The following is a 55,625-nucleotide window of genomic DNA, read 5'->3' as shown; positions in this document are numbered from 1 at the left end:
AGACGCCGGGGACGACGACGTCATCGACGCCGAGTTCACGGCACACTGACCGCGGCCATGTCCGAGCCGCAGACTCCCCAGCTCGACGATGGAGCCGAGGCCGGCCCCGACCCGCTCGAGGTGGCCACGCAGAGGGTGGCCGAGCTCGAGGACCGCTGGCGTCGTAGCGCCGCCGAGCTCGACAACCACCGCAAGCGGACCGCGAACGACGTCGAGCGGGCCCGAAGTCAGGAGCGAGCCCGGGTCGCGTCGGCGTGGCTGCCGGTCCTCGACAACCTCGAACGGGCCCTCGAGCACGCGCCCGCGGAGTCGGACCAGGTCATCGAGGGGGTCCGAGCCGTTCTCCAACAGGCGATCGCGACCATCGGCGACCTCGGCTTCCCGCGTCGCGACGACCTCGGGAAGCCCTTCGACCCGGCCGTCCACGAGGCCGTCGGCACTGTTGCCGATGACCAGCTGGTGCCGGGGACGGTGGCCGAGGTCGTCCGGCCCGGCTACGGGACCGACGACGCGGTCCTGCGGCCGTCCGCCGTGGTGGTCGTCACCCGGGGTGCCCCATGACACGGGACTTCTACGAGACCCTCGGCGTCCCCCGTGCCGCCGACCAGGCCGAGATCCAGCGGGCCTTCCGCCGGCTGGCTCGCCAGCACCACCCCGACGTCAACAAGGACCCGGGCGCCGAGGAACGGTTCAAGGAGGTCTCCGAGGCGTACGACGTGCTGTCCGACCCCGAGCAGCGCCAGCGGTACGACGCCTTCGGGGAGGACTTCCGCAGGGTGTCGCCCGATGCCGACCCCGACGCCCCGCGCCGCTCCCGTGCCTATGCCGGCGCGGGTGCGCGCCCCGGGGCCGGTGGCGGAGTGCGCTTCACCGACTTCGGCGACGATGTCGACCTCGAAGAGCTCCTGGGCGGGGTCTTCGGCGGACGAGGCCGCGGCCGGCCGGGGTGGGGGCGGATCCCCGGCTCCGACCACGAGACCGAGGTGGAGGTCACCGTCGACGAGGCCTTCCACGGCACCAGGCGCAGCCTGACGATCACCGGTCCCGAGGGTCCGCGCACCATCGACGTCGACATCCCGGCCGGGGTCGTGGACGGCCAGCGGATCCGGCTGCGTGGCCAGGGTGGCCAGGGCTCGGGCGGCGCCGACGCGGGTGACCTCTACCTGGTCGCCCGGATCGCGCCGGACCGCCGCTACCGGCTCGAGGGCCGCAACCTCCACGTCACGCTCCCGCTGGCGCCCTGGGAGGCAGCTCTCGGCACCGAGGTCGACCTCGAGAGCCCGGCGGGCAAGCTCAAGGTCACCGTGCCGGCGGGTACGTCGAGCGGCCGTCGGCTGCGCCTGGCCGGCCAGGGGCTGCCCCACCGCGGAGGCAAGCACGGCGACCTCTTCGCCGAGGCCCAGATCATGGTGCCCGAGAAGCTGACCCCCGACGAGCGCCGGCACTTCGAGCAGCTGGCGAAGGCCTCCGCCTTTGACCCCCGGAGCAGTCGATGAGCACGCCCACGCACTACGCGCTCACCCGGCCCTACCTGCTGAGCCTGGACACCTACGCCCGACTCACCGGAATGCATCCCGATCTGGTCGTCCGGCTGGTTGCCATCGGTCTGCTCGAGGTCACCCGCGACGGCCGGGGCCGCCTGTGGTTCGACCCGTCACAGGTGCGGGTGATGGCCCGGATCCAGCGGCTGCACCTCGGGCTGAACCTCAGCTACGCGTCCCTCGGACTGATCATCGACCTGCTCGACCGGATCTCCGAGCTCGAGAGGTCATCGCGGCGCCCACTTCCAGGAGGAGAAGCTCGATGGACATGAACCGACTGACCCAGAAGTCGCAGGAAGCCCTGCACGACGCCCAGACCAAGGCCCTCCGCTTCGGTCACAGCGAGGTCGACGGCGAGCACCTGCTGCTGGCCCTGCTCGACCAGGCCGAGGGTCTGGCCGGATCGCTGTTGAGCAGGGCCGGCGCCGACCCCGACCGGCTGCGCACGGCGCTCGAGGCCGAGCTGGAGCGACGTCCACGCGTCACCGGCCCGGGCGCATCGCCGGGTCAGGTGTACGTCACCCAACGGCTCTCCCGGCTGCTCGACGACGCCGACAAGGAGGCGCGCCGGCTCAAGGACGAGTACGTCTCGGTGGAGCACCTCGTCGTGGCGCTCCTCGGCGAGGGCTCCGGGACGGCGGCGGGCCGCCTGCTGCGGCAGGAAGGCGTGACCCGCGACGGCTTCCTCTCCGCACTCACCGAGATCCGTGGACACCAGCGGGTCACGTCGGCCACACCGGAGGGCACCTACGAGGCCCTCGGCAAGTACGGCCGCGACCTGGTGGCGGATGCCGCCGCCGGGCGGCTGGAGCCGGTCATCGGGCGCGACGGGGAGATCCGGCGCACGGTCCAGATCCTGTCGCGCAAGACCAAGAACAACCCGGTCCTGATCGGGGAGCCTGGCGTCGGGAAGACCGCGATCGTCGAGGGCCTGGCCCAGCGCATCAACAACGGTGACGTGCCCGAAGGGCTGCGTGACAAGACGATCTTCGCCTTGGACATGGGGGCGCTGGTCGCGGGCGCGAAGTACCGCGGCGAGTTCGAGGAGCGCCTCAAGGCCGTCCTCAACGAGGTGGTGAGTGCAGACGGCGGGATCCTGCTGTTCGTCGACGAGCTGCACACCGTGGTCGGTGCCGGCGCCGCCGAGGGCGCGATGGATGCCGGCAACATGCTCAAGCCGATGCTCGCCCGCGGAGAGCTGCACATGATCGGCGCCACCACCCTCGACGAGTACCGGACCCACATCGAGAAGGACGCCGCGCTCGAGCGTCGCTTCCAGCCGGTGATCGTGGACGAGCCGAGCGAGGAGGACGCCCTGTCGATCCTGCGGGGGCTCCGCGAGCGGCTCGAGGTGTTCCACGGCGTCAAGATCCACGACGGGGCACTGGTTGCTGCGGTGACCCTGAGCCACCGGTACATCTCCGACCGCTTCCTCCCCGACAAGGCCATCGACCTGGTCGACGAGGCGTGCGCGATGCTGCGCACCGAGATCGACTCGATGCCGGCCGAGCTCGACGAGCTCACCCGCAGGGTGACCCGGATGGAGATCGAGGAGGCGGCCCTGTCCAACGAGGACGACTCGGCCAGCATGACCCGGCTCGAGGAGCTGCGCCGTGAGCTCGCAGACGTGCGCGCCGAGGCTGACGCGATGCGGGCCCAGTGGGAGGCCGAGCGGACGGCGCTGCGCGAGGTGCAGAGCCTGCGCCAGGAGCTGGAGCAGGTGCGCCAGGAGAGCGAGCAGGCGGAGCGCGAGTACGACCTGAACCGGGCCGCGTCGCTGCGACACGGCCGGCTCCCGGAGCTCATGCGACGCCTCGAGGCGGCCGAGGCGAGGCTCGCCGCCAAGCAGGGTGGCCGGCGACTCCTGCGAGAGGTCGTCACCGCGGACGAGATCGCCGCGGTCGTGGCTCGGTGGACCGGGATCCCGGTCAGCCGGCTCCAGGAGGGCGAGCGGGAGAAGCTGCTGCGCCTCGACGAGGTCCTTCACGAGCGCGTGGTCGGCCAGGACGAGGCGGTCCAGCTGGTGGCCGACGCGATCGTCCGGGCGCGGTCCGGCATCAAGGACCCGCGCCGTCCGATCGGCTCCTTCATCTTCCTCGGCCCGACCGGTGTCGGGAAGACCGAGCTCGCCAAGACGCTGGCGGCCGCGCTGTTCGACACCGAGAACAACATGATCCGCATCGACATGAGTGAGTACCAGGAACGGCACACCGTGAGTCGGCTCGTCGGTGCACCACCCGGCTACGTCGGGTACGAGGAGGGTGGTCAGCTCACGGAGGCGGTCCGGCGCAAGCCCTACTCCGTGGTCCTCCTCGACGAGATCGAGAAGGCGCATGTCGACGTGTTCAACACGCTGCTGCAGGTCCTCGACGACGGTCGGCTGACCGACGCGCAGGGTCGCACCGTCGACTTCAGGAACACCGTGGTGATCATGACCTCGAACATCGGGTCGGAGCACCTGCTGGAGGGTGTCACGGCGGACGGGGAGATCAAGGACGAGGCCCGCAGCCTCGTCATGGCCTCGCTGCGCAGCCACTTCCGGCCGGAGTTCCTCAACCGGGTCGACGACATCGTGCTGTTCAAGCCGCTGACCCTCGCCGAGATCGAGCGGATCGCGGACCTGCTCCTCGACGACCTGCGCGCCCGCCTCGCGGACCGGCGGATCACCCTGCAGGTCACCGAGCCGGCTCTGCGGTTCATCGCGGACCAGGGCTTCGACCCGGCGTACGGCGCGCGCCCGCTGCGGCGGTTCATCGCCCGTGAGCTGGAGACCCGGCTCGGCCGGGCACTCCTGCGCGGCGACGTGCTCGAGGACGGGTCGGTCACCGTCGACCTGGTCGACGGCGAGCTCACGGTGACGTCGACCAGAGCACCGGACGACGGGAGGGCGGTCGCATGAGCGCCGCCACCGCCCCCGCGCCCGCCCGGGTCGTCGTCTGCCCGAGCTGCGAGACCAAGAACCGGGTCCCGTCGGTCGCCAGCGGGGTGCCCCGGTGCGGCCGGTGCCAGTCGCCGCTCCCGTGGATCGTCGATGCGACCGATGTCGACTTCGCGGCCGTCGTCGACCAGGCGACCGTCCCGGTGCTCGTCGATCTCTGGGCGCCCTGGTGTGGGCCCTGCCGGATGGTGAGCCCCGCGCTGGAGCAGCTCGCCGGCGAGCTGGCGGGTCGGTTGAAGCTGGTCAAGGTGAACGCGGACGTGGCACCTGAGGTGAGCCGGCGCTTCGAGGTGCAGGCGATCCCGACCCTGGTCCTGATCGATCGCGGCGAGGTCGTCGACCGGCAGACCGGAGCCGCACCGGTGGCCGCGCTGCGGGCATGGCTGACCGACAAGCTCGCCCGGGAGCCCGCATGAGTACGGCACCGGGCCCGGCCGTCCCCGACCCCCACCTCGCCCTGGTGCGTCCGGTGCTGCCCCGCAGCGACGGGTGCGAGGACTGCCTCGAGCTGGGCACTCCGTGGGTGCACCTGCGGCTGTGCCTCACCTGCGGCAAGGTCGGGTGCTGCGACTCGTCCCCGATGCGGCACGCGCGAGCCCACGCCGGAAGGTCTGGGCACGTGATCGTGCGGTCGCTCGAACTCGGGGAGAGCTGGAGGTGGTGCTATGCGCACGAGCAGTTCGTCTGAGTCGGCGGCGCCGCAACGACCTGAGACGCCGGACCTGTCCGGCGCCTACCCCAGGCTCAACGACGAGCAGGTGATGATGCTGTCCCGGTTCGGCACCCGGCGACGGGTGCCGGCGGGGGCCGCTCTCTTCCACGAAGGAGACCACGACTGCGACTTCTTCGTGATCCTGGACGGCCTGGTGGCGGTGGGGCAGCAGGCCGATCACGAGTCCCGGCTCGTGGCGGTGCACGGTCCCAGGCGGTTCCTCGGCGACCTGTCGCTGCTCACCGGGCAACCTCTCTACGTCACGGCCATCGCCGAGGTCGACGCCGAGGTGCTCGCGGTCCCGGTCGAGCGACTCCAGGAGGCGGTCGTCGAGGATCCCGGGCTCGGCGACCTGATCTTGCGGGCCTTCATCGTGCGGCGCAGCCTGCACGCGGGGATCGGTGCGGGCTTCCGGATCGTCGGGTCCCGGTTCTCCGCCGACAGCCGCCGGATCCGGGACTTCTCGAGCCGCAACCGGATCCCGCACCGCTGGGTCGACCTGGAGGAGGACCCGGAGGCCGAGAACGTCCTCCGGCAGATCGGCATCTCCCCGGAGCAGACTCCGGTGGTGATCTGGAAGGGCGAGCACGTGTTGCGAAACCCGAGCAACGCCGAGCTCGCGACCCTGATCGGTCTGCGCGCGGCCCCCGCCCGTGAGGCCTACGACCTCGTCATCGTCGGCGCCGGCCCGGCCGGCCTCGCGGCAGCGGTGTACGGCGCGTCCGAGGGGCTCTCCTCCCTGGTCCTCGACGCGGTGGCGACCGGGGGCCAGGCCGCGACGTCGTCCCAGATCGAGAACTACCTCGGCTTCCCCGCGGGCATCTCCGGCGCCGAGCTCGCGGACCGAGCCGTGGTCCAGGCACGGAAGTTCGGGGCGACCTTCACCATCCCCGGTGAGGCACTGTCCCTGCGCGACGCCGACGGCTACCACCTCGTGGGGTTGACCGACGGGGAGCACGTGACGGCGCACGCCGTGATCCTGGCGACCGGTGTCCAGGTCCGGCGGCTGGACGTCCCCGGGCTCGATCGACTCGAGGGCAGCAGCGTCTACTACGCCGCGACCGAGGCCGAGGCTCAGTGGTGCGGCGGCAACCCCGTCACGGTGGTCGGCGGCGGAAACTCTGCGGGCCAAGCTGCCCTCTTCCTCTCTCGACGGTCCTCCGCGGTCCACCTCGTCATCCGTCACCACGACCTCCATCGCGACATGTCCCGCTACCTGGCGGACCGGATCGAGAGAACCCCGCGGATCCGGGTGTGGTCGGACAGCGAGCTGTGCCGGCTCGACGGTGACGTGGCCCTGGAGTCCGTCGTCCTCCGAGAGCGCGAGAGCGGGCGGGAGCACGTCGTCGACAGCGCGGCCGTGTTCGTGCTGGTGGGGTCGACACCGCGTACCGCCTGGCTCGACGGCCGCATCGAGCTGGACGAGCACGGATACGTGCGGACCGGCGTGACCAGCCGGCGTGGCAGTGTGCTCGAAACGGACACGCCCGGGGTGTTCGCCGTGGGTGACGTGCGAAGCGGCTCGGTGAAGCGCGTAGCCTCCGCGGTCGGGGAGGGTTCCATGGCCGTTCGGCTCGTCCACGAGTTCCTCGAGAGAGCAGGTCGACGATGAACGAGTCCGCAGTCGCGCCCGGTCGGCGGTCGCCGATGACCACGGTGCGGACCGAGGACCGGGACCGAGCCGAGAGCGTTCTCGGCGAGCTGTTCCTGCCGAATCGCCTCGACCTCCGGCGCGGTCGCGAGCCGCTCGACATGCGCGTCACCGGCATTCGCCTGGGCGGGCTGACGCTGGGGCGACTGTCCTACGGCCGGCCGGTCGTGCTGACGACCGCCGAGGCCGGCAACTTCCACGTCAACACGCCGCTGTCGGGCCAGGCCCGCTCCTCGGGCGGCTGGCCGGGTGCGGCGGTCGTCACGACGCCGGGGACCGCCGCGGTGTTCGGTCCCGGCCGCCAGGCCGAGATCGCCTGGTCGGCGAACTGCACCCAGCTCTGCATGATGATCTCCCGTTCCGACGTGGAGGCCGAGCTCGAGGCACTGCTGGGCCGGTCCCTGCGGGCCCGCCTGGACTTCGACCCCGTCATGGACCTCACGTCACCGGCCAGCCGCGCGTGGCGCGACGTGCTCGACATGCTGGCCCGCGAGCTGGAGGACAGCCCGGGCCTGATCAACCACCCGGCAGTGGGACGTCACGTCCGGAGGCTGGTGATCGACGGCCTGCTGCTCGGGCAGCATCACACCTACACCGATTCGCTCAGCGCCGGCGCGTCCGCAGCCCAACGGTCGGTCGTGGCCCGAGCGATCGATCTCGTGCACGACAGACCGGGCGAGCCGTGGTCGACCGTCCGGCTGGCGACCGAGGTGCACCTCAGCGTGCGAGCGCTGCAGGACGGGTTCCGCCGTGAGGTCGGCATGCCGCCGATGTCCTACGTGCGTGACGTCCGACTCCACCGCGCCCGTGACCTGCTCCGCGTGGCGGACCCGGACCGCACCACGGTCGCCCAGATCGCGGCGCGGTGCGGCATCGCGCACGCGGGCCGCTTCGCGGCTGCGTACCGCGATGCCTTCGGCGAGCTCCCCTCGGAGACGCTCAACGCTCCTCGATGACTGGCCGATCCGCGCAGATCGCGAGCCGGGATGCGCAGTTCGTGAGCGAACCCGCCCTTCGCCGTCCGGCGCGGGTGACGATCGATGGATGGACGACGACCTGCAGGCCGACTCGAGTGGTTGGGACCTGCTCCACACGGTGCTGGGCGAGCTCGCCCTGCCGATGGCCGTGATGGATGACTCCTGCCGGCTCGTCCATGTCAGCCCCGCCCTCGCGTGCCTCGCGGACACCCGGTTCGAGCCCATCCCCAGCGACCAGGTCCCGGCCTACTTCAATCTCCACAACGCGTCCGGGACCCGCCTCCTCGAGCCGTCCGAGCTCACCCTGGTGCGCGCCTGTGCAGGGGAGAGCGTCCAGGACTCCTACGTCACGGTGAAGCCGAAGGGCGGACCCGTCCGGCTGCTGCGCTGCACCGCGGCTCCGCTTCGCACCGCAGCCGGGGGGATCCGGGGAGCCCTGCTCGTGGCCACGGACGCGACCGACGAGCAGCCCATCGTGTCCCTGCCTCCGGAGCTGCGTCGACAACGGCTCGACGCGCTGCAGCACGAGCTGCGCACCCCACTCACGGCCCTCCTCGGCCATGCCGAGCTCCTCCAGGACCACGGCGACGCGTTGCCGAGAGAGCTGCGGGAGTCGCTCGCCTGCATGACGCGGGCCAGCGATCGCCTTCGACGGGCGCTCGACTCGGTGTCCGCCATGCTCGACGGGCGCGATCAGCGTGACTGACCTCGTCGAGAGGCCGTCGGTCTCAGCCGGGCGGCGTCCGGTGCTGCATGGCGAGCACGGTCAGCTCGACGCGGGAGTGGATGTCGAGCTTCGTGAAGATGTGCTTCAGGTGGGCATCGACGGTGTGCGGCGACACGCACAGCTTCTGGGCGATGTCCTTGTTGGTCAGACCCTTGGCAACGAACCCGGCGATCCGCAACTCGCTCGGCGTCAGCGAGGGCCACGGGTCCGGCTCGCGCGCGGCCGCGGCGCCCAGCGGAGGCGTGTCCGTGGGTGCCACCTCAGCGTCGTACCTGGCTCTGCCCGGGAAGTGGGGGTTGTCGAGAACCATCTGGTCGAGGAGCACGACGGGGTGCGTCTTCAGCACGGCGACGAGCAGGTCGAGCCCGAAGCGCTGCAGGTCGTACATGCACATGAAGATCGCCGGCCTCCGGTCCACGACGTCGTTGAGGGCGGCCTCGTACACGAAGAAGTCATCGGCCCCATGAGGCTGCGACAGCACCCCCGGCCACGGCATCTCACCCGTGGCCCGCAGCAGCCCGCGGCCCTGGGCGACCACCTCGTCGAGGCTGTCGGAGAGCACCGACGTCATGTGCTCGACCGAGAACTTTCCGGACTGCAGGTAGACCTCCGACGCCGGGCGGACGTCGAACCGATCTGCCGGGGGCTCCGCCACGCCGGCCTCACCGACCGCCCGGGCCCGCACCGCGCCGGGCTCGAGACCGTCGATGTAGCACAGGCAGGTGTCCCCGTGCTGGAGACCCTGGCGCAGGAACGGGAACAAGATGTCATCCCGCTCCGCCGAGCCGGAGTAGAGAGCGCAGAGGTGTGTGCCTGGCGGGATCTGGTCCACGCCGGGGATCCCGATGTCGACGACATTCATATTGGTTCCTTGTTCTCGGCGATCCTACGCGCGTTGGTCGGTGAAGGCACGGCGTGGTCAGGAGGGCGGGTCGTCGTCGCGACGACCACGGTGGGCACCACGGATCTGCGGACACGGATCGCATCGCAGAGGTCTAGCGCTGTGGAGGAGATGAACCGTCGGTCCGGAGCCGGAGATCGGTCGGAGCAGGTGGTGCCGAGCGCGGGTCGCTCACGTCGGGCGCTTGCGGCGTGCGAGGCGGTCACGCCGGTCCTCCTCGCGCTTGGAGTATGCGGCAGCGCGAATCGCTTCGTCCGATTCCAGTCCCGAACCCAGACCACCTCCGACGGTTGCTGCTGACGCGACGAACCAGGCCAGGACGAACAGATCGCCGTAGCCCAGCGAGGCATGGAGGTAACTGCCCATCAGGGCGGGGTCGAGGACGAAGAACGCCCACGCCAGATTCACTACGTACAGCGCAACGTAGCAGATGAACACGCCGGTCATCAGCGTCATCAGGGTCGACGCGTTGTAGAGACGGGACCTTTCCCGCCCCGCGAGGAGTCGTCGTCGGGGCGGTCCCACAGCTCGCCGTCGATCACCAGCCAGGCCGCGACCAGAGCGACCGAGGCGATCGTCGCCACCGCCAGGCGCCACCACGACAGCGAGCCCGCGAGCAGCCAGACCGTCGAGTTGATCGTCGCCACGGCGCCGGTCGCCAGCGCCGCCACGAGCGCAGACTTCAGTCCCGGCACCAACAGCCAGGGGCGGTTGGCGAGCACCATGCCCTGGAGCAGGCGCCAGCGGCCCCGCCGGCGGGGGAGGACCACGCGATGCGCACCGTCGTCCGACCCCGGCTCCGTCATCGTGTCGAGGAGCGAGCGCACGGCACGGCGGGACCGAGCGTGCATACGTAGTCCGCCCAGGGCGGGCAGTGACAACACCGCGGTCCGTCGCCCCGGGTCGGTCTCGACCAGGAGAGGGCGGCCCTCGTCGTCGTGGAGGGGGAGCTCGGTCAGGCCGACGACCAGGTCCCAGTCCTGTTGACGGGCCCGGTCCTGCAGCCGACCCGTCGCGGTCTCGACGTCCTCGAAGCCGACGGTGAAGGGTTCGCTCACCACGATGATGTCCCACTCGTCGCTGCCGTCGAGGGGGCGCAGGTCGCTCATGCGCCGTGCGATCCGGGTCGGCGCGGCTGGATCTGCCACGAGCCCGACTCGGATCAGCTCCACATGAGTCGGTTACCCCGCGGGGCTGCGCCGAAACCACCGAGAGGCGAGGTCGATCGTCGCGCCCGACCCTCAGGCGCAGATGCCCGCGGCCGCTGCCGCATCCTTCTGCTTCTGGGTGGGGTTCTTGTCCGGGCCGTCGGCGGAGACGGAGTCGCGCACGAACGAGCCGAGCGGCCGGTCGTCGTTCACGAGCTCGACCAGCTTCTTGTGCGCGGGGAGCAGGCCCACGTGCGGGTAGCCCGCGGTGCCCTCGAGATAGAGGAAGTTGGGCATCGTCACGAACTTGATGTGGGTGAGATCGACGTCCTTCAGCTCGCCCGCCAGTCGCACCAGTGCGCCCGCGCTGGCCAGGTCGGGGCTGGCCTGGAGCGAGCTGGTGAGCGCGCCGGCGAAGCGGTAGAGCTTGTCGGGGCGGGCCAGCGTGTCGGCGGAGATCACCTTGTGGGCCATGGCAGCGATGAAGGACTGCTGCCGCTTCATCCGACCGATGTCGGTGCCGGCGAGCACGTGCCGGAGACGCACGTAGGCCAGCGCATCGGTGCCGTCCAGGTGGACCGACTCTCCTCGGTCGAAGTGCACGTGGAGGTAGGTCGGGTCGTCGAGCGGCTCCGGGATGCAGACGTTGACGCCGCCGATCGCGTCGACCATGTCCTTGAAGCCGCCGAAGTCGATGGTGAGGTAGTCGTCGACGTAGATCGGCGCGAACACCGACTCCACCTGCTCGACCGTGCAGGCGGGGCCGCCCACGCCGAAGGCGGCGTTCCACAGCACGTCGCTGGCGCCCGGGATGGTCTTCCCGTCGACCACGCAGTCCGGTCGGTCGACCAGGAGGTCGCGGGGGATCGAGATGCCGTACGCCGACTTCCGGTCCGCCGCGACGTGCAGGAGGATCGTCGTGTCCGAGACGCCACCGCCCGCCTCGCCGTCGACCTTGCAGCCCGCGCAGTCGCGGGTGTCCGTGCCCATCAGCAAGATGTTGAGCGGCTCGTGCGGCTGGTCGGCCGCCTGCGGCTGCTTGGCGTTCCGGTGGTGGATCCCCGGACCCTCGGCGATGTTGCTGTCGAGGTGGTTGTAGGCGAACACGACGGTCGCCGCGGTCACCAGCGCGACGACCAGCTCCGCGACGATGATGACGCGGAGCACGCCGCGGCGGTGCCTCTTCTCGGGCACGACGGGTTCCCTCCCAGGACTCCCGAGATCCAACGAAGGGCACAGCGTACGTGGCGTTTCGTGACAGTCGCGCGCCGTACGCTGACGGCCGTGTCCGATTTCCGCCAGATGAGGTCGGTGTCGTCGGCCAGGATGGACCCATGACCGCGGCGACCACCAGCATCGAGCGGCTCGACGCCGAGTCCTGCTACCGCGCGGTGAAGTCCCGCGACCGACGCTTCGACGGTGTCTTCTACACGGCCGTGCGCACCACCGGGATCTACTGCCGCCCGTCCTGCCCGGCGCGGACGCCGGCGTTGCAGAACGTCACGTTCCACCCGAGCGCCGCGTCGGCCCAGGCCGCCGGCTACCGAGCCTGCAAGCGCTGCCTGCCCGACGCGACACCGGGCAGCCCCGACTGGGACGTCGCCGCCACCGCGGCCGGCCGCGCGATGCGGCTGATCGCCGACGGCGTCGTCGACCGCGAGGGCGTCGAGGGACTCGCGGCGCGGGTCGGCTACACGCCGCGCCACCTGACCCGGATCCTCAACGGCGAGCTCGGCGCCGGCCCGCTCGCACTGGCCCGCGCGAAGCGCGCGCAGACCGCGCGGGTGCTGATCGAGACCACCGAGCTGACCTACGCCGACATCGCCTTCGCCTCCGGCTTCTCGAGCATCCGCCAGTTCAACGAGACGATCCGCGAGGTGTACGCCGCGTCGCCCACCGACCTGCGCGGGCGCCGTGGTGTCGGCCGGCCGACCACCGGCAGCATCACGATGCGGCTCGCCGTACGCACGCCGTACGCCGGTCACGCGCTGCTCGGGTTCCTCGCGACCCGTGCGGTGCCGGGCGTCGAGGCAGCAGGTGAGGGGTGGTACGCCCGGACGCTCTCCCTGCCCCACGGCAGCGGCACGGTGCGGCTCGAGATCCCCGACGTCACCGAGCCCGGGCAGACCGCGTTCGTCACCGCGGCCTTCGCTCTGGAGGACCTGCGCGACACCGCGGCGGCCACCGAGCGGGTGCGTCGGATGCTGGACGCCGACTGCGACCCGCTCGCGGTGGGCGACGCGTTCGCCGGCGACCCCGTGATCGGTCCGTTGGTCCGCGCGCTTCCGGGGCTGCGCGTGCCCGGCCACGTCGACGGGCACGAGATCGCGGTCCGCGCCGTGCTCGGCCAGCAGGTCAGCGTCGCCGGCGCACGCACCGTCGCGGCCCGCCTCGTCGAGCGCCACGGCCGCCGGGTCGCCCACCCGGTCATGGGGCTGACCCACCTCTTCCCCGATGCGGCGACGCTGGCCGGGCTCGCCCCGGAGGACCTGCCGATGCCACGCTCCCGCGGCCGGGCGCTGATCGCGCTCTGTGCTGCGCTCGCCTCGGGAGACCTGGCCCTCGACCGCGGGCCGGACCGCAACGACGTACGCCGCGCGCTGCTGGAGATCCCGGGCATCGGACCCTGGACCGCCGACTACATCGCGCTGCGTGCGCTCGGGCACCCCGATGTCTTCCTGCCGACCGACATCGGCATCCGCGACGCGCTCGCCGGGCTCGGCCGCGACCCGTCGAGCGCGGCGGAGCTCGCGGAGGGTTGGAGGCCCTGGCGCTCCTACGCGCAGCTGCACCTGTGGCAGACACTGAGCACGACACCGGGCAGCGGCCCGGGCAAGGAGAGCTGACATGTGGACCGTGATGGACTCACCGATCGACGAGCTGCGGATCGTCGAGCAGAACGGCGCGATCACCGCGATCGAGTTCTCGCCGTACCGACCTTCCGAGGGCCGGCCGCTCGGCCCGCGTGCCGACGACAACCCGGTGCTGGCCGAGGCGGTGCGCCAGCTGCGTGCCTACTTCGACCGTGACCTCAAGGAGTTCGACCTGCCCCTCGCGCCGGTGGGCAGTGCGTTCCAGCAGCGGGTGTGGGCGGAGCTGCTCGGGGTGGGCTTCGGCGAGACCGCGTCGTACGGCCAGATCGCCGGCCGCCTCGGCATGACCAACGCGGCCTCCCGCGCGGTCGGCCTCGCCAACGGCCGCAACCCGATCCCGATCGTGATCCCGTGCCACCGGATCATCGGCGCCAACGGCACCCTGACCGGCTATGCCGGGGGACTGCCCCGCAAGCAGCTCCTCCTCGAGCTCGAGCAGGATGCCCTGTTCTAGTCGCTCGCTGCGCTGACCCGTCGCAAGTGCACGCGAAATCAGCGCTGAGCCGTCGCTTGTGCACGCAGATTCGGCACTGACCCGTCATAAGGTGACGACGGATCGGTGCCTTGTCAGCGTGCAGAAACGACGGCTCAGCGCTCCTTCGGCGTGCAGAAGCGACGGGTCAGCGCTACTCAGCAGCGGCGCGACGCAGCGACTCGGACAGCCGCTCCGCAGCAGCGAGTACGGCGGGCGCGTGCATCCGGCCGGGCTGGCGGGAGAGCCGTTCGAGGGGGCCGGAGACCGAGACCGCGGCGATCACCTTGCCGCCGGGAGAGCGCACCGGCGCGGAGACCGAGGCGACGCCCTGCTCGCGCTCGCCGATGGACTGGGCCCAGCCGCGGCGGCGGATGCCGGACAGGGCGGCGGCGGAGAAGGCGGCGTTCTGGAGGCCGCGGTGCATCCGCTCCGGGTCCTCCCACGCGAGGAGGATCTGCGCAGCGGAGCCGGCGCGCATCGTGAGCTGGGAGCCGACCGGGATGGTGTCGCGCAGGCCGCTGGGCCGCTCGGCCGCGGCGACGCACACGCGGTGATCGCCCTGGCGGCGCCACAGCTGAGCCGACTCGCCGGTGATGTCCCGCAGCCGGGCGAGCACCGGTCCGGCGGTGGCCAGCAGCCGGTCCTCGCCGGCTGCGGCGGAGAGCTCCGCGAGGCGCGGGCCGAGCACGAAGCGGCCCTGCATGTCGCGCGCCACGAGGCGGTGGTGCTCGAGGGCGACGGCGAGTCGGTGGGCGGTGGGTCGGGCCAGGCCGGTGCCGGCGACGAGCCCGGCGAGGGTGGCCGGTCCCGACTCGAGAGCGGTCAGCACGAGGGCGGCCTTGTCGAGGACGCCTACTCCGCTAGAGTTGTCCATATGGCAATACTGCCGTCTCAGATCATGGGATGCAAGCGGTAGAGTCTGTGGCCTGGATGAAGGAACGTGGTGCCGAGGGTGTCGAGCCCCGGCGCGGATCGAGGGAGAGTGGCATGGGCAGGACGTTGTCCGAGAAGGTCTGGGACGAGCATGTCGTCCGGTCGAACGAAGGAGAGCCCGACCTCCTCTACATCGACCTCCACCTCATCCACGAGGTGACCTCGCCGCAGGCGTTCGACGGACTCCGGCTCGCCGGGCGCACCGTCCGCCGCCCCGACCTCACCCTGGCGACCGAGGACCACAACGTCCCGACCATCGACTGGGACAAGCCGATCGCCGACCCGGTGTCGAAGACCCAGGTCGACACGCTGCGCCGCAACACCGAGGAGTTCGGCGTGCGCCTGCACCCGCTCGGCGACATCGAGCAGGGGATCGTCCACATCATCGGCCCGCAGCTCGGGCTCACCCAGCCCGGGATGACGATCGTGTGCGGCGACAGCCACACCAGCACGCACGGCGCGTTCGGCGCGATCGCGTTCGGCATCGGTACGTCCGAGGTCGAGCACGTGCTCGCCACCCAGACCCTGATGCAGGCCAAGCCGAAGACCATGTCGGTGACCATCAACGGCAGCCTGCCCCCGGGCGTCACCGCGAAGGACATGGTCCTGACGCTGATCGCGCACACCGGCACCGGCGGCGGCCAGGGCTACATCGTCGAGTACCGCGGCCAGGCCATCGAGGAGCTCTCGATGGAGGGCCGGATGACCGTCTGCAACATGAGCATCGAGTGGGGCGCCAAGGCCGGCCTCATCGCGCCCGACCAGACGACGTTCGACTACATCGAGGGCCGCCCCGAGGCGCCGAAGGGTGCCGACTGGGACGCCGCGGTCGCGCACTGGAAGAGCCTGGTCACCGACGACGACGCCGTCTTCGACGAGGAGATCGTCCTCGACGCCAGCGAGATGACGCCGTTCGTCACCTGGGGCACCAACCCCGGACAGGGCGTGCCGCTCGGCGGCGCCGTCCCGTTCCCCGAGCAGTTCGAGGACGACCAGGACCGCATCGCCGCGGAGAACGCCCTGCGCTACATGGGTCTCGAGGCCGGCACGCCGATGCGCGAGGTCAAGGTCGACACGGTCTTCATCGGCTCCTGCACCAACGGCCGCATCGAGGACCTGCGCCTGGCGGCCGAGATCCTCGAGGGCCACAAGGTCGACCCCAACACCCGCCTGCTCGTCGTGCCCGGCTCCGTACGCGTGCGCCTGCAGGCGCAGGAAGAGGGGCTCGACGTGATCTTCAAGGAGGCCGGAGCCGAGTGGCGCGGCGCCGGCTGCTCGATGTGCCTGGGCATGAACCCCGACACCCTCGAGCCCGGAGAGCGCAGCGCTTCCACCTCCAACCGCAACTTCGAGGGCCGCCAGGGCAAGGGCGGACGCACGCACCTCGTGTCGGTGCCGGTCGCCGCGGCCACCGCGATCCGCGGCACCCTCTCATCGCCCGCCGACCTCGAGCCGGCCCTGACCTCCACGGGGAGCTGACCATGGACAAGTTCACGACACACACCGGCGTCGGCGTCCCGCTGCGTCGCAGCAACGTCGACACCGACCAGATCATCCCGGCCGTCTACCTCAAGCGGGTGACCCGCGCCGGCTTCGAGGACGGGCTGTTCGCGGCCTGGCGCAACGACCCGACCTTCGTCCTCAACAACGAGGCGTACGCCGCCGGCTCGGTGCTCGTCGCCGGTCCCGACTTCGGCACCGGCTCGTCGCGCGAGCACGCCGTCTGGGCGCTGCAGAACTACGGGTTCAAGGCCGTGATCTCGCCCCGGTTCGGCGACATCTTCCGCGGCAACTCCGGCAAGGCCGGACTGGTCGCCGCGCAGGTCGACGAGAAGGTCGTCCAGCGCCTCTGGGACCACCTCGAGGAGCACCCCGGTGCGACCGTCACGGTCGACCTGGAGTCGCGCACGGTGCGGGCCGGCGAGGGCGTCGACGCGATCGAGGACTCCTTCGACATCGACGACTACACACGGTGGCGGCTGCTCGAAGGGCTCGACGACATCGGCATCACGCTCGGGAACGAGGCGGACATCTCGTCGTACGAGCAAACTCGTCCGCGCTGGAAGCCGGCGACGATCCACGCGAGCTGACCGCTCCCTCGGCGAACGCGAGAACGGGCGAATCCCCAAGCAGGCTTGGGGATTCGCCCGTTTTGTTTGTGAGGAGCGGAGCGCTCCCGGGGCCGAAATCGCGTGAATACCGCTGCGCTGACCGGATCTCGTCATTCGGCCCGTCTGAAAAAGACGGGCGAAAACACCGCTTGGTGATTGTGAGCACGGCCACGAATACCTAGCGTGCGTTGAAGAAAGTCGAGCACGAGCTCGACCACTTGTCGTTCATTGGAAGGGAAGACAGTGAACAAGTCAGAGTTCATTGACGTGCTCGCGGCTCGATACGAGGGGAACCGCAAGGCTGCAGCTCACGCTCTCGAGTCCGTGCTGGACACGATCACGCGTGAGGTTGCGAAGGGCGAGAAGGTCGCCATCACCGGTTTCGGTTCGTTCGAGAAGCGCGTCCGCGAGGCACGTTGGGTGCGCAACCCGCAGACGGGTGCGCGGATCAAGGCCAAGAAGACGTCGGTGCCGAAGTTCTCGGCCGGAGCGGACCTCAAGAACGTCGTCTCGGGTGCGAAGAAGCTGCCCAAGCTGACGTTGGCAGCTGCTGCTCCCGCTGCGAAGAAGGCCTCGGCTCCGGCCAAGAAGGCGGCGGCCGCGGCGACGAAGAAGGCGGCTCCGGCCAAGAAGTCGGCGCCGGCCAAGAAGGCGGCAGCGGCGAAGAAGTCGGCTCCGGCCAAGAAGTCGGCACCCGCCAAGAAGGCGGCTCCGGCGAAGAAGGCGGCTGCGAAGAAGGCTCCGGCCAAGAAGGCGGCTCCGGCGAAGAAGGCTCCGGCCAAGAAGGTCGTCGCCAAGAAGGCACCCGCCAAGAAGGCGGCTCCGGCGAAGAAGGCTCCGGCCGCCAAGAAGGCGCCGGCCAAGAAGGCACCTGCGAAGAAGGCTCCGGCCAAGAAGGCCTGACCCACCAGCTCGGTCGACGGGCCGCCACCCTCTGGGGTGGCGGCCCGTCGTCACGTCGTGGTGGGTACGGCGGCCGCCGTGCGCGGACCGACGCCGAGGGCGACGGCCTCGCGCAGGTCGTCGAGGTCGTCGACGTCGCGTCGCACCGACGCCGCCACGTCCGCGAGCTCGCGCGCACCGGCATCGAGGTGCGCGTCGCGCGACCCGGGCCCGAACCGCGGGTCGAACTCCGCGTAGGCCGCGGCGTACAGCGTCGTGCCGACGCCGTCCGCGTCCGGCACGAACCACGGGTGCGGGCCGGAGACGCGGGCGAGGGTGGCTTCGAGGTCGCCGGCCACCAGGGCGGGGAGGTCGGCGCAGAGCGCCACCGGCACCAGGTGGGGCCAGCGCCGATGAGCCTCGGCCGCGGCCTGGCGCAGGGTGCCGTTGAGGTCGCCGGTGACGCCGTCGGGCACGGCCTCGCACCCCAGCGCGGTCAGCACTGTCGAGAAGCGCACGTCGTCGGTCACCACCAGCACCACGGCGACCGACGGTGCCGCCAGGCAAGCGGCCACGGTGTCCTGGGCGAAGGCCTCGGCGAGGCTGCGCCTGGCTTCGTCGCCGACGTCCCCGAGGCGTGACTTGGCGCGGGCCGGAGGCTTGACCGGCACGAGCACGGCGTACTGCTGATCGGACATCGCCACGATCCTGTCAGGCTCCTTCCGCGGGTGCGGCGCGGCGTCCGCTGGTGGGACGGATCCGGGGTCGGCGACCGAGTAGCCTGCGTCCGTGACGGTACGAAAGCTTCAGCAGAAGCGGGGGTGGGCGTGGAACCTCGCGGTCCCCGTCATCAAGCCGCTGCTGCTGGCCACCACCACCCACGAGTGGATCGGGGGCGAGAAGATCCCCGAGTCCGGCGGCTTCATCCTCGCGTTGAACCACATCTCCCACGTGGACCCGCTGACCGCCGCGCACATCGTCTACGACCACGGCCGGCTGCCGCGCTACCTCGCGAAGTCGGGGCTGTTCAAGAACAAGGCGTTCGCGTTCTTCCTCCGGGCGGCGGGCCAGATCCCGGTCGAGCGCCTGAGCAAGAACGCGGTCGGCGCGTACGACGCGGCCGTCGCGGCGGTGCGCGGTGGTGAGTGCGTCGTCGTCTACCCCGAGGGCACCATCACCCGCGACCCGGACGGTTGGCCGATGACCGGCAAGTCCGGCGCCGCCCGGATCGCCCTCGCGACGGGCTGCCCGGTCATCCCGGTGGGCCAGTGGGGTGCGCAGAGGATCCTCGCGCCGTACTCGAAGAAGCCCCACCTGTTCCCCCGTACGAAGATCGAGATGCGGGTCGGCGACCCGGTCGACCTCGCCGACCTGGCCGCGCTGCCCGCGTCGACCGCCGTGACCCAGCAGGCGACGGACCGGATCATGGCCGCGATCACGGAGCTCGTCGAGGAGATCCGCGGTGAGAAGGCTCCCGCGGAGCGGTTCGACCCCCGTCGTGCGGGCGTCAAGGAGACCGGCAATCCGAACAGGCAGCCGGACAAGAGGTTTCGTGGGAGGGACGCTTCGTGAGCGGCAAGGTCGCGATCTTCAGTGCAGGCTCGTGGGGCACCGCCTTCTCCATCGTGCTGGCCGACGCCGGCAACGAGGTGACGTTGTGGGCTCGTCGTGAGGAGGTCGCCGACGCGATCACCGAGCAGCGGGAGAACCCGGAGTACCTCCCGGGCGTCGAGCTGCCGCCCCAGGTGTCGGCCACGCACGACGTCGAGAAGGCACTCCACGGCGCCGACCTCGTCGTGCTCGCCACCCCGTCGCAGTCGCTGCGCGTCAACCTGACCGAGTGGGCGCCGTACATCGAGCCGAACGCCCTGATGGTGTCGCTGATGAAGGGCGTCGAGCTCGGCACGCTGGAGCGGATGAGCCAGGTGATCGCCGAGGTCACCGGGGCCGGCCCGGAGCGGATCGCCGTCGTCAGCGGGCCCAACCTCGCCAAGGAGATCGCCCGTCGTGAGCCGGCCGCCTCGGTCGTCGCGTGTGCCGACGAGCAGGTCGCCCGGATGCTCCAGGACCGCATCCACAGCCCGGCGTTCCGTCCCTACACGAGCGTCGACGTGCTCGGCTGCGAGCTGGGCGGGGCCTACAAGAACGTGGTGGCGCTCTCGGTCGGCATGGCGGTCGGCCTGGGCTTCGGCGACAACACGACCGCGTCGGTGATCACCCGCGGGCTCGCCGAGACCGCGCGGCTCGCGATGAAGCTCGGCGCCAACCCGCTGACCCTGATGGGGCTCGCCGGCCTGGGTGACCTGGTCGCCACCTGCTCGTCGCCGCTGTCGCGCAACCGGACCTTCGGCGAGATGCTCGGCCAGGGCATGACCGCCGACGAGATCTACAAGGTCACCCGCCAGGTCGCCGAGGGTGCGAAGTCCTGCGCGTCCCTGCTCGCCCTCGCCCAGCGCAACGGCGTCGACGCCCCGATCGCCCACCACGTCGACGCCGTGGTGGACGGGCGGATGACGGCGCAGGAGATGATGGACGCCTTCATCGCGCGCGACACCAAGGCCGAGACGGACTGACCGAGGAACGAGGTCAGGCCATCTGGTGGTGGTCGAGTAGCGAACGCGGCTGAGGAACGAAGCCGCGATGCAGCGTATCGAGACCCGGTAAGACGGAAGTCGGCCTCACGGTGGTCTCGATACCCTCGCTGGCGCTCGCTACTCGACCAACGACGAGAGCGCCGTTTCGAGGTCGTGCCACAGGTCGTCGACGTCCTCGACGCCGACCGACAGCCGGACGAGGCCGTCGGGGATGGTGGCCGGCTCGGCCTTCCAGCGTCGGCGCCGCTCCAGGGTCGACTCGACACCGCCGAGCGAGGTGGCGTGGATCCAGAGCTCGGTCTTGTGGCAGAGCAGGTCGGCGGCGAGAGCACCCTGGGCCAGCACGATCGAGACGATCCCGCCGAAGCCGGGGTAGCGGACCTCGCCGATGGCCGGGTGGTCGGCCAGTCGGCGGGCCAGCTCTGTTGCGTTGTCCTGCGCGCGCTCGACCCGCAGGTGGAGGGTGCGGACGCCGCGCAGGGTCAGCCAGGCCTCGAACGGACCGGGGATCGCCCCGACCAGGTCACGCCGGCCCTTGAGCACGTCGTACAGCGTGTCGTCGGCCGTCATGATCGCGCCCATCTGCACGTCGCTGTGGCCGGCGAGGTACTTGGTCGCCGAGTGCACGACGATGTCGGCGCCGAGCGCGAGCGGCTGCTGCAGCAGGGGAGTGGCGAAGGTGTTGTCGACGACGACGTACGCGCCGGCCTCGTGGGCGGCGGCCGCGATCGCCGGGATGTCGGCGAGCTCGAGCGCCGGGTTGGTGGGCGACTCGAACCACACGATGGCCGCGTCGTCGCAGGCTTCGACGACGGCCGCGGTGTCGGTGATGTCGACGAGTCGGGTCTTGATCCGGCCGCGTGCCTCGAGGTCGGCGAGCTGGAGGAGGGTCCCGGTGTAGGAGTGCGCGGGCGCCACCACCGTGGCGCCCTGCCCGACCAGGTCGAGCACGGTCGCGACCGCGGCCAGGCCGGAGGCGAAGGTCAGGCAGCGGCCGCCCTCCAGCGCCCCGAGGACGTCCTCGAGCGCGGTCCAGGTCGGGTTGCCGTACCGGCCGTACTCGAGGTCACCGCCGGCGACGTACGTCGCGGCCATGGTGATCGGGTGGTTGAGCGGCTGGTCCGGCTCGTGGGGCGGCCGGCCGGCCGTGACGGCGATGGTGGCGGGCCGCAGGTCCTCGGTCATGCCAGCAACCTAGACGGATAGGGTCGTGGCGATGAACTCCGCACCTGATCGGTCACCCCGCAAGCCCCGTGTCGCCGTCGTGTTCGGCGGCCGGTCCAGCGAGCACGCGATCTCCTGCGTGACGGCGGGCAGCGTGCTCGCTGCGATCGACCGCGACGCGTACGACGTGGTCCCGATCGGCATCGCCCGCGACGGCCGCTGGGTGCTCGAGTCCGGCGACCCGGAGCGGCTGCGCATCGGCGGACCCGACGAGCTGCCCGCCGTCGACGGCGACCGCGCGAGCATCGCGCTCGCTCCCGACCGCTCGTCGACCGACCTCGTCGTCACCGAGCCGGCGCAGCCGCCGCGCACCCTCGGCGAGGTCGACGTCGTCTTCCCGCTGCTGCACGGCCCGTGGGGTGAGGACGGCACCATCCAGGGCATGTTCGAGATGGCCGGGGTCCGCTACGTCGGGGCCGGCGTGCTCGCCTCCGCGGTGAGCATGGACAAGGCCTACATGAAGGTCGTGCTGGCGGCGGCCGGACTCCCGGTCATGCCCTCGGTCACGGTCACCGCCCGCGAGTGGGAGCGCGACGCGCAGGCCTGCCGCGAGCATGCGGCCCGGATCGGCTACCCGCTCTTCGTCAAGCCCGCCCGGGGCGGCTCCAGCATCGGCATCTCGAAGGCCCACGACGCCTCCGAGCTCGACGAGGCCGTCGAGCTCGCGCTCCGCGAGGACCCGAAGGTGCTGATCGAGGCGGCCGCCGAGGGCGCCCGCGAGGTCGAGTGCGGGGTCCTCCAGGCGCTCGACGGCACCCCGGAGACGAGCCTGCCCGCCGAGCTGCGGGTCGGCGGCGACCACGAGTTCTACGACTTCGCCGCCAAGTACCTGCCCGGCGAGCACACCGAGATCGTCATCCCCGCCGACCTGCCCGAGGGGGTCGCGGCCTCGCTGCGCGACCTGGCGGCCCGGGCCTTCGAGGCCGTCGGCTGCGAGGGCCTGGCGCGGGTCGACTTCTTCGTCTTCCCCGACGGCAGCCTGGTGGTCAACGAGATCAACACGATGCCCGGCTTCACGCCGACGTCGATGTACCCGCAGATGTGGGCGGCGTCCGGGGTCGACTACCCGGCGCTCGTGGACCGGTTGATCCAGCTGGCGCTCGCGCGCGACACCGGCCTGCGCTGAGCTACTTGCAGGACTGGACCTTCTCGAGGTCCCGGCCGACGACGTCGCCGATCTCGGCGGCCGCCGCTGCGAACCCCTCCGGCCGGTAGTCGCCCGGCAGGAACACCTGCACCCGCGGCCGGTAGCCGACGGCGGTCATGGTCACGTCGAGGGAGTCGTCGTCGGACAGCAGCACCGCGTCCGGCACGAACCAGCCCACGCCGTCGGCCTGCACGCAGGTCGAGGTCTCGGTGAAGTCGGTGGGCTCGTCGACGCCGCAGGTCAGCACGATCGCCGGGTCACCCCAGGCCGCGCCGTACGCGGTGTCACCCGTGATCTCGTGGGCCTTCTCGCCGGCCACGGTCGACGGCAGGTCGGCCACGAAGTCCTTGCAAGCCTGGGCGTCGGCCGCAGAGAGGCGCGGGGCGTCGATCTCGGCGGGGCCCGAGCTGCACCCGGCCGCAAGGAGTACGGCGGCGCACGCGACGACGCCCCGCGTCCGTGCGGACCCGGGGCGTCGGAGACGCGGTGAGGACGTCACTCAGATGTGCACGACCGGGCAGGTGAGGGTGCGCGTGATGCCGTCGAGGTTCTGCACCTTCGAGACCACGAGCTTGCCGAGCTCGTCGACGTTGCGGGCCTCGGCTCGGACGATCACGTCGTACGGGCCGGTGACGTCCTCGGCGAGGGTCACGCCCTTGACCTGCGCGATGGCGGTGGCCACCTCGGCGGCCTTGCCGACATCGGTCTGAATCAGGATGTACGCCTGGACGACCATCGAACTCTCCCTGCGATCTAGGGGTACTGCGGGCATGTGACCAAGCCAACCTACCGTGCAGTAGTCGCGTGTCGGTAGGTGGTCACCACCGCGGACGTTCGCATCTGGTGGGATGGGTCCATGTCCGACCCGCAGCCGCTCCCGCCCGACGCCACGCTCGCCGACGCCGGCGAGTTCGGCCTGATCTCGGCCCTCCTCGATCTCTTCCCCCAGGGGGAGGACGTGCTGATCGGGCCGGGCGACGACGCGGCGGTGCTGCGGATCAAGACCGGTCACGTCGTCGTCTCCACCGACCTGATGGTCGAGGGGCGGCACTTCCGCCGCGACTGGTCCTCGGCCTCCGACGTCGGGCATCGGGCGGCCGCCCAGAACATCTCGGACGTCAACGCGATGGGTGGTCGCGCCACGTCGCTCACCATCGGGCTGGCTGCGCCGCCGGACCTGCCTGTGGTCTGGGCGCTCGACTTCGCCCGCGGTTTCGCCGAGGAGTGCGCGCTGGTCGGCGCGAGCGTCGTGGGCGGAGACCTGACCCGGGCCGACGAGATCGTGATCGCGGTGACCGTGCTGGGTGTGTGCACGCAGCAGCCGGTCGTCCGCTCCGGAGCCCGCCCGGGCGACGTACTCGCGATCTGCGGGCGCCAGGGCTGGGCCGCCGGCGGGCTCGCGGTGCTCGGGCGGGGGTTCCGCTCCCCGCGGGTCCTGGTCGAGGCCTACCGTCGCCCGGAGCCGCCGTACGCCGCCGGACCGGTCGCCGCCGCCGCGGGCGCGACGGCGATGATCGACGTGTCGGACGGCCTGGTTGCCGATGCCGGCCACCTCGCCGAGGACTCGGCCGTCGCGATCGACATCCACCCGTCGGCGTTCGACGTCCCCGAGCCGCTGCACGCCGTCGGCGCCGCGCTCAACGCCGACCCGCTCCAGTTCATGCTCGGCGGCGGCGACGACCACGCCCTGCTCGCGACCTTCCCCGACACCGCCTCGGTGCCCGAGGGCTGGTCGGTGGTCGGCGAGGTCACCGAGGGGGAGGGCGTCACGGTGGACGGTGCGGAGTACGACGGCCCTGCGGGCTGGACGCACTTCTAGAGACCGTCCAGCCTGCCGGGTTGGGATTTCAGGTCACAGGCACCCGCGACAGCGCCGACTCGACCGCGAAACCCGGGGAAACTGGCGCCGACTCGACCGCGAACCCGGGGAAACTGGCGCCGACTCGGCTTCTCACGTGACACAGCAGAAGGCCCCCGAGAGCACAGAGCGCTTTCGGGGGCCTGCCTTCGTGCTATGTCAGCGGGTGACCTTGCCGGCCTTGAGGCAGCCGGTGCACACGTTGAGGCGCTTCGGGGTGCCGTTGACGGTCGCGCGGACGCGCTGGATGTTGGGGTCGAAGCGACGCTTCGTGATCTTGCGCGACCAGGGCCGGTTGTTGCCGAAGCCGGGCTTCTTGGCGCAGATGTCGCAGACGGCAGCCACCGTGTACTCCTGAACGATCGAGGTTGTGAACGAGGGGCCCGCGCTGGCGGGCAACCGCACAAGAGTATCCGATGCCCCCGGTGAGGTGAAAATCGTGCGCGACGCACTACCGTGTGGCACTCATTCTCCCCCTGAAGCAGGCGAGGACGTCGATGGAGACACCCCGGAGCGGCACCATCACGCTCGGGGTCGTGCTGCGGTTCGTGGACATCGCGACGGACGCCCTCGCGGAGGCCCGCGAGGAGATCGACGCCCTCAACGTCTATCCCGTGCCCGACGGCGACACCGGCACGAACATGTACCTCACCGTCTCGGCCGCCCGCGACGCCGTGCGCGAGGCGTCCGGCGGCGGTGACCCCGACGCCGACCTGGGTACGGCGCTCGCCGCCTTCAGCCGCGGCGCCCTGCTCGGGGCCCGGGGCAACTCGGGCGTGATCCTCAGCGAGATGCTCGGCGCGATCGCCCGCCGGATCTCGCGCTCCGCCCCGGACGAGCGCAACGCGCTGGTGATGGCCGACGCCCTCGTCCAGGCGACCGACGCCAGCTACGCCGCGGTCGGGACCCCGGTCGAGGGCACCATGCTCACCGTGAGCCGGGCCGCCTCCGAGGCGGCCGCCGCAGCGGCCAAGGACCCGGGGGTCCGGGCCCGGGACGTGTTCACCGTGGCGGCGGCCGCGGCCCGGGAGGCCCTGGCCCGTACGCCGGAGCAGCTGCAGGCGCTCGCGGACGCCGGCGTCGTCGATGCCGGTGGACGCGGTCTGAGCGTGATCCTCGACGCGGCCGAGACCGTGCTGACGGGTCGGCGCCCGGTGCCGGTCACCGCGCCGATCGGCAGCCACCAGATCCCCATCCCGCACGCGGCACCGGTGGCCTCCGGCGATCTCACCCCGGACGGACCTTCGTACGAGGTGATGTACCTCCTCGACGCCCAGGACGACGCCATCCCGGGGCTGCGCTCCACCCTCGGCCCGCTCGGCGACTCGCTGGTCGTCGTCGGGGGAGAGGGGCTCTGGAACGTCCACGTCCACGTCGACGACGTCGGTGCCGCCATCGAGGCCGGGATCGAGGCGGGCCGCCCCTACCGGGTCCGCGTCACCCACTTCGCCGAACAGGTGGCCGAGACCCGCCAGCGGGCCAACGCGCGCACCGGACGCCGGATCGTGGCGGTGGCCGCCGGGCCGGGGCTCCGGCTGCTCTTCGAGGAGGCGGGCGCCGTGGTCGTCCCCGGGGGCCCCGGCCACCGACCCTCCACCGGCCAGCTCCTCGAGGCGATCACGGGCTGCGGTGCGGCCGAGGTGATCGTGCTGCCCAACGACCACGACTCCGTGCGGGTTGCCCAGATCGCCGCCCGCACGGCCGAGGCCGACCTGGGCGACGCGGTCCGGGTGGCCGTGATCCCCACCCAGGCCCAGGTGACCGGCCTCGCGGCGATCGCCGTGCACGAGCCCGGCCGCAGCTTCGACCAGGACGTCCTCGAGATGACCGCCACCGCGCGCCATGCCCGTCAGGGCGCGGTCACCGTGGCCGCGAAGCAGGCGATGACGATGGCCGGGCCGTGCGAGCCCGGCGACGTGCTCGGCGTGATCGCGGGCGACTTCGCGGTCGTCGGGCAGGATTTGTACGACGTCGCGACCGACGTGCTCGACCGGCTCCTCGGCGGTGGCGGCGAGCTCGTCACGATCGTCGGCGGGCACGGCGATCCGGAGGGGTCGCTGGCGACTCGCTGCGCCGGCTACGTCGAGGAGCACCACCCGGCTGTCGACGTCGTGGTGTACGACGGTGGCCAGGAGCGCTACCCGCTCCTGATGTCCGTGGAGTAGGTGCCCATGATCAGTCTCGACTCGCCGGTGGCGACGGTCCTCGGCGAGCACAAGAAGAAGCGCGAGGCGATCGTCGACAAGCTCGGCCTGCGCACCGTCGACGACCTGCTCCACCACTTCCCGCGGCGCTACGTGAAGACCGGTGAGCTGACCCAGGTCGCCGACCTCGAGGACGGCCAGGTGCTGACCGTGGTCGGCGAGGTCGTCAAGAGCGACGTCCACACCTACAAGGACCGGCGCACCGGCAGGCCGGCGTACCGGCTCGACACCGTGCTCAGGACCGACGGCCCCTCGCTGCGGATGTCGTTCTTCGCCAAGAACCAGGGCATGGCCACCTGGAACGCCGGTCGCCTGCGGGTCGGCCGCCGCGGCATCTTCCTCGGCAAGGTCGGCAGGTTCCGCGACGACTGGCAGCTCACGAACCCGCAGATGGTGCTCTTCGGCACCGCCGAGGAGGACGCCGCCCAGCTGTCCCTCGACACGATGGGCGACTTCTACCCGATCTACCCGCTGACCAAGGGCGTCGACTCGTGGGACATCCAGCGCGCCGTGGCGTTCGCCCTGACCGTCATCGACGACATCCCCGACGTGCTCCCGGTGCCGGTGCGCACGGAGTACGAGCTCCTCGACGTCCGCCGTGCGCTCGAGTGGATCCACTCTCCTCACGACTACTCCGAGATCAGCCGGGCCCAGCGCCGCTTCCGGTTCGAGGAGGCCCTGGTCACCCAGCTCGTGCTCGCCCGGAGGCGCCGTGCCGTGCGCGAGCTCGGCGCCCGGGCACGCACCGGCGACCAGGGCGGCCTGGTCGCGGCGTTCGACGCTCGGCTGCCGTTCGAGCTCACCGCCGGGCAGCGCGAGATCGGCGCGCAGATCGACGACGACCTCGCCCAGCCGCACCCGATGAACCGGCTGCTCCAGGGCGAGGTCGGCTCCGGCAAGACGCTGGTCGCGCTCCGGGCGATGCTGCGCGTCGTCGACTCCGGCGGCCAGGCCGCGCTGCTCGCGCCGACCGAGGTGCTCGCCCAGCAGCACCACCGCTCGATCACGGCGATGCTCGGTGACCTCGCCTCGGGCGGCATGCTCGGCGGCGCCGCCGACGCGACGAACGTCGAGCTGCTGACCGGCTCGATGACCAAGGCCCAGCGCACCGGTCCGATGTCGCGGCTCGCGACGGGGGAGGCCGGCATCGTGATCGGCACCCACGCCCTGCTCGAGGAGACGGTGATCTTCGCCGACCTCGGCCTGGTCGTCGTCGACGAGCAGCACCGCTTCGGCGTCGAGCAGCGCGCCGCGCTCACCGACAAGGCCGGCAGCCCGCCGCACGTGCTCGTGATGACGGCGACCCCGATCCCGCGGACCGTCGCGATGACGATCTTCGGCGACCTCGAGGTCTCGACGCTGACCGAGCTCCCGGCCGGCCGCGCCCCGATCCAGACGAACGTCGTCCCCCTCGCCGACCAACCCCACTGGATGGGCCGGGTCTGGCAGCGGGTCCGCGAGGAGGTCGAGAAGGGCCACCAGGCCTACGTCGTGTGCCCACGGATCTCGGGCGACGAGCAGGAGCAGGGCGAGACCGACCAGGTGGACGTCGACGAGGACGGCAACGTGGTCGCCACCGACCGCCCCTCCGACGCGCTCAGCGCCGTGGAGGAGGTCGCCGTCCAGCTCGTCAACGGCCCGTTGCACGGCCTGCGTGTCGAGAAGCTGCACGGCAGGATGGCCGCGGACGACAAGGACCGGGTGATGCGCGCCTTCGCCGCCGGCGAGATCGACGTCCTCGTCTCCACGACCGTGATCGAGGTCGGTGTCGACGTCGCCAACGCGACCGCGATGGTGCTCCTCGACGCCGACCGCTTCGGCGTCTCCCAGCTCCACCAGCTGCGGGGCCGCGTCGGCCGAGGCGGACACCCCGGCATCTGCCTGCTCGTCTCCCACGGCGAGGTCGGTTCGCCGGCCCGCGACCGGCTCGACGCGGTGGCCTCGACCACGGACGGCTTCGAGCTGAGCCGGGTCGACCTCGAGCAGCGCCGCGAGGGCGACGTGCTCGGCGCGTCGCAGTCCGGCTTCCGCTCCGGCCTGCAGAACCTGCGCGTCCTGCGCGACGAGAAGACCATCGTCGAGGCCCGGGCCGCCGCCGTCGCGCTCCTCGAGGCCGACGCCGACCTCGCTCACGCACCCGACCTGGCGGTCGAGGTGGCCGCCCTGGAGCGGTCCGTGCAGTCCGACTACATGGAGAAATCGTGATCACCCCAGACGAATGCTCTCGTGGCTCCGCTTCGCCCGGGGACCTCGAAAGAGCATGACCCGCATCATCGGAGGGGCCGCAGGCGGCCGCCGCCTCGCCACCCCGCGCGGCGCCACCACCCGGCCCACCAGCGACCGGGTGCGCGAGGCGCTCTTCTCGGCCATCGAGTCGTGGTGCGGGTCGCTCCACGGGCTGCGCTTCCTCGACCTGTACGCCGGCTCCGGCGCGGTCGGCCTCGAGGCCTGGTCGCGGGGCGCGGGGGTCGTGACGCTGGTCGAGCACGACCGCAGGACCGCCGCCCTGATCTCCGAGAACGCCCGCTCGATCGGGTTCGCCCGCGCCCACGTGGTGTCCGGACCGGTCGCGCCCACGCTGCGCCGCCCGCCCAGTGCGCCGTACGACGTGGTGTTCCTCGACCCGCCGTACCCGCTCGGTGACGACGCCCTCGCCGCCGACCTGGCGGCGCTCGACCGGCACAGCTGGCTGGTGCCCGGCGCGATGGTCGTCGTCGAGCGCTCCTCGCGCAGCCCGGAGCCGACCTGGCCGGAGGGTCTGGCGGCCAGTCGGTCCAAGCGGTACGGCGAGACGACGCTCTGGTACGCCGTGGCCGATCCCGAGAAGCGGTAGCCTCCACGCCATGACCCGCGCCGTGTGCCCCGGATCGTTCGACCCGGTGACAAACGGTCACCTCGACATCCTCCGTCGGGCCGCCGGGCTCTTCGACGAGCTGGTGGTCGCGACCGGGACCAACCCGTCGAAGTCGCGTCTCTTCGACCCCGAGGAGCGCCTGCAGATGCTGCGCGAGGTCTGTGCGGACCTCCCGAACGTCACGGTGATGGGCTTCTCCGGGCTGATCGTCGACTTCTGCCGCGAGATCGGCGCCCAGGCGATCGTCAAGGGCCTGCGGGGCGGCAACGACTACGAGTACGAGCTGCCGATGGCCCAGATGAACGCCCACCTGACCGGGGTCGAGACCGTCTTCGTGCCGACCAACGCCGCGCTGGGCTACGTGTCCTCGAGCCTGGTCAAGGAGGTCGCCTCGCTCGGTGGCGACGTGTCCGCGCTCGTGCCGGGCAGCGTCCACGCCCGGCTCGTCGCTCGGCTGGCCGAGCACGCCTCGCCGGGCTCGTGACCCTGCCATTTGGTCCCGCCGGTCCCGCGCCGGTACGCTTCTCGCTGATCTGTTTGTGCCTGAAGTGGAAGTAGAAACCTGAGCAGCCTGGACCCGAGAGCGCCGCTCGTGCTCGACACCCGCGAGCTCGGCCGCCGCCCGGGGTCCCAGCGACAGGTGACACTGACGGTTCCGGCACCGGCAGATCTGGGCATCGAAGTCCTCCGTGTCCCGGAAGGCTCGCCGGTCGAACTCGATCTGCGGCTGGAAGCGGTCATGGAGGGGGTTCTGGTCACGGGTACGGCGCAGGCCGGGCTCGACGGCGAGTGCGTGCGGTGCCTGGAGCCGATCCACGACGAGATCGAGGCCCGGTTCCAGGAGCTGTTCGTCTACACCGAGCACCAGACCCCCCACGACGAGGACGACGAGGTCAGCACGCTCGAGGGAGACCTGGTCGACCTCGAGCCCCTGCTGCGGGACGCGGTGGTGCTCGCACTGCCGTTCCAGCCACTGTGCGAGGACGACTGTCCGGGACTGTGCATCGAGTGTGGTGCACGCCTGGCCGACGACCCCGACCACACGCACGAGGAGCCGATCGACCCGCGTTGGGCGGGGCTGGCCGAGCTCAAGCAAGACCCCGAAGCACCCGAGTAGTCCACAGGTACGGCCGGATCCCCGGTCCCGGTAGAGGAGAAAACAGTGGCTGTCCCGAAGCGGAAGATGTCGCGCAGCAACACCCGTCACCGTCGTTCGGCCTGGAAGGCCGTCGCCCCGACCCTGGTGACCTGCGCGAACCCCGCCTGCGGTGCCAAGCACCTGCCGCACCGTGCGTGCGGTACGTGCGGTCAGTACGGTGCGCGCGCCGACCGTCGTCAGGTCCTCTGACCACACCCGGTCCGCTGACCAACTACCCGGAACTGCGCGCCGCGCTCGGGGATCCGATCCTGGAACCCGAGCTCCTCGAGCGCGCCCTGACGCACCGGTCGTTCGCCTACGAGAACGGTGGGCTGCCGACCAACGAGCGTCTCGAGTTCCTCGGTGACTCCGTTCTCGGCGTGGTCGTCACCGAGACCCTCTACCTGACCCACCCGGACCTCTCCGAGGGCCGGCTGGCCAAGCTCCGCGCCGCGGTGGTCAACGCCCGGGCGCTGGCCGAGGTGGGTCGCACCATCGGCGTCGGCGACCACGTGAAGCTCGGCCGCGGCGAGGAGTCGACCGGCGGGCGCCACAAGGCGTCGATCCTGTCCGACACCGTCGAGGCCGTCATCGGCGCCGTGCACCTGTCCGGCGGTGGCTTCCAGACCTCCGCGGTCGTCGTGCACCGCCTCTTCGACCCGCTCATCGAGGCCGCCTCGGCCCTCGGGGCCGGGCTCGACTGGAAGACCTCGCTCCAGGAGCTGTCCGCCGAGCACGGCCTCGGCGTCCCCGAGTACGTCATCGAGGACGACGGCCCCGACCACCAGAAGACCTTCACCGCCCAGGTGCGGGTGGGTGACGCCCTCTACGGCAACGGTGTCGGCCGCTCCAAGAAGGAGGCCGAGCAGGCCGCCGCGGAGACGGCGTACGGCGAGATCGCCACCCGCCTCGGTGTCGAGGACCCCGCCATCGGCGTGGTCGCCGAGATCGCCTTCCGCAAGCACTGAGGGCCGGGCCGTTGCCTGAGCTCCCCGAGGTCGAGGTCGTCCGCGCCGGGCTGGAGCGCCACGTCGTGGGTGCGACCATCACCCGGGTCGACGTGCTGCACCCGCGGCCCGTCCGCCGTGACCTGCGCGGTCCCCTGGGTTTCGTGGAGGTGCTGACCGGCCGCCGCATCGAGGCGGCCCGCCGGCGCGGGAAGTACCTCTGGCTGCCGCTCGACAGCGGCGACGCCCTGCTGGGCCACCTCGGGATGAGCGGCCAAATCCTGGTGCAGCCGGCCGCCGCTCCCGACGAGCGGCACCTGCGCGTCCGCTTCTCCCTCGAGGGCGCCGACGAGGGACGCCCCTTCGATACGGCTCGTCCCTCACCCACTCAGGACATGGAGATGCGCTTCGTCGACCAGCGGATGTTCGGCGGCCTGTCGGTCTCCGCCGGCGGTGCCGAGCTGCCGTCCGAGATCGCGCACATCGCCCGCGACCCGCTCGACCCGGAGTTCGACGACGACGCGTTCGTCCGCAAGGTCCGCAAGCGCAGCTCGGGGGTGAAGCGCCAGCTGCTCGACCAGAACCTGATCTCGGGCGTCGGCAACATCTACGCCGACGAGGCGCTCTGGCGTGCGCAGGTCCACGGCGACCGGCCGGGGGAGCGGCTGACCGCCACCCAGGTGCGCGAGCTGCTCCGGCACGCCCGCGAGGTGATGGTCGCGGCCCTCGGCGAGGGCGGCACGTCCTTCGACGCGCTGTACGTCAACGTCAACGGGCAGTCGGGCTACTTCGACCGTTCCCTGCTCGCCTACGGGCGCGAGGGCGAGCCGTGCGAGCGGTGCGGCGCCCCGATCCGGCGGATCGCCTTCATGAACCGCTCGTCGTACTTCTGCCCGGTCTGCCAGCCGGCGCCGCGGAAGCGGCGGGTCACCCCGACCGAGCGGGGACCCCGCACGCTCGGTTCCCGCGCTCGGACTTTGCCCGTCGCGGATTGACCCGTGCGGCCTCGGGTGGGACTCTTGAAGACGGTCCACCCTTGTGGCCCGACCCCCCAACCCCCGGAGGCTCATCCATGGCCAAGGCGCTGATCGGATACATGAACAGCGACCTGCGGACCCCCGCCCGACTCGTGGCCGAGAACGACCGGCTGCGCTCGCGCGTGCACGAGCTCGAAGCGCTGGTGCTCCGCCTCACCGAGGAGAACGACAAGCTGACCGCCGCCCAGGCCGTCTCCATGCTCGACCTCGAGAACGCATCGATGCAGGAGATGCAGCCAGCCTGACCTCCGTGACGGCGACGACGCCCCGTCGTTGAGCCGTCATGAGATCGCTCGCCGTCACCTCGGCCCGCATCGTCGCGGCGCTGTCCATCGCGACCCTGGCCCTCGGCCTCGGGTCCGGTTCCGCCTCTGCTGAGGACGAGAACCCGCTCGGCGGCGTGCTCGCCAGCGCCAACGTCGCGCACCTCGGCTCGTACCCCTCGCAGGTCGGCATCTCCGGCTGCTTCATGCAGACCGCGCCGGTCCTGGTCACCAGCGGGCTCGACTCGGTGCGCGTGTGGGACGTCGGCGACGCGGCCCACCCCGAGGTCGTCGGGGTCCTGCCGAGCGCCCAGTTCGAGAACGAGGCGATGAACTGCGGTGAGCGGCGCACGCGCGACGGCGTACGCCGGTTCGCGCTGATCGGGATCGACTCGGTCCAGGCGTCGCCCGGCGACGTCCAGCACGCCAACGTCGGCGGCGGGGAGCTCGTCGTCGTCGACGTCACCGACCCGACCGCGCCGACGATCCTGTCCCGCGCGCCCGGCACCACCAGCACCCACACCGTCGCCTGCGTCGACCAGGCGAACTGCACCTACGCCTACTCCGCCGGCGAGGACGGGCACTTCTCGGTCTTCGACCTGCGCAACCTGGCCCGCCCGCACGAGGTCGACGCCGTGCGCGGCGAGGCCGGGGTCCAGCCGTTCCCGTCACCGACCGCCGGCCACAAGTGGAACTTCGACGCAGCCGGCATCGGCACCCACACGGGCTGGGGCGGCGCCTCCATGTGGGACACCTCCAAGCCCGCGAAGCCGCGCCTGATCACCACCACCGGCAAGGCGGGCCGGGGCGCCGACCCGAAGCACCCGGGTTGGAACGACTTCATCCTGCACAACTCGTGGCGGCCCAACGCCGCCGCGTTCAAGCCGCGCAGCAGCCCGTCGTTCGCGCACGGCAACGTGCTCCTCGTGACCGAGGAGGACTACGAGCAGACCGACTGCGCCCAGGCCGGGTCGTTCCAGACCTGGTGGGTCAAGCGGCTGGACGGCACGAAGTCGGCGATCATCCCGCTCGACAAGGTCGAGCTCGCCGACCTCGGCAGCTTCCCGCTGCCGCAGGGCGCCTTCTGCTCCTCGCACTGGTTCGACGACCACGGCGACGGCATCGTCGCGGTCGGCTTCTACGGCGGTGGCACGCAGCTGATCGACGCCCGGGACCCGCGTCACCTCGAGCCCTACGGGCACGCGCTGTGGCCGGGCTCCGAGGTGTGGGACGACCTGTGGGTGCCTGCGTACGACGCCCGCGGACGCCAGACCGGCGAGAAGACCAACGTCCTCTACGCGATCGACCTGGTCCGCGGCCTCGACGTCTACGCCGTCGACGTCCCCGGTGACGGGATCGGCGCGTTGCCGTCGACCGAGGCCTCGCCGTCGCGGAGCCTGGGCGACCGGGTGTCCGACGGCGTCGTCCCGGTCGGCCTGGTCGGGGGAGCCATGGCCTTCGCGATCGCCCTGCGCCGGCGGGTGCGCCCCGCACCGTAAATCCGGTGCCGCCGGGGGGCGGCGACGACTAGCGTCAGGCTCTTGTGAGCCGGATCCTCGAGACAGTCGCGCCGCGCCGTTTCGGCACCGGCTTCCGCTGGCTGCTCGCGTCGTCCTGGGTCTCCAACCTCGGCGACGGGATCTCGCTCGCCGCCGGCCCGCTGCTGGTCGCCTCGCAGACCCACGACCCGTTCTTCGTGGCGCTCGCCGCGCTCCTGCAGTGGCTGCCGCCGCTGGTGTTCGGGCTGTACGCCGGCGCGCTCGCCGACCGGCTGAACCGCAAGGCGATCGTGGTGACCGTCGACCTGCTGCGCGCCCTGGTCCTGGTGCTGCTGACGGTCTCGATCGCGACCGACGTGGTGTCGATCGCGCTGGTGCTGCTCGCGATGTTCCTGCTGGGGACGGCCGAGGTGTTCGCCGACAACACCTCCAGCACGCTGCTGCCGATGCTGGTCCACCGCGACGACCTGGCCGTCGCCAACTCCCGCCTCACGACCGGCTTCATCACCGTCAACCAGCTCGCCGGGCCGCCCATCGGCGCCGCGCTCTTCGCGGCCGGCCACGCCATGCCGTTCGTGACCCAGGCGGTGGTCGTCGCGATGGGAGCGGTGCTCGCCTCGCGGATCGTGCTCCCGCCGCACGGACGCGGCCACGGCGAGCGCACCTACCTCCGCCACGACATCGCCGAGGCGTTCCGGTGGGTGCTCCACCACGCCGCCGTACGCACGCTGGTGCTGACGATCTTCGTCTTCAACATCACCTTCGGCGCGGCGTGGTCGATCCTCGTCCTCTACGCCACCCAGCGGCTGGGCATGGGCCCGCTCGGCTTCGGCCTGCTGACCACGGTCTCGGCCGTCGGCGGGCTGGTCGGCACCCTGTCGTACGGCTGGATCACCCGCCGGATCAGCCTGGGCGACATCATGCGGATCGGGCTGGTCTTCGAGACGATCACGCACCTCGCGCTCGCGCTCACCACGACGCCGTGGGTGGCGATGTGCATCTTCTTCGTCTTCGGCGCGCACGCGTTCATCTGGGGGACGACCTCGATCACGGTCCGCCAGCGGGCGGTGCCGACCGAGCTGCAGGGCCGCGTCGGCAGCGTGAACCTGGTCGGCGTCTTCGGTGGCCTGGTCGTCGGCTCCGGCATCGGCGGCCTGCTGGCCCAGCACTGGGGTGTGACCGCGCCCTTCTGGTTCGCGTTCGTCGGCTCGGCGATCTTCGTGGTGCTCATCTGGGGGCAGCTCTCCCACATCGCGCACGCCGACGACGCCGCCCCGGCGTCGGCGTAGCGGGGGATTGTCAGACAAAAAAGGTTTGCGGTTTGGTCCCAAACCGCAAGTCTCGGCGCCGAAAACGTGCGGTTTGGGACCAAACCGCGGGGTCGGACCTGCCGGGCCCGGGTCCGGGTCGGCCCCCGGGCGCGCGTCGAGACCCGCCTCCGGGGTTCCCCGCAACGGGGGCGCTCCCCGGTAATGTGAGCCGCGCTGAGCCTCCCCCCACGGCCGGCTGCGATGATGCAGCCTTCGTGTCAGTGATCCCGACCCGACCGCTGGGAGCCCCGCGTTGTACCTGAAGAGCCTGACCCTGAAGGGGTTCAAGTCCTTCGCCTCGTCGACCACGCTCCAGCTCGAGCCCGGCATCACGTGCATCGTCGGGCCGAACGGCTCCGGCAAGTCGAACGTCGTCGACGCGCTCGCCTGGGTGATGGGCGAGGCCAGCGCCAAGTCGCTGCGCGGCGGCAAGATGGACGACGTCATCTTCGCCGGCACGTCCGGGCGTCCGCCGCTCGGCCGCGCCGAGGTGCTGCTGACCATCGACAACTCCGACGGCGCGCTGCCGATCGAGTACGCCGAGGTCACGATCAGCCGGACCATGTTCCGCAGCGGCGGCTCCGAGTACGCCATCAACGGCAGCTCGTGTCGCCTGCTCGACGTCCAGGAGCTGCTCTCCGACTCCGGCATCGGCCGCGAGATGCACGTGATCGTCGGCCAGGGCCAGCTCGACACGATCCTGCACGCGACCCCCGAGGACCGGCGCGGCTTCATCGAGGAGGCCGCCGGCGTCCTCAAGCACCGCAAGCGCAAGGAGAAGGCGCTCCGCAAGCTCGACTCGACCGAGGGCAACCTGACCCGGCTCAACGATCTGCTCACCGAGATCCGCCGCCAGCTCAAGCCGCTCGGCCGCCAGGCCGAGGTCGCCCGCAGGGCCCAGAGCGTGCAGGCCGACGTGCGCGACGCCCGGGCCCGGCTGCTCGCCGCCGACCTGGTCGCCGCCCGCACGGCCCTCCAGCAGGAGATGGCCGACGAGTCGATCCTGGTCGAGCGCCGCGAGCAGGTGGAGGCCCAGACCAAGACCGCCCGCGAGCAGGAGGCCGCACTCGAGGCGGCCCTGCGCGAGGACCTCCCCGCCCTGTCGGCGGCCCAGGAGACCTGGTTCGCCCTGTCCGGGCTGCGCGAGCGGCTCCGCGGCACCCAGTCGCTGGCCGCCGAGCGGGTCCGCAACGCCGCCGGCACGGCCGACGTCGAGGAGGCGCGCTCCGGCCGCGACCCCGAGCAGCTCGAGGCCGAGGCGGAGCAGGTCCGCGTGCAGGAGCAGCAGATCGCCGCCGAGGTCGACGGCCACCGGGTCGCGCTCGAGCAGGCGGTGACCGCGCGCCGTACCTCCGAGGAGGCCGCGGCCGAGGAGGAGCGCCGGATCACCGCACTGCAGCGCGCCGCTGCCGACCGTCGCGAGGGCCTGGCCCGCCTGCACGGCCAGGTCAACGCGCTCAAGTCCCGGGCCGCCGCCGCCGACGACGAGGTCGGCCGGCTCGGCCTGGCCCGCGAGGAGGCCGTCGCCCGCGCCGACCGCGCCCAGCGCGACTTCACCTCGCTCGAGACGAAGGTCGCCGGGCTCGACGCCGGCGAGGAGGGCCTCGACGCCGAGCACGAGGCCGCCGTCGGCGCCCTCGACGACATCGAGGAGCGGCTGGCCAAGGCCCGTGACGAGGCCACCCAGGCCGACCGCGACCGCTCGTCGCTCGCGGCCCGCAAGGACGCCCTCGAGATGGGCCTCAACCGCAAGGACGGGGCGGGCGCCCTGCTCGCCGCCTCCGACTCCGTCTCCGGCCTGATGGGCTCCGTGGCAGCGCTGCTCGCCGTCCGCAGCGGCTACGAGACCGCCGTCGCAGGTGCCCTCGGCTCGGCCGCCGACGCCGTGGCGGTCACCGATGCCGACGCCGCCGTGCGCGCGATCGGCCATCTCAAGGGCGACGACCTCGGCCGCGCCGGCCTGCTGCTGGGCGGCGGCGCGGTGACCGCTCGCGACTGGCCCGGACTGCCGAGCCACGCGACGTACGCCGTCGACGTCATCGAGTGCCCCGACACCCTGCGCCCGGCGCTCGACCGGCTGCTGTTCAAGGTGGCCGTGGTCGACGACCTCGACGCCGCGCGTGCTCTCGTGGCCGACCTCGCCGACGTCACCGCGGTGACCCGCGAGGGTGACGTGCTCGGAGCCCACTTCGCGTCCGGCGGGTCGTCGGCGCAGCCGAGCCTCATCGAGGTCCAGGCCGCGGTCGACGAGGCCACCGAGCAGCTCGCCGAGGCCGTCGCGTCCTCCGAACGCCTCGGCTTCGACATGTCCCGGCTGGAGAGCGAGCGGCTGGAGGCGCAGAAGCGCGTCGACGTCGCGCTCGCCAAGCTGCACGAGTCCGACGCCACGCTGGCCGCGGTCGCCGAGGAGCTCGGGCAGTACGGCTCCCAGGCCCGCGCCGCCCGCGGCGAGGCCGACCGCCTCACCCAGGCCATCGAGAAGGCCGAGGCCGCCCGCGCCGAGGCCGTCGCCGGGCTGGCCGACCTCGAGGCGCGCCTCGCGTCGGCCGAGGACGCGCCCGACGAGGAGCCCGACACCTCCGTCCGCGAGCGGCTGGTCGAGGAGGCCCGCGCCGCCCGCCAGGCCGAGATGGACTCCCGCCTGGCGCTGCGCACCTCCGAGGAGCGCGCCCGGGCCCTGCACGGCCGCGCGGACTCCCTGGTCCGCGCCGCCCGAGCGGAGCGCGAGGCCCGTGCCCGTGCCGCCGAGCGCCGCGAGCGGCTGATCCGCGAGGGTCGCGCCGCGGAGGCCGTGGGCGCCGCCGTCGGCTACGTGCTCGCCCGCCTCGAGGTGTCCATCCACCTCGCCGCCGAGGCCCGTACGGCGGTCGAGCGCGCCCGCAGCGGCCGCGAGCGCGACCTGCTCGACGTCCGCGCCGCACTGCGCGACCTGGGCCGCGAGCACGACGAGCTGGTCAACTCCGTCCACCGCGACGAGATGGCCCGCACCCAGCAGCGGATGCGCATCGACCAGCTCGAGGAGCGCGCCCTCGACGAGCTCGGCCTCGACGCCGACGCCCTGGTCGCCGACTACGGCCCCGACCAGCCCGTACCGATTCAGCAGAGTCCCGCCACGGACGAGGACGAGGAGGGCAACCTGCCCGAGACGGTCCTGGTGCCGTTCGTCCGCGAGGAGCAGCAGAAGCGGCTGCGCACCGCCGAGCGGCAGCTGGCCATGCTCGGCCGGGTCAACCCGCTGGCGCTCGAGGAGTTCTCGGCGATGGAGGAGCGGCACAAGTTCCTCACCGAGCAGCTCGAGGACCTCAAGAGGACCCGCAAGGACCTCCTCGACATCGTCCGCGAGGTCGACCAGCGCGTCGAGCAGGTCTTCACCGAGGCCTTCGCCGACGTGAGCACGGCGTTCGACTCGACGTTCACCCGGCTCTTCCCCGGCGGCGAGGGCAAGCTGGTGCTGACCCAGCCCGACGACATGCTCAACACCGGCATCGAGGTCGAGGCGCGCCCCGCGGGCAAGAAGGTCAAACGGCTCTCGCTGCTCTCCGGTGGTGAGCGCTCGCTGGTCGCGGTCTGCTTCCTGGTGGCGCTCTTCAAGGCCCGCCCGTCGCCGTTCTACATCCTCGACGAGGTCGAGGCGGCGCTCGACGACACCAACCTGGGCCGCCTGCTGGAGATCTACGAGGAGCTCCGCGAGAACTCCCAGCTGCTCGTCATCACCCACCAGAAACGGACCATGGAGGTGGGCGACGCGCTCTACGGCGTGACCATGCGCGGCGACGGCGTCTCGGCCGTCATCAGCCAACGGCTCCGTGAGGCGGAGCCCGCGTGACCGACCGCCCGACCCGGGCCGACTACGTCGCGTGGCGGACCGTCACCACGCGCTGGCGCGACGACGACGCGTACGGACACCTCAACAACGCGACCTACTACGAGCTCTTCGACACCGCCGTCAACGCCCACCTCTACCAGGAGACAGGCGTCGACGTGCGCTCGTTGCCGCAGATCGGCGTGGTCGCCGAGACGTCCTGCCGCTACTTCCGTGAGCTCGGCTTCCCCGAGCCGATCGAGACCGGGATGGTCGTCGACAAGGTCGGCACGTCCAGCGTCGTCTACCGGATCGGCCTCTTCCAGGGCGACGTCGAGGAGGCGGCCGCGGAGGGCCGGTTCGTGCACGTGTACGTCGACAACACCGACCCCGCCCGCCCGGTGACGCCGATGCCGGACGTCATCCGCGCCGCGGTCGAGCCGCTCCTGCGCGCCTGACCGGCACTCCCGGGCGGGTGTGGCACGGTTGAGGGGCGGGTACACCCACCCCATCACCGCTCCTCGGGAGGACCTCTGTGCTCGTCGTCATCATCGTGATGATCCTCATCCTCGCGCTGGCCGGCCTGGTGGTCGCGTACGTCGCCTACCCCCACCGCGGCGAGGAGCTGCCGGCCGCCCCCTGGCTCGGTGACGCGATGTCCCGCGCGGCCGAGGCGGCGCCGACGCTCGAGGTCGTGTACGCCGACGACGACGCGGAGCAGCGTCACTAGGAGGAGGCACTGGCGGGAGGCCCCGTGCGTCCCTCTGGTTGGATTGCGGCATGGGTGACTGGCTCTATCTGATCATCGGCATCGCGGTTCTCGCGGTGCTGTCCGGCGTCGGACTGGTGACCGCCCGCGTGCGCGGTCGTGGACCCGCTCCGGTCGAACCCCCCGCGACCACGGGCACGGACGTGCTCGTCGCGCCGCCGGTCGAGCCGACCGAGCCCGAGATCCTCGAGCCGCCGGTCGAGACGGCCCCGGCGCTCGAGAGGCCCGAGGGCACGGCCTCGCGCCTGGTCCGGCTGCGTCAGCGCCTCGCCGGGTCGCAGGGCGGCCTCGGCCGCGGCCTGCTGGCCCTCCTCTCGCGCGACCGCCTCGACGAGGACACCTGGGAGTCGATCGAGGACACCCTGCTCACCGCGGACGTCGGCGTCGCGCCGACCCAGGAGCTGGTCGAGAAGCTGCGCACCCGGCTGCGCGTGGAGGGCTCCGAGGACGCCCGCACGGTGCTGCGCGAGGAGCTGCTCGCACTGGTCGACCCCGACATGGACCGCCGCCTGCAGGTCAGCGGCGCCGACGGCAAGCCCGGCGTCGTCCTGGTCGTCGGCGTCAACGGCGCCGGCAAGACCACCACCGTCGGCAAGATCGCCCGGATCCTGGTCGCCGAGGAGCGCAGCGTCGTGCTCGGTGCCGCCGACACCTTCCGTGCGGCCGCCGTCGAGCAGCTCGCCACCTGGGGTGAGCGGGTGGGCGTCGAGGTCGTCCGCGGCCCGGAGGGCACCGACCCGGCCAGCGTGGCCTTCGAGGCGGTCAAGGAAGGCGTGGACCGCGGCATCGACACGGTCATCGTCGACACCGCCGGCCGCCTCCAGAACAAGGCCGGGCTGATGGACGAGCTCGGCAAGGTGAAGCGGGTGATCGAGAAGCAGGCGCCCGTCACCGAGGTGCTGCTGGTCCTCGACGCCACGACCGGGCAGAACGGCCTGATCCAGGCACGGGTCTTCAGCGAGATCGTCAACGTCACCGGCATCGTGCTCACCAAGCTCGACGGTTCGGCGAAGGGCGGCATCGTCGTCCAGGTCCAGCGTGAGCTCGGCGTCCCGGTCAAGCTGGTCGGGCTCGGCGAGGGCGCCGACGACCTGGCGCCCTTCGACGCCGGTGCGTTCGTCGATGCCCTGCTCGGCTGACGCTCGGCCCGTAACACGGAAGTAACACCGGGCCGGAACTCGTTTCCTCCCTGCAACATCGCGCGGCGTACGTCGAAACCTCCGCCCCAGAGTGTGTCTGCCAATGGGGCGGATCCCAAGGGTCGACAGTGCGGTCGGCGCCGACTCCCGCCCTCCGAGACGTGATTCCTGGAGGTTCTGTGGACGGCTATTACGCCTGGATGTTGGTGGCCACGTTGTTGGTCCTGATGATGACGGTGCCCGCGCTGGCGCTGTTCTACGGCGGCATGACGCGCTCCAAGTCCGTGCTGAACATGATGATGATGTCGTTCGTCTCGATGGGCATCGTCGGGATCATCTACGTGCTGTGGGGCTGGTCGATGTCCTTCGGCCCTGACGACGGCACCTTCTTCGCCAGCCCCTCCACGCTGTTCGCGCTCAAGGACGTCGCGACCAGTGACTACATCTACGTGATGTTCCAGCTGACCTTCGCGGTCATCACCGCGGCGCTCATCTCGGGTGCGATCGCCGACCGCGTGAAGTTCTCCGCCTGGGTGGTCTTCCTGCCCCTGTGGGTGACGCTGTCCTACTTCCCCCTGGCCCACATGGTCTTCAGCTGCAGCGACTCGGCGCTGATCTGCACGAAGATCGGCGCCCAGGACTACGCGGGCGGCACGGCGGTCCACATCAACGCCGGTGTCGCCGGCCTGGTGCTCGCCCTGATCATCGGCAAGCGCGTCGGCTGGCCCAAGGACCCGATGCGTCCGCACAACCTGACCCTCACCATGGTCGGTGCGGGCCTGCTGTGGGTCGGCTGGTACGGCTTCAACGTCGGCTCGATCGTCTTCGGTGACGACTGGTCGACCCAGGACGGCGCCGCCGCCAACATGGAGCAGTTCCTCAGCGAGACCGGCCGTACCTTCGCCAACACCACCCTCGCCACCATGGCGGCCATGCTCGCGTGGCTGCTCGTCGAGCGGTTCCTGCACGGCAAGGCAACCTCGCTCGGTGCCGCCTCCGGCATCGTCGCGGGCCTGGTCGCCATCACGCCGGCCTGTGGGGCGGTCAACATCACCGGGGCCATCGCCATCGGCGTCGTCGCCGGCGCCGTGTGCGCCTGGGCCGTGGGCCTGAAGTACAAGGTCGGACTCGACGACTCGCTCGACGTCGTCGGCGTGCACCTCGTCGGCGGCATCGTCGGCACCGTGCTCATCGGCCTCTTTTCCACCGCGGAGGGCGCGGGCGGGGTCGACGGCCTGTTCTACGGCGGCGGTTTCGGCTCGCTGGGCGACCAGTCGCTCGGTGCCCTGGTCGCCATCGTCTGGTCCGGGATCGCCACCGCGATCATCGGCTTCGCCATCAAGTTCACCCTCGGCTGGCGGATCAGCGAGGAGGACGAGGTCAACGGCATCGACCTCGCCCAGCACGGGGAGTCGGCCTACGACCTGCACAGTGGCGTCGGCGGTGCCTCCACCGGTGTGCTGGCCGGCGCGACGGCCACGGAAGGAGCGCACGCATGAAGCTCGTGACCGCGGTGATCAAGCCGCACAAGTGGGAGGACGTCCGCGAGGCCCTCGAGACCTTCGGCGTGACGGGCATGACCGTCAGCGAGGTCAGCGGCTACGGCCGCCAGAAGGGTCACACGGAGGTCTACCGGGGCGCCGAGTACGACATCGCCCTGGTGCCGAAGATCCGGATCGAGATCGTCGTCGGCGACGACGACGCGGACGACGTGGTCGGCATCGTGGTGAAGACCGCGCAGACCGGTCGGATCGGCGACGGCAAGGTCTGGGTCAGCCCGGTCGACACCGTCGTCCGGGTCCGTACCGGCGACCGGGACTCCGCAGCACTGTGACACCCCGCGGCCCGGCTCCCGACCCCGGGGGCCGGGCCGCGCTGTGTCCTCACCTGTTCCTCACCCCGGTCCGTCCCGCCCCATCTCACCCCCGGTCCGGCATGATCGGTCCACCATCCGCACGTCCCCCCTCGTCGAGGAGTCGCCATGAAGCTCGTGACCGCGGTCATCAAGCCGCACAAGTGGGAGGACGTCCGCGTCGCTCTCGAGACCGCCGGGGTCAACGGCATGACGGTCAGCGAGGTCAGCGGGTACGGCCGCCAGAAGGGCCACAAGGAGGTCTACCGGGGCGCGGAGTACGACGTGACGCTGGTGCCGAAGCTGCGCCTCGAGATCCTCGTCGCGGACGGTGACGTCGACGCCCTGGTCGACGCGATCCTCGCCACCGCCGCCACCGGTCAGATCGGCGACGGCAAGATCTGGGTCTCCCCGGTGGAGTCCGTGGTGCGGGTGCGCACCGGCGACCGTGACGAGGGCGCGCTCTGATCACCCCACCGCGGGACCCCGGATGAGTGCCGGCGACCGCGCTCAGCGGGCCGTCGAGGCCGACGCGCTGTGCGCGAAGGCCTACGAGCAGAGCGGCGGCCCCGACACCGGCGCGGCGCTCGTCGCCGTGGGCGGCTACGGCCGCTCGGAGCTCGCGCCGTACTCCGACCTCGACGTGGTGCTGGTCTCCGACGACGGCGTCGACGTGCGAGCGGTCGCCGAGCACGTCTGGTACCCGCTCTGGGACTCCGGTGCGCGGCTCGACCACTCCGTGCGGACCATGCCGGAGATGGTGTCCGCCGCCGACGCCGACCTGAAGGTCGCGCTCGGCCTGCTCGACGTCCGCCACCTCGCGGGCGACCCGAACCTCACGCTCCGGCTGCGCACGACGATGCTCGCGCACTGGCGACGCGGCTCCCGGGAGCGGCTGCCCGAGCTCCAGGCGATGGTCCGCGCCCGGCACGAGCTGATCGGCGAGCTCGCCCACCTCTCGGTGCCCGACATCAAGGAGGCCGAGGGCGGCCTCCGCGACGCGACCGTGCTGAAGGCGCTGGTCGCCACCTGGCTCGTGGACGTGCCGCACGTCGACCTCGAACGGACCCGGCTGGCGCTGCTCGACGTCCGCGACGTCGTGCAGGAGATCGCCGGCCGGCCCAGCGACCGGATCGCGCCCGAGATGTGGAGCGACATCGCCCACCGGCTCGGCCTGCCCGAGGCCCGCGCCGCCCAGATCCACGTCCGCGAGCTCGGCCGGCGGCTCACCCATCTCTCCCACCTGACCTGGCGGCGGGTGGACGGCGTGCTGACCCGGCCGGCGTCGTCCCGCGAGGCGCGCCGCCCCTCGCTCACCCCGCTCGCCCCGGGCGTCGCCCTCTCCGGGGGTGAGGTCGTGCTCGACACCCGCGCCCGGCCGGCGGACGACCCCGTCCTGCTGCTGCGTGCCGCGGCCGCCGCCGCCGAGGCGGACGCCGTGCTCGCCCCGCCCACCGCGGCCCGGCTGGCCCGCGAGTGCGCCCCGCTCCCGTCGCCGTGGCCCCTCGAGGCCCGCCAGCTCCTGGTCCGGCTGCTCGCCTCCGGCCGCGGCCTGCTCGCGGTGTGGGAGACGCTCGAGGAGACCGGCGCGCTCAACCTCGTCCTGCCCGAGTGGGAGCGGATCCGGCTGCTCCCGCACGCGTCCGCGATCCACCGGTTCACCGTCGACCGGCACGTCGTCGAGACCTGCGTCGAGGCCTCCGCCCTGATCCGGGACGTCGCCCGCCCCGACGTGCTCATGGTCGCCGCGCTGCTCCACGACATCGGCAAGGGCAGCCTGACCGAGCACAGCGTGGCCGGCGAGCCGATCGCCCGCGCCGCCGCGGAGCGGATGGGCTTCGATCCGGAGGCGGTCGACCTGATCGCCCGCCTGGTGCGCTGGCACCTCCTGCTCGCGGAGACCGCGACCACCCGGGACCCCGACGACCCGGCGACCGTCGACCTGCTGGCCTCGAAGGTCGCGTCGCCCGAGGCGCTGAGCCTCCTGCTCGCCCTGACCGAGGCGGACGCCCGGGCCGCCTCGCCCCAGGCCTGGTCGGCGTGGCGGGCCGGCCTGATCCGCGACCTCGCCCGACGCGCCCGGGCTGCGCTCGACTCCGGGGTGGCGTTGCCCGCGATCGTCACCGACGACGTCGAAATCCCGCGCGACGTGCGCCGCGGGTCGGCCTCGATCGCGGTCGAGTCGGTCGGCGACGGCGCCCGGGTCACCGTGATCGCGCCGGACCGGGTCGGGCTGCTCGCCGACTTCGCCGCGATGTTCGCGCTCCAGCGGATCCCCGTGCGCGCCGCCCGCGCGTGGGCACAGGACCAGTACGGCGTGTCCGTGTGGGAGGTGGGGGAGCAGGACCTCGATCCCGCCGTGCTGCGCCAACGCTACGAGGCCGTGGTCGACGGCCGCGTCGACGCGGCTCATCGGCTGCGCCCGACCGGAGGGGCAGGCGGCCTGGACCCGGCGGTCGTCGTACGCCCCGAGGCCTCCGACCAGGCCACGGTGATGGAGGTGCGGGCCGCCGACCGGCCCGGGGTCGTCTATCTCGTCTGCTCCGCGCTCGCCCAGCTGGACGTGGCGGTGCGCTCGGCCCACGTCGACACGCTCGGCCCCCAGGCGGTGGACGTGTTCTACCTGCAGGAGTCGTCGGCCGGCGCGCTGACGGACCAGCGGGCCGCCGAGGCGGCGCACGCCGTACGGGAAGCGCTCACCGCGGGGCCGTGAACCCGTGCGGGTTTCACCGGTCGACCGGTGAAACCCGCACGACACGCCGCGGCGCCTCGGCGTGTCGTGCGGGTTTTGGCCGCCGAGTGGCTGCGGGGGCACCCGGGGCGTCGGGCCCGGAGCACGATGCGACCCCGCTCGGGGGTGCCGACTAGGCTGGACCCGCCAGCCATGCCGTCAAGCCCGTAGGAATGCACCTTGTTCGCCACACTCTCCGACCGGCTCGCCGACACCTTCAAAAACCTCCGGGGGAAGGGTCGGCTCTCCGAGGCCGACATCGACGCCACCGCGCGCGAGATCCGGATCGCCCTCCTCGAGGCCGACGTCGCGCTGCCCGTGGTCAAGGAGTTCGTCGGCGCGGTCAAGGAGCGGGCCCGCGGCGAGGAGGTCAGCGGTGCGCTGAACCCGGCACAGCAGATCGTCAAGATCGTCAACGAGGAGCTCGTCACGATCCTCGGCGGCGAGACCCGCCGGCTGCGCTACGCCAAGACCGGCCCGACCGTGATCATGCTCGCCGGCCTCCAGGGTGCCGGCAAGACGACCCTGGCCGCGAAGCTCGCGCTCTGGCTCAAGGAGCAGGGCAAGAGCCCACTGCTCGTCGCCGCCGACCTCCAGCGGCCCAACGCCGTCAACCAGCTCCAGGTCAACGGCGAGCGGGTCGGCGTGCCCGTCTTCGCCCCCGAGCCCGGCAACGGCGTCGGAGATCCGGTCGGGGTCGCCCGGGCGTCGATCGAGGAGGCGAAGCGCACCCTGCACGACGTCGTCATCGTCGACACCGCCGGCCGGCTCGGCGTCGACTCCGAGCTGATGAAGCAGGCCTCCGACATCCGCGACGCCGTGCAGCCCGACGAGGTGCTGTTCGTGGTCGACGCGATGATCGGCCAGGACGCCGTCGTCACGGCCCAGGCGTTCCTCGACGGCGTCGGCTACGACGGCGTCGTCCTCACCAAGCTCGACGGCGACGCCCGGGGTGGCGCCGCGCTGTCGATCGCCTCGATCACCGGCAAGCCGGTCATGTTCGCCTCCAACGGCGAGAAGATGACCGACTTCGACCTCTTCCACCCCGACCGCATGGCGTCGCGCATCCTCGACATGGGTGACGTGATGACCCTGATCGAGCAGGCCGAGAAGGCCTTCGACTCCGAGCAGGCCGCCAAGGCCGCGGCCAAGCTGTCCGGCCAGGGCGGCGAGTTCACCCTCGACGACTTCCTCGAGCAGATGCAGCAGGTCCGCAAGCTCGGCTCGATGTCGAAGATCATGGGGATGCTGCCCGGGATGGGGCAGTTCCGCGACCAGCTCGAGAACTTCGACGAGCGCGAGATCGACCGGATCCAGGCCGTCATCCAGTCCATGACCCCCGCCGAGCGGGCCAACCCGAAGCTGATCGACGGCTCCCGCCGGGCCCGCATCGCCAAGGGCTCCGGCCGTCAGGTCTCCGACGTCAACCAGCTCGTCGACCGGTTCTTCGAGGCCCGCAAGATGATGATGTCGTTGGCCCAGGGCGGCGGGATCCCCGGCATGCCCGGGATGCCCGGCATGGGGGGCGGCAAGCGGTCGAAGGCCAAGCAGGCGCCCAAGAAGGGCAAGGGCGGCAAGCGCGTGTCCGGCAACCCGGCCAAGGCGGCCCAGCAGGCCGCCGCGGACAAGGAGAAGGCCGCCGCGGCGCAGGCGAACCCGTTCGGCAAGCCGACCGAGGACATCGACTACGAGAAGGCCGCCGCCGCGCTGGACCTCCCGAAGGACTTCTCCAAGTTCCTCAAATGACCACGGTCCTGGTGGTCGACGCGGCCAACGTCGTGGGCAGCCGCCCCGACGGCTGGTGGAAGGACCGCCCCGGCGCGGCCCGTCGGCTGCACGAGCAGCTGCTCGTCGCCGACGTGCCCCAGCAGCAGGTCGTCTTCGTCCTCGAGGGTGCGGCGAAGGGCGGGGTACGGGCCGGTCGCGATGCCCACGTCCGCACCGTGCACGCGCCGAAGGCCGGCGACGACACGATCGTGGCCGAGACCAAGGCGGCCGCCGAGCGCGGCGACCGGGTCAGCGTCGTCACCGCGGACCGGATCCTGATGGGCCGTGTCGAGCGCTACGGCGCGACCGTGATGACCCCGTCCTGGCTGCTCGACCAGCTCTAGCGGAGCTCGCAGCTCCGGCGCACCTCGGTGCGGCAGGTGTCCGTCCCGGTCCGACCGTTGGCGACGTCGCGCCCCGGGCCGCCGATCATCAGGTCGTCGGCGGCGTGGCCGAGCAGCCGGTCCGGACCGCGACCGCCGCGCATCGTGGAGACCGGGAGGTCGCCGTCCGGGCAGGAGGTGGACCAGCCCTGGAGCAGGTCCGCGCCCGCCCGGCCGACCAGGGTGACCTGGCAGCCGGAGCGCACGTCGAGCAGGTTGGCAGCCCGGTCCCCGCGCAGCGTCGTGTGGCGGAAGCCGACCACGGACAGGTCCTCGATCGCGTCGACGGACAGGAGGTGCGAGTCGGCCCCGTGCGGATCGATGCGCACCAGCCCTGACCCGAGGTCGGCGGTGAGGTCGGAGCCGGGACTCCCCACGGAGGCGGGTTCGGCCTCGGAGACGGAGAGCAGGTCCCGGCCGCGACCACCGTCGACGCTGCCGACCGCTCGCGAGTTCACCTCGACGGTGTCCGAGCCGCCACCGGCGCGGACGTCGAGCTCCAGGGCGTCGACGTACGAGCCGCGGAACCGCTCCGCCCGGTCGCTGCCGCGGAGGATCACCTGCTCGACGTCGCTGGACTCGGTGGAGAACGAGCTGAACCCGGCCCAGGTCACCAGCGGCGTGCCGTCCAGCTCCGCGCGTTCGAGGCCGTTGTCCACGCGGAGCGTCCCGGCCGGCCCTCCGAAGGAGAACGAGAGGTAGCCGGACCCCCGGCTCCGCAGGTGGGCGGCGCCGCCGGGCGTGCCGTGGAAGAAGACCGTGCCGGGCCCGGCGCCCAGGTCGACGGCGTCGTCGTTCGGGAGCCCGTCGACGCCGGACTCCACCGAGTCGCGGCCGCGGCCGGTCTCGATCACGTCGCGCGCGGAGTCACCCGGCGCGTCCCCGGCCGAGACCTGGTCGTTCGCCGAACCGCCGAGGAACCGGTCCGCCCCGGTGCCGAGCTCCGCGTGGAGCAGCTCGGTCGTGTCGGTCGCGGCGGTGGTGTCGACCACGTCGTCTCCCGGCCCGGCGTCGATGTCGAGGAGGAAGTCGGCGTCGACCGCACAGACGACGTCGTCGCCACCCAGCGCCCGGACCGACGAGGCGGGGCCGGTGACGATCACGTCGTCGCCCTCGGTCCCGACGAGGTCGCCGCCGTCGTGGCCGACGATCGTGGCCGGCCGTCCCTGGCAGGTGGGCGGGGCCGACACCGCCTCGACGGGGGCGGCCACGAGCAGCGGGGCGGCGAGGACCAGCCACAGCAGGCGCTTCATCCGAGGAGGGTACGTCGCTCAGGCCGCCGCGACCCGGCTGATCGCGAGCGAGACCGCCCCGAGCACCTCGGCCCGGTCGCCGAGCTCGCCGGAGACGACCCGCACGGCCGCGGCCGCGTCCGGCTGGGCGTACCGGTCGACCGAGGCGCGGATGCCGTCTCCGAGTGAGGGCGAGGTGCCGAGCGAGCCGCCGAGGACGACGGCCTCCGGGTTCAGGCTGTTGCACAGGTCGGCGAGCGCCCGCCCGACGGCTCGCCCGGCGTCGCTCAGCACGCGTCGCACGCCGGCGTCACCGGCCAGGTCGAGCTCGAGGACCCGCTCGACCGACAGCTGCTCGTCGTACGCCGGCTGCAGCACCTCCAGCAGCCGCGGGGCGGCCACCAGCGTCTCGAGGCAGCCGCGGTTGCCGCACCGGCAGACCTGGCCGTCCTCGCCGACCTGGACGTGCCCGACCTCACCGGCGATGCCGGTCGCCCCGCGGTGCAGCCGCCCGCCGAGCACGATGCCGGCGCCGAGGCCGCTGGCGACCTTGACGTAGACGACGTCGGCAGCGCCCCGAGCGGCGCCGTGGCCGAGCTCCGCGAGCGCGCCCAGGTTGGCGTCGTTGTCGGCGAAGACCGGGACGCCGAGCCGCCGGTGCAGCTCGTCGGCGGGGGAGAGGTCGCGCCAGCCCGGGAGGATGCCCGTCTGGATCCGCGCCGACCTGCGGTCCAGGGGCGCGGGGACGCACATCCCGACGCCGTGCAGGTCGCTCGTCGCCAGCCCGGCCGCCTCCAGGACGGTGCGCACCATCCGGGCGGCGAGATCGAGGGCGTCGACGCCGTTGTCGTCGACGTCGACCGCGGCGAGCTCCTCGGCGAGCACGGTGCCGCGGTGGTCGGCGACCGCCACCCGGACGTGCCGGTGCCCGACATCGACCCCGGCGACACCACCGCCCGGCGTGCTCAGCGCGACCAGCAGCGGGGGCCGACCGCTGCCGCCCTTGTGCGGCTGACCGCGGTCGGTCGTCTCGACCACCAGCCCCGCGCCGATCAGCTCGCCGACCAGGCTGGACACGGTGGTGCGGGAGAGGCCGGTGCCCCGCGCGAGGTCGGCGCGGCTCATCGGCCCGTCGCTGGACAGCAGCCCGGTGATCGCGCGCCGGTTGCCCTCGCGGAGCCGCTCGAGCGAGCTCGTGGTCGGCATGGACCGACGGTACGACGATTCGTCCGGAAAGTGCACTAATAAGTCGCCCGTTCGCGATCTTTACGCATTGACCCGGACGAATGTCGTTCCTAGCGTGACGGCCATCACTCTTTGAACTCGGCAAGGAGACCTCATGTCCAGCCACCTCTCATCCCCTCGACGGTGGCGCCGCGCCGCGCTCGCCGTCCTCGCCGGCGGAGCCCTCGCCGCCGCGCTGCTGCAGCCCTCCACCCCGGCCGCCGGCGACGACCCGCCGCCGTACCAGGACCCCTCGTTGCCCACCGCCGAGCGGGTCGCCGACCTGCTCGGCCGGATGACCCTGGCCGAGAAGATCGGCCAGATGACCCAGGCCGAGCGCGTCGACATCGACGCCGACCCCTCGCTGATCACCACGAACCGCCTCGGCAGCGTCCTGTCCGGCGGCGGCTCGGTGCCCGCGGGCAACACGCCGGAGGCCTGGGCCGACATGGTCGACCGCTACCAGGAGGCCGCGCTGGCGACCCCGCTCGGCATCCCGCTGATCTACGGCGTCGACTCCGTGCACGGCCACGGCAACCTGCAGGGCGCGACCGTCTTCCCGCACAACATCGGTCTCGGGGCGACCCGCGACCCGGCGCTGGTGCAGACGATCGGCCACATCACGGCCGAGGAGACCCGGGCCAGCGGGCCGCAGTGGGTGTTCGCGCCGTGCATCTGCGTGGCCCGCGACGACCGCTGGGGCCGCACCTACGAGAGCTTCGGCGAGACGCCCGCCCTGGTGACGAAGATGGAGACGGCGATCGACGGGCTGCAGGGCGCGCCGGGACACCTGGCGGACCCCGACCGGGTGTTGGCCACCGCCAAGCACTTCGCGGGTGACGGCCTCACGTCGTACGACGAGTCGGCCGCCGGCACCGGTGCCTACCCGATCGACCAGGGCATCGACCGGGTGACGCGCGCGGAGTTCGACGCGCTCGCGCTCGCGCCGTACATCCCGGCGATCAAGGAGCACCACGTCGGCTCGGTCATGCCGTCGTTCTCGAGCACCGACTTCAACGGCGGCGACACCACCGACGCGGTCAAGATGCACGCGAACCAGGAGCTGCTCACCGGCTGGCTCAAGCAGGAGCAGGGCTTCGAGGGCTTCGTGATCTCCGACTGGCGGGCGATCCGGCAGCTCCCGGGCACCTACGCCGAGCAGGTCGAGGCGTCGGTGAACGCCGGCGTCGACATGTTCATGGAGCCGATCCAGGCACCCAACAACCCCACCGGCTGGGACGAGTTCATCCCGACCCTGACCCAGCTGGTCGACGACGGCGACGTCTCGATGGCACGCATCGACGACGCGGTCTCGCGGATCCTCACCGCGAAGTTCGAGCTCGGCCTCTTCGAGCACCCCATGGTCGACCGCACGCACCTCGCCGACGTGGGCAGCAAGGCCCACCACGCGGTCGCCCGTCGGGCCGCCGCCGAGAGCCAGGTGCTGCTCCGCAACCAGAAGCACGCGCTCCCGCTCGCGGCGAAGCGAGACGTGTACGTCGCGGGCAGCAACGCCGACAACATCGGCAACCAGGCCGGCGGCTGGACGCTGACCTGGCAGGGCGGGTCGACCAACGTGATCCCGGGGACCACGATCCTCGACGGGATCCGGAAGGCCGCGAAGGGCGACGTCGTCTACAGCGCGACCGCCTCGAAGAAGGTGCCGCGGAAGTCGGTCGGTGTCGTGGTCGTCGGCGAGACGCCGTACGCCGAGGGCTTCGGCGACGTGGGCGGCCCGCAGTGGGCCTACGACCCGGGCGACCACGGGGTCCCGCGGCCGGAGCAGACGATGAAGCTCTCGTCCGCCGACACCTCGGCGGTGCAGAAGGTCTGCGCCCGGACGGTGTCGTGCACCGTGCTCGTCGTCTCGGGGCGGCCGATGGTGATCCCGCCGGCGCTGCTGCGCCAGACCGACGCGCTGGTCGCCTCGTGGCTGCCGGGCAGTGAGGGCGCCGGTGTGGCCGACGTGCTCTACGGCCGCCGGCCCTTCACCGGGCGGCTGCCCGTGAGCTGGCCGAGGAGCGTGGCCCAGGAGCCCATCAACGTCGGTGACGCCGGCTACGACCCGCTGTTCGCCTACGGCTTCGGCCTCAGGACCCGCTGACCTCGACCGGCGGACGTCGTGCCCCGGATGCGCCTAGTAGCGTCCGGGGCATGACGGCGCTCAGGTTCTCCGGCCCGGTCCTGCCCGACGGCGTGGTCCGCGACCTCTACGTCGTGGACGGGCGGATCACCCTCGAGCCGGTCGCGGGTGCCGAGCGCGCCGTCGACGGCTGGATCGTCCCCGGGCTCGTCGACGCCCACTGCCACCTCGGCCTGGACGACGACGGCGGGATCTCCGACGAGGAGACCGAGCAGCAGGCGATCGAGGACCGCGACGCCGGTGCGCTCCTGATCCGCGACTGCGGCTCGCCGGTCGACACCGCGTGGATCCACGACCGCGAGGACCTGCCGCGGCTGATCCGCGCCGGGCGACACATCGCGCGCACCAAGCGCTACATCCGCAACTACGCCCACGAGGTCGAGCCCGCCGACCTCGCGTCGTACGTCGCCCAGGAGGCCCGGCGCGGCGACGGCTGGGTGAAGCTGGTCGGTGACTGGATCTCCCGCGACGACGGCGACCTGATGCCGTCGTTCCCACCCGAGGCGTTCGCCGAGGCGATCCGGGTCGCCCACGAGCACGGGGCCAAGGTCACCGCCCACTGCTTCGGCCACGAGGTGCTCGCCGGACTGCTCGAGGCCGGCATCGACTGCATCGAGCACGGCACCGGCCTGGAGATCGACCAGGTCGAGACGATGGCCGCGCGCGGGGTCGCGCTGGTGCCCACGGTGATGCAGCTGGACAAGTTCCCGGGCTACGCCGCGTCCGCCAGCTCGAAGTTCCCCGGCTACACCGCCACCATGACCGATCTCTACGTGCGCCGGCGCGACACGATCATGGCGGCGTACGAGGCCGGGGTCGCGCTCTACGCCGGCTCCGACGGCGGCGGGATCAGCCGGCACGGCAACCTGGCCGGCGAGGTGATCGCCATGACCTCGCTCGGGATCCCGGCGGAGTACGCCCTCGGCGCGGCCTCCTGGCGGGCCCGGGAGTGGCTGGGCTGGAACGCCGGGCTCGACGAGGGCGACCCGGCCGACTTCGTCGTCTACGACGCCAACCCGGTCGAGAACCTCTCGGTCCTGCTCCGCCCGGCCTGCGTGGTGCTGCGCGGGCGCATCGTCGCCTAGCTCCTGACGACGCGCGCGGGCTCCACGTCGTACAGCACGCGCGCGCAGTTGCGCCGCACCAGCTCGGCGGCGACCTCCCCGGTGCGGGTGTCCGTGGCCTGCCGCCAGATCTCGTTGCGCCGGTGGACGGCGCCGTCGAGGAGCACGAACTCCTCGTCACGGGCCACGATCTCGTACGTCGCCGCGAGCGGCCGGTCGACGAGGAGCTCGCCGAGCAGGTCGGGCTCGGCCACGCGGAACCGGACCTGGTAGGTCGCCGTCGTGTCGTTGCGGACGACGAGGTTGTCAGCCGGCCTTCGGGCGCGCCGGCCGGCTCACGAAGAGGATGCCGGTCACGATCAGGATCGCAAGGCCGCAGAGGCCGAGGAAGAGCGGGACGAAGATCGTGGCGAGGATGCCGACCACGAAGCTGCCGATCCGCGGTGCCGGGCCGATCAGGACGACGCCGTCGGAGGCCGTGCAGGTCACCTCGAGGTCGCCCGAGCCCGGGTCGAAGCGCGCGAACCCGGACCAGTCGCCGGAGGGGTCGGACCTGCTGTACTCCGCCGAGACCCGGTGCAGGGGGACCTCCTCGCCCGAGCGCAGGTCGACGATCGTGCACTGCTGGCCGAAGCTGTCCTCGAGCCACAGCATCCGCTCGCCGTCGGTGCCGATGCTCACCCGGTGCGGGTTGCCGTCGGCGTTGATCGAGGCGTCGGTGTCGAGGAAGCCGGACAGGGTCCAGATGAACAGCCCGACCGCCGCGACGACGGCGGCGACGACCAGCGCGCCGCCCACCACGAACCACCAGCCGCTGGGGCGCTTCTTCGGCGGCAGCGGGGGCTGGCCCGGCGGGTAGCCTGACGGCACGGGGTAGGACGGTGGCGGCTGGCTCATGCCCCGACTCTGCCCGATTTCCGCACCGGCCGGTGCCTCTGGCAGACTTACCGGCTGAGTCCTGTGCGCCCGGACCCTCTCACCCGGACGCCGCAGAGCCCATCGAAGGACCCGACCCGGTGCTTTCCCCACCTGGTGACGGATCGTTCAACCACACACATATTCCTGAGGAGACACCACAACCGTGGCCGTCAAGATCCGTTTGAAGCGCCTGGGCAAGGTCCGGGTGCCGCAGTACCGCATCGTCGTCGTCGACTCGCGCAAGAAGCGTGACGGTCGCGTGATCGAGGAGATCGGCAAGTACCACCCCAAGGAGGACCCGTCGTACATCGACGTCGTCTCCGACCGGGCCCAGTACTGGCTCGGTGTCGGCGCACAGCCGTCCGAGGCCGTCGCCAAGATCCTCAAGATCACCGGTGACTTCCAGAAGTTCAAGGGCGTGTCGGGCAGCGAGGGCACCCTGAAGGTCAAGGAGCCCAAGCGCGACAAGCTGGAGATCTTCAACGAGGCCCTCAAGGAGGCCGCGAGCGAGCCCAAGGGTGACGCCGTGACCAAGAAGGCCGCGTCGAAGAAGAAGGCCGAGCCCAAGGCCGAGGAGCCCAAGGCCGAGGAGCCCCAGGCCGAGGAGAAGACCGAGGAGGCGCCCGTCGAGGCCGCCGCCGAGGAGACCCCGGCTCC

General features: G+C 71.9%; 57 protein-coding genes (2 of these 57 only partly in view). 43 read left to right on the top strand and 14 right to left on the bottom strand.

Annotated features, from left to right (window positions below; all coding sequences use genetic code 11):
* The 10 genes from dnaK to PD653B2_RS04770 all read left to right on the top strand — a co-directional run.
* Positions 1 to 49 carry the 3' portion of a molecular chaperone DnaK gene (dnaK, locus tag PD653B2_RS04815; RefSeq protein ID WP_085871193.1) on the top strand. Its footprint begins 1,841 nt before the window's first position, so only the last 49 of its 1,890 coding nucleotides appear in the window; its start codon lies off the left edge, out of view; it ends in the stop codon at positions 47 to 49.
* Between the two features lie 8 nt (positions 50 to 57).
* Positions 58 to 561: a nucleotide exchange factor GrpE gene (locus PD653B2_RS04810; protein WP_085871192.1), complete on the top strand. Its 504-nt coding sequence runs from the start codon at positions 58 to 60 to the stop codon at positions 559 to 561.
* Positions 558 to 1,496 carry a DnaJ C-terminal domain-containing protein gene (locus PD653B2_RS04805; protein ID WP_085871191.1) on the top strand — a complete coding sequence of 313 codons (939 nt, stop codon included), beginning with the start codon at positions 558 to 560 and terminating at the stop codon, positions 1,494 to 1,496. The genes PD653B2_RS04810 and PD653B2_RS04805 overlap by 4 nt, the downstream gene beginning before the upstream one ends.
* Positions 1,493 to 1,813: a chaperone modulator CbpM gene (locus PD653B2_RS04800; RefSeq protein WP_085871190.1), complete on the top strand. Its 321-nt coding sequence runs from the start codon at positions 1,493 to 1,495 to the stop codon at positions 1,811 to 1,813. The genes PD653B2_RS04805 and PD653B2_RS04800 overlap by 4 nt, the downstream gene beginning before the upstream one ends.
* Complete coding sequence (gene clpB / locus PD653B2_RS04795) at positions 1,804 to 4,440, top strand: ATP-dependent chaperone ClpB (protein WP_085871189.1); 2,637 nt, start codon at positions 1,804 to 1,806, stop codon at positions 4,438 to 4,440. Before PD653B2_RS04800 ends, clpB begins: the two co-directional genes overlap by 10 nt.
* Positions 4,437 to 4,895, top strand: coding sequence for a thioredoxin (gene trxA / locus PD653B2_RS04790; protein WP_085871188.1), 459 nt, complete (start codon positions 4,437 to 4,439; stop codon positions 4,893 to 4,895). Before clpB ends, trxA begins: the two co-directional genes overlap by 4 nt.
* Complete coding sequence (locus tag PD653B2_RS04785; RefSeq protein WP_085871187.1) at positions 4,892 to 5,167, top strand: UBP-type zinc finger domain-containing protein; 276 nt, start codon at positions 4,892 to 4,894, stop codon at positions 5,165 to 5,167. Before trxA ends, PD653B2_RS04785 begins: the two co-directional genes overlap by 4 nt.
* Positions 5,145 to 6,803, top strand: a complete 1,659-nt coding sequence (locus PD653B2_RS04780) for an FAD-dependent oxidoreductase (RefSeq protein WP_085871186.1) — start codon at positions 5,145 to 5,147, stop codon at positions 6,801 to 6,803. The genes PD653B2_RS04785 and PD653B2_RS04780 overlap by 23 nt, the downstream gene beginning before the upstream one ends.
* Entirely contained in the window at positions 6,800 to 7,798 is a 999-nt protein-coding gene (locus PD653B2_RS04775; protein WP_085871185.1) for an AraC family transcriptional regulator, read from the top strand. Before PD653B2_RS04780 ends, PD653B2_RS04775 begins: the two co-directional genes overlap by 4 nt.
* 88 nt (positions 7,799 to 7,886) lie before the next feature.
* Positions 7,887 to 8,525, top strand: a complete 639-nt coding sequence (locus PD653B2_RS04770) for a histidine kinase dimerization/phospho-acceptor domain-containing protein (protein WP_165763323.1) — start codon at positions 7,887 to 7,889, stop codon at positions 8,523 to 8,525.
* 22 nt (positions 8,526 to 8,547) lie between these two features.
* Here the strand turns inward: PD653B2_RS04770 and PD653B2_RS25310 are convergent, their stop codons facing one another.
* The 4 genes from PD653B2_RS25310 to PD653B2_RS04755 all read right to left on the bottom strand — a co-directional run bounded on the left by PD653B2_RS25310 (position 8,548) and on the right by PD653B2_RS04755 (position 11,789).
* Positions 8,548 to 9,408, bottom strand: coding sequence for an MEDS domain-containing protein (locus PD653B2_RS25310; RefSeq protein ID WP_085871183.1), 861 nt, complete (start codon positions 9,406 to 9,408; stop codon positions 8,548 to 8,550).
* Positions 9,409 to 9,618: 210 nt separating this feature from the next.
* Positions 9,619 to 9,903 carry a hypothetical protein gene (locus PD653B2_RS25305; RefSeq protein WP_207559328.1) on the bottom strand — a complete coding sequence of 95 codons (285 nt, stop codon included), beginning with the start codon at positions 9,901 to 9,903 and terminating at the stop codon, positions 9,619 to 9,621.
* Positions 9,903 to 10,556, bottom strand: coding sequence for a hypothetical protein (locus tag PD653B2_RS04760; RefSeq protein ID WP_207559329.1), 654 nt, complete (start codon positions 10,554 to 10,556; stop codon positions 9,903 to 9,905). The genes PD653B2_RS25305 and PD653B2_RS04760 overlap by 1 nt, the downstream gene beginning before the upstream one ends.
* A 132-nt stretch (positions 10,557 to 10,688) precedes the next feature.
* The gene (locus tag PD653B2_RS04755) at positions 10,689 to 11,789 is read right to left on the bottom strand and encodes an LCP family protein (RefSeq protein WP_085871182.1); all 1,101 of its coding nucleotides are present in this window, start codon (positions 11,787 to 11,789) and stop codon (positions 10,689 to 10,691) included.
* A gap of 140 nt (positions 11,790 to 11,929) precedes the next feature.
* On the opposite strand from PD653B2_RS04755, the gene PD653B2_RS04750 reads away from it, so the two are divergent.
* Both PD653B2_RS04750 and PD653B2_RS04745 read left to right on the top strand, forming a co-directional pair.
* A complete protein-coding gene (locus PD653B2_RS04750) occupies positions 11,930 to 13,441 on the top strand; it encodes a DNA-3-methyladenine glycosylase 2 (protein ID WP_085871181.1) in 1,512 nt (503 codons plus the stop codon).
* Between the two features lies 1 nt (position 13,442).
* Positions 13,443 to 13,922, top strand: a complete 480-nt coding sequence (locus tag PD653B2_RS04745) for a methylated-DNA--[protein]-cysteine S-methyltransferase (protein WP_085871180.1) — start codon at positions 13,443 to 13,445, stop codon at positions 13,920 to 13,922.
* A 172-nt stretch (positions 13,923 to 14,094) separates the two neighbouring features.
* Here the strand turns inward: PD653B2_RS04745 and PD653B2_RS04740 are convergent, their stop codons facing one another.
* Entirely contained in the window at positions 14,095 to 14,817 is a 723-nt protein-coding gene (locus PD653B2_RS04740; RefSeq protein ID WP_085871179.1) for an IclR family transcriptional regulator, read from the bottom strand.
* A 113-nt stretch (positions 14,818 to 14,930) separates the two neighbouring features.
* Between PD653B2_RS04740 and leuC the strand changes: the two genes are divergently transcribed.
* From leuC to PD653B2_RS04725, 3 genes are all read left to right on the top strand, one after another.
* Positions 14,931 to 16,355 carry a 3-isopropylmalate dehydratase large subunit gene (gene leuC / locus PD653B2_RS04735; RefSeq protein ID WP_085871178.1) on the top strand — a complete coding sequence of 475 codons (1,425 nt, stop codon included), beginning with the start codon at positions 14,931 to 14,933 and terminating at the stop codon, positions 16,353 to 16,355.
* A 2-nt stretch (positions 16,356 to 16,357) separates the two neighbouring features.
* Positions 16,358 to 16,966: a 3-isopropylmalate dehydratase small subunit gene (gene leuD, locus PD653B2_RS04730; RefSeq protein WP_085871177.1), complete on the top strand. Its 609-nt coding sequence runs from the start codon at positions 16,358 to 16,360 to the stop codon at positions 16,964 to 16,966.
* 264 nt (positions 16,967 to 17,230) lie between these two features.
* On the top strand, positions 17,231 to 17,890 hold the full coding sequence (locus PD653B2_RS04725; protein ID WP_085871176.1) for an HU family DNA-binding protein: 660 nt from the start codon (positions 17,231 to 17,233) through the stop codon (positions 17,888 to 17,890).
* A gap of 50 nt (positions 17,891 to 17,940) precedes the next feature.
* Here PD653B2_RS04725 and cofC read toward each other — a convergent pair whose 3' ends face one another.
* Positions 17,941 to 18,567 carry a 2-phospho-L-lactate guanylyltransferase gene (gene cofC, locus PD653B2_RS04720; protein WP_085871175.1) on the bottom strand — a complete coding sequence of 209 codons (627 nt, stop codon included), beginning with the start codon at positions 18,565 to 18,567 and terminating at the stop codon, positions 17,941 to 17,943.
* A gap of 91 nt (positions 18,568 to 18,658) precedes the next feature.
* Here cofC and PD653B2_RS04715 point away from each other — a divergent pair, with 91 nt between their 5' ends.
* On the top strand, positions 18,659 to 19,441 hold the full coding sequence (locus PD653B2_RS04715; protein ID WP_085871174.1) for a lysophospholipid acyltransferase family protein: 783 nt from the start codon (positions 18,659 to 18,661) through the stop codon (positions 19,439 to 19,441).
* Positions 19,438 to 20,442 carry an NAD(P)H-dependent glycerol-3-phosphate dehydrogenase gene (locus tag PD653B2_RS04710; protein ID WP_085871173.1) on the top strand — a complete coding sequence of 335 codons (1,005 nt, stop codon included), beginning with the start codon at positions 19,438 to 19,440 and terminating at the stop codon, positions 20,440 to 20,442. The genes PD653B2_RS04715 and PD653B2_RS04710 overlap by 4 nt, the downstream gene beginning before the upstream one ends.
* Before the next feature lie 138 nt (positions 20,443 to 20,580).
* Here the strand turns inward: PD653B2_RS04710 and PD653B2_RS04705 are convergent, their stop codons facing one another.
* Complete coding sequence (locus tag PD653B2_RS04705; protein WP_085871172.1) at positions 20,581 to 21,648, bottom strand: trans-sulfuration enzyme family protein; 1,068 nt, start codon at positions 21,646 to 21,648, stop codon at positions 20,581 to 20,583.
* A gap of 31 nt (positions 21,649 to 21,679) precedes the next feature.
* Here PD653B2_RS04705 and PD653B2_RS04700 point away from each other — a divergent pair, with 31 nt between their 5' ends.
* Complete coding sequence (locus tag PD653B2_RS04700; protein WP_085871217.1) at positions 21,680 to 22,813, top strand: D-alanine--D-alanine ligase family protein; 1,134 nt, start codon at positions 21,680 to 21,682, stop codon at positions 22,811 to 22,813.
* Position 22,814: 1 nt separating this feature from the next.
* Here the strand turns inward: PD653B2_RS04700 and PD653B2_RS04695 are convergent, their stop codons facing one another.
* Both PD653B2_RS04695 and PD653B2_RS04690 read right to left on the bottom strand, forming a co-directional pair.
* On the bottom strand, positions 22,815 to 23,333 hold the full coding sequence (locus tag PD653B2_RS04695) for a DUF3515 domain-containing protein (RefSeq protein ID WP_085871171.1): 519 nt from the start codon (positions 23,331 to 23,333) through the stop codon (positions 22,815 to 22,817).
* Complete coding sequence (locus tag PD653B2_RS04690) at positions 23,334 to 23,570, bottom strand: Lrp/AsnC family transcriptional regulator (protein ID WP_028645383.1); 237 nt, start codon at positions 23,568 to 23,570, stop codon at positions 23,334 to 23,336.
* 120 nt (positions 23,571 to 23,690) lie between these two features.
* Here PD653B2_RS04690 and PD653B2_RS04685 point away from each other — a divergent pair, with 120 nt between their 5' ends.
* Positions 23,691 to 24,653 carry a thiamine-phosphate kinase gene (locus PD653B2_RS04685; protein WP_085871170.1) on the top strand — a complete coding sequence of 321 codons (963 nt, stop codon included), beginning with the start codon at positions 23,691 to 23,693 and terminating at the stop codon, positions 24,651 to 24,653.
* Between the two features lie 198 nt (positions 24,654 to 24,851).
* On the opposite strand, the gene rpmB is transcribed toward PD653B2_RS04685, so the two are convergent.
* Entirely contained in the window at positions 24,852 to 25,037 is a 186-nt protein-coding gene (gene rpmB, locus PD653B2_RS04680; protein WP_011756723.1) for a 50S ribosomal protein L28, read from the bottom strand.
* Positions 25,038 to 25,189: 152 nt separating this feature from the next.
* Here rpmB and PD653B2_RS04675 point away from each other — a divergent pair, with 152 nt between their 5' ends.
* From PD653B2_RS04675 to PD653B2_RS04575, 21 genes are all read left to right on the top strand, one after another.
* A complete protein-coding gene (locus tag PD653B2_RS04675; protein ID WP_085871169.1) occupies positions 25,190 to 26,857 on the top strand; it encodes a DAK2 domain-containing protein in 1,668 nt (555 codons plus the stop codon).
* Positions 26,858 to 26,863: 6 nt separating this feature from the next.
* Complete coding sequence (locus tag PD653B2_RS04670; protein WP_085871216.1) at positions 26,864 to 29,101, top strand: ATP-dependent DNA helicase RecG; 2,238 nt, start codon at positions 26,864 to 26,866, stop codon at positions 29,099 to 29,101.
* Positions 29,102 to 29,156: 55 nt separating this feature from the next.
* Complete coding sequence (rsmD, locus tag PD653B2_RS04665) at positions 29,157 to 29,729, top strand: 16S rRNA (guanine(966)-N(2))-methyltransferase RsmD (RefSeq protein ID WP_085871168.1); 573 nt, start codon at positions 29,157 to 29,159, stop codon at positions 29,727 to 29,729.
* 10 nt (positions 29,730 to 29,739) lie between these two features.
* Positions 29,740 to 30,234 carry a pantetheine-phosphate adenylyltransferase gene (coaD, locus tag PD653B2_RS04660; protein WP_085871167.1) on the top strand — a complete coding sequence of 165 codons (495 nt, stop codon included), beginning with the start codon at positions 29,740 to 29,742 and terminating at the stop codon, positions 30,232 to 30,234.
* A gap of 78 nt (positions 30,235 to 30,312) precedes the next feature.
* Positions 30,313 to 30,867 carry a YceD family protein gene (locus PD653B2_RS04655; protein ID WP_085871166.1) on the top strand — a complete coding sequence of 185 codons (555 nt, stop codon included), beginning with the start codon at positions 30,313 to 30,315 and terminating at the stop codon, positions 30,865 to 30,867.
* 45 nt (positions 30,868 to 30,912) lie between these two features.
* On the top strand, positions 30,913 to 31,098 hold the full coding sequence (rpmF, locus tag PD653B2_RS04650; RefSeq protein WP_085871165.1) for a 50S ribosomal protein L32: 186 nt from the start codon (positions 30,913 to 30,915) through the stop codon (positions 31,096 to 31,098).
* Between the two features lie 14 nt (positions 31,099 to 31,112).
* Complete coding sequence (gene rnc / locus PD653B2_RS04645) at positions 31,113 to 31,856, top strand: ribonuclease III (protein ID WP_414689150.1); 744 nt, start codon at positions 31,113 to 31,115, stop codon at positions 31,854 to 31,856.
* A gap of 11 nt (positions 31,857 to 31,867) precedes the next feature.
* On the top strand, positions 31,868 to 32,830 hold the full coding sequence (mutM, locus tag PD653B2_RS04640) for a bifunctional DNA-formamidopyrimidine glycosylase/DNA-(apurinic or apyrimidinic site) lyase (RefSeq protein WP_085871164.1): 963 nt from the start codon (positions 31,868 to 31,870) through the stop codon (positions 32,828 to 32,830).
* Positions 32,831 to 32,907: 77 nt separating this feature from the next.
* Entirely contained in the window at positions 32,908 to 33,117 is a 210-nt protein-coding gene (locus tag PD653B2_RS04635) for a hypothetical protein (protein WP_085871163.1), read from the top strand.
* 38 nt (positions 33,118 to 33,155) lie between these two features.
* Positions 33,156 to 34,634, top strand: coding sequence for a hypothetical protein (locus PD653B2_RS04630; RefSeq protein ID WP_085871162.1), 1,479 nt, complete (start codon positions 33,156 to 33,158; stop codon positions 34,632 to 34,634).
* Positions 34,635 to 34,678: 44 nt separating this feature from the next.
* Positions 34,679 to 35,923 carry an MFS transporter gene (locus PD653B2_RS04625; protein ID WP_085871161.1) on the top strand — a complete coding sequence of 415 codons (1,245 nt, stop codon included), beginning with the start codon at positions 34,679 to 34,681 and terminating at the stop codon, positions 35,921 to 35,923.
* Between the two features lie 274 nt (positions 35,924 to 36,197).
* Complete coding sequence (smc, locus tag PD653B2_RS04620) at positions 36,198 to 39,770, top strand: chromosome segregation protein SMC (protein ID WP_085871160.1); 3,573 nt, start codon at positions 36,198 to 36,200, stop codon at positions 39,768 to 39,770.
* Positions 39,767 to 40,204, top strand: a complete 438-nt coding sequence (locus tag PD653B2_RS04615; RefSeq protein ID WP_085871159.1) for an acyl-CoA thioesterase — start codon at positions 39,767 to 39,769, stop codon at positions 40,202 to 40,204. Before smc ends, PD653B2_RS04615 begins: the two co-directional genes overlap by 4 nt.
* Before the next feature lie 77 nt (positions 40,205 to 40,281).
* Positions 40,282 to 40,476 carry a hypothetical protein gene (locus PD653B2_RS04610; protein WP_085871158.1) on the top strand — a complete coding sequence of 65 codons (195 nt, stop codon included), beginning with the start codon at positions 40,282 to 40,284 and terminating at the stop codon, positions 40,474 to 40,476.
* Between the two features lie 50 nt (positions 40,477 to 40,526).
* Entirely contained in the window at positions 40,527 to 41,654 is a 1,128-nt protein-coding gene (gene ftsY, locus PD653B2_RS04605) for a signal recognition particle-docking protein FtsY (protein ID WP_085871157.1), read from the top strand.
* A gap of 200 nt (positions 41,655 to 41,854) precedes the next feature.
* Positions 41,855 to 43,153, top strand: a complete 1,299-nt coding sequence (locus PD653B2_RS04600) for an ammonium transporter (protein WP_085871214.1) — start codon at positions 41,855 to 41,857, stop codon at positions 43,151 to 43,153.
* Positions 43,150 to 43,488: a P-II family nitrogen regulator gene (locus PD653B2_RS04595; RefSeq protein WP_085871156.1), complete on the top strand. Its 339-nt coding sequence runs from the start codon at positions 43,150 to 43,152 to the stop codon at positions 43,486 to 43,488. Before PD653B2_RS04600 ends, PD653B2_RS04595 begins: the two co-directional genes overlap by 4 nt.
* Positions 43,489 to 43,635: 147 nt before the next feature.
* Positions 43,636 to 43,974, top strand: coding sequence for a P-II family nitrogen regulator (locus PD653B2_RS04590; RefSeq protein WP_085871155.1), 339 nt, complete (start codon positions 43,636 to 43,638; stop codon positions 43,972 to 43,974).
* Between the two features lie 22 nt (positions 43,975 to 43,996).
* The gene (locus tag PD653B2_RS04585; protein WP_085871154.1) at positions 43,997 to 46,219 is read left to right on the top strand and encodes a [protein-PII] uridylyltransferase; all 2,223 of its coding nucleotides are present in this window, start codon (positions 43,997 to 43,999) and stop codon (positions 46,217 to 46,219) included.
* 198 nt (positions 46,220 to 46,417) lie between these two features.
* Positions 46,418 to 47,983 (top strand): signal recognition particle protein, encoded by a 1,566-nt coding sequence (ffh, locus tag PD653B2_RS04580; protein WP_085871153.1) that lies wholly within the window; start codon positions 46,418 to 46,420, stop codon positions 47,981 to 47,983.
* The gene (locus PD653B2_RS04575; protein ID WP_085871152.1) at positions 47,980 to 48,348 is read left to right on the top strand and encodes a hypothetical protein; all 369 of its coding nucleotides are present in this window, start codon (positions 47,980 to 47,982) and stop codon (positions 48,346 to 48,348) included. The genes ffh and PD653B2_RS04575 overlap by 4 nt, the downstream gene beginning before the upstream one ends.
* On the opposite strand, the gene PD653B2_RS04570 is transcribed toward PD653B2_RS04575, so the two are convergent.
* Positions 48,345 to 49,640, bottom strand: coding sequence for a hypothetical protein (locus tag PD653B2_RS04570; RefSeq protein WP_085871151.1), 1,296 nt, complete (start codon positions 49,638 to 49,640; stop codon positions 48,345 to 48,347). The genes PD653B2_RS04575 and PD653B2_RS04570 overlap by 4 nt on opposite strands.
* An 18-nt stretch (positions 49,641 to 49,658) precedes the next feature.
* The gene (locus PD653B2_RS04565) at positions 49,659 to 50,825 is read right to left on the bottom strand and encodes an ROK family transcriptional regulator (RefSeq protein WP_085871150.1); all 1,167 of its coding nucleotides are present in this window, start codon (positions 50,823 to 50,825) and stop codon (positions 49,659 to 49,661) included.
* Positions 50,826 to 50,958: 133 nt separating this feature from the next.
* Here PD653B2_RS04565 and PD653B2_RS04560 point away from each other — a divergent pair, with 133 nt between their 5' ends.
* Together PD653B2_RS04560 and PD653B2_RS04555 are read left to right on the top strand one after the other, a co-directional pair.
* Positions 50,959 to 52,947 (top strand): glycoside hydrolase family 3 protein, encoded by a 1,989-nt coding sequence (locus PD653B2_RS04560; protein ID WP_085871149.1) that lies wholly within the window; start codon positions 50,959 to 50,961, stop codon positions 52,945 to 52,947.
* A gap of 50 nt (positions 52,948 to 52,997) precedes the next feature.
* On the top strand, positions 52,998 to 54,071 hold the full coding sequence (locus tag PD653B2_RS04555) for an amidohydrolase family protein (RefSeq protein ID WP_085871148.1): 1,074 nt from the start codon (positions 52,998 to 53,000) through the stop codon (positions 54,069 to 54,071).
* Here PD653B2_RS04555 and PD653B2_RS04550 read toward each other — a convergent pair.
* Together PD653B2_RS04550 and PD653B2_RS04545 are read right to left on the bottom strand one after the other, a co-directional pair.
* Positions 54,068 to 54,304 (bottom strand): hypothetical protein, encoded by a 237-nt coding sequence (locus PD653B2_RS04550; protein WP_085871147.1) that lies wholly within the window; start codon positions 54,302 to 54,304, stop codon positions 54,068 to 54,070. The genes PD653B2_RS04555 and PD653B2_RS04550 overlap by 4 nt on opposite strands.
* Before the next feature lie 52 nt (positions 54,305 to 54,356).
* Complete coding sequence (locus PD653B2_RS04545; protein ID WP_133058941.1) at positions 54,357 to 54,947, bottom strand: hypothetical protein; 591 nt, start codon at positions 54,945 to 54,947, stop codon at positions 54,357 to 54,359.
* A gap of 184 nt (positions 54,948 to 55,131) precedes the next feature.
* Here PD653B2_RS04545 and rpsP point away from each other — a divergent pair, with 184 nt between their 5' ends.
* Positions 55,132 to 55,625 carry the 5' portion of a 30S ribosomal protein S16 gene (gene rpsP / locus PD653B2_RS04540; RefSeq protein WP_085871145.1) on the top strand. The gene runs 94 nt beyond the window's last position, so the window shows 494 of its 588 coding nt (coding positions 1-494); it begins with the start codon at positions 55,132 to 55,134; the stop codon falls past the right edge of the window.

This window comes from Nocardioides sp. PD653-B2 (genome assembly GCF_002117935.1).
Lineage (GTDB): Bacteria > Actinomycetota > Actinomycetes > Propionibacteriales > Nocardioidaceae > Nocardioides.
Note: the sequence above shows the minus strand (reverse complement) of the source record. Positions and strands in the feature narration are given on the sequence as shown.

Coding starts and splice junctions, on each gene's coding strand:
- PD653B2_RS04690 (WP_028645383.1), bottom strand. CDS start 23,570: ATGGTCGTCCAGGCGTACATCCTGATTCAGACCGATGTCGGCAAGGCC.
- PD653B2_RS04570 (WP_085871151.1), bottom strand. CDS start 49,640: ATGAAGCGCCTGCTGTGGCTGGTCCTCGCCGCCCCGCTGCTCGTGGCC.
- PD653B2_RS04800 (WP_085871190.1), top strand. CDS start 1,493: ATGAGCACGCCCACGCACTACGCGCTCACCCGGCCCTACCTGCTGAGC.
- PD653B2_RS04600 (WP_085871214.1), top strand. CDS start 41,855: ATGTTGGTGGCCACGTTGTTGGTCCTGATGATGACGGTGCCCGCGCTG.
- PD653B2_RS04545 (WP_133058941.1), bottom strand. CDS start 54,947: ATGAGCCAGCCGCCACCGTCCTACCCCGTGCCGTCAGGCTACCCGCCG.
- leuD (WP_085871177.1), top strand. CDS start 16,358: ATGGACAAGTTCACGACACACACCGGCGTCGGCGTCCCGCTGCGTCGC.
- PD653B2_RS04555 (WP_085871148.1), top strand. CDS start 52,998: ATGACGGCGCTCAGGTTCTCCGGCCCGGTCCTGCCCGACGGCGTGGTC.
- PD653B2_RS04630 (WP_085871162.1), top strand. CDS start 33,156: ATGAGATCGCTCGCCGTCACCTCGGCCCGCATCGTCGCGGCGCTGTCC.
- coaD (WP_085871167.1), top strand. CDS start 29,740: ATGACCCGCGCCGTGTGCCCCGGATCGTTCGACCCGGTGACAAACGGT.
- PD653B2_RS04810 (WP_085871192.1), top strand. CDS start 58: ATGTCCGAGCCGCAGACTCCCCAGCTCGACGATGGAGCCGAGGCCGGC.
- PD653B2_RS04595 (WP_085871156.1), top strand. CDS start 43,150: ATGAAGCTCGTGACCGCGGTGATCAAGCCGCACAAGTGGGAGGACGTC.
- PD653B2_RS04565 (WP_085871150.1), bottom strand. CDS start 50,825: ATGCCGACCACGAGCTCGCTCGAGCGGCTCCGCGAGGGCAACCGGCGC.
- cofC (WP_085871175.1), bottom strand. CDS start 18,567: ATGTCCGATCAGCAGTACGCCGTGCTCGTGCCGGTCAAGCCTCCGGCC.
- PD653B2_RS04760 (WP_207559329.1), bottom strand. CDS start 10,556: ATGAGCGACCTGCGCCCCCTCGACGGCAGCGACGAGTGGGACATCATC.
- PD653B2_RS25305 (WP_207559328.1), bottom strand. CDS start 9,903: ATGACGCTGATGACCGGCGTGTTCATCTGCTACGTTGCGCTGTACGTA.
- leuC (WP_085871178.1), top strand. CDS start 14,931: ATGGGCAGGACGTTGTCCGAGAAGGTCTGGGACGAGCATGTCGTCCGG.
- PD653B2_RS04780 (WP_085871186.1), top strand. CDS start 5,145: ATGCGCACGAGCAGTTCGTCTGAGTCGGCGGCGCCGCAACGACCTGAG.
- PD653B2_RS04805 (WP_085871191.1), top strand. CDS start 558: ATGACACGGGACTTCTACGAGACCCTCGGCGTCCCCCGTGCCGCCGAC.
- PD653B2_RS04685 (WP_085871170.1), top strand. CDS start 23,691: ATGTCCGACCCGCAGCCGCTCCCGCCCGACGCCACGCTCGCCGACGCC.
- rsmD (WP_085871168.1), top strand. CDS start 29,157: ATGACCCGCATCATCGGAGGGGCCGCAGGCGGCCGCCGCCTCGCCACC.
- PD653B2_RS04670 (WP_085871216.1), top strand. CDS start 26,864: ATGATCAGTCTCGACTCGCCGGTGGCGACGGTCCTCGGCGAGCACAAG.
- PD653B2_RS25310 (WP_085871183.1), bottom strand. CDS start 9,408: ATGAATGTCGTCGACATCGGGATCCCCGGCGTGGACCAGATCCCGCCA.
- PD653B2_RS04770 (WP_165763323.1), top strand. CDS start 7,887: ATGGACGACGACCTGCAGGCCGACTCGAGTGGTTGGGACCTGCTCCAC.
- PD653B2_RS04700 (WP_085871217.1), top strand. CDS start 21,680: ATGAACTCCGCACCTGATCGGTCACCCCGCAAGCCCCGTGTCGCCGTC.
- PD653B2_RS04635 (WP_085871163.1), top strand. CDS start 32,908: ATGGCCAAGGCGCTGATCGGATACATGAACAGCGACCTGCGGACCCCC.
- PD653B2_RS04560 (WP_085871149.1), top strand. CDS start 50,959: ATGTCCAGCCACCTCTCATCCCCTCGACGGTGGCGCCGCGCCGCGCTC.
- PD653B2_RS04775 (WP_085871185.1), top strand. CDS start 6,800: ATGAACGAGTCCGCAGTCGCGCCCGGTCGGCGGTCGCCGATGACCACG.
- PD653B2_RS04590 (WP_085871155.1), top strand. CDS start 43,636: ATGAAGCTCGTGACCGCGGTCATCAAGCCGCACAAGTGGGAGGACGTC.
- PD653B2_RS04745 (WP_085871180.1), top strand. CDS start 13,443: ATGTGGACCGTGATGGACTCACCGATCGACGAGCTGCGGATCGTCGAG.
- ftsY (WP_085871157.1), top strand. CDS start 40,527: ATGGGTGACTGGCTCTATCTGATCATCGGCATCGCGGTTCTCGCGGTG.
- PD653B2_RS04705 (WP_085871172.1), bottom strand. CDS start 21,648: ATGACCGAGGACCTGCGGCCCGCCACCATCGCCGTCACGGCCGGCCGG.
- PD653B2_RS04575 (WP_085871152.1), top strand. CDS start 47,980: ATGACCACGGTCCTGGTGGTCGACGCGGCCAACGTCGTGGGCAGCCGC.
- PD653B2_RS04585 (WP_085871154.1), top strand. CDS start 43,997: ATGAGTGCCGGCGACCGCGCTCAGCGGGCCGTCGAGGCCGACGCGCTG.
- PD653B2_RS04750 (WP_085871181.1), top strand. CDS start 11,930: ATGACCGCGGCGACCACCAGCATCGAGCGGCTCGACGCCGAGTCCTGC.
- trxA (WP_085871188.1), top strand. CDS start 4,437: ATGAGCGCCGCCACCGCCCCCGCGCCCGCCCGGGTCGTCGTCTGCCCG.
- PD653B2_RS04675 (WP_085871169.1), top strand. CDS start 25,190: ATGGAGACACCCCGGAGCGGCACCATCACGCTCGGGGTCGTGCTGCGG.
- PD653B2_RS04740 (WP_085871179.1), bottom strand. CDS start 14,817: ATGGACAACTCTAGCGGAGTAGGCGTCCTCGACAAGGCCGCCCTCGTG.
- clpB (WP_085871189.1), top strand. CDS start 1,804: ATGGACATGAACCGACTGACCCAGAAGTCGCAGGAAGCCCTGCACGAC.
- PD653B2_RS04785 (WP_085871187.1), top strand. CDS start 4,892: ATGAGTACGGCACCGGGCCCGGCCGTCCCCGACCCCCACCTCGCCCTG.